Origin of the sequence: Pandoraea sp. ISTKB, from assembly GCF_001721285.1 — a bacterium.
In the GTDB taxonomy this organism is placed as follows: Bacteria; Pseudomonadota; Gammaproteobacteria; order Burkholderiales; family Burkholderiaceae; genus Pandoraea; species Pandoraea capi.
This window is the reverse complement of the sequence record NZ_MAOS01000033.1, coordinates 57,378-104,996: the sequence shown is the minus strand read 5'-3', so window position 1 is coordinate 104,996 and position 47,619 is coordinate 57,378. Positions and strand designations below refer to the sequence as shown.

Below are 47,619 nucleotides of genomic sequence, written 5' to 3'. Positions count from 1 at the left end.
CGTTCCTGATGCCGGTGGAAGACGTGTTCTCGATCTCGGGTCGCGGCACGGTGGTGACGGGTCGTATCGAGTCGGGCGTGGTCAAGGTCGGCGAAGAAATCGAAATCGTCGGTATCAAAATGGATGGCGACAAGCCGCACATCGACAAGACGACCTGCACGGGCGTTGAAATGTTCCGCAAGCTGCTCGACCAAGGTCAGGCAGGCGACAACGTCGGTATTCTGCTGCGCGGCACGAAGCGTGAAGACGTTCAGCGTGGTCAGGTTCTGGCCAAGCCGGGCTCGATCAAGCCGCACATGGAATTCACGGCCGAAGTGTACGTGCTGTCGAAGGACGAAGGTGGTCGTCACACCCCGTTCTTCAACAACTATCGTCCGCAGTTCTATTTCCGTACGACGGACGTGACGGGCTCGATCAGCCTGCCGGCCGACAAGGAAATGGTGATGCCGGGTGACAACGTGTCGATCGCTGTCAAGCTGATCGCCCCGATCGCCATGACCGAAGGTCTGCGCTTCGCAATCCGCGAAGGCGGCCGTACGGTCGGTTCGGGCGTCGTTGCCAAGATCGTTGCCTAATTGACGATCTGATGAAGCGGTTGCCGGTTCGCCGGTAACCGCTTCTCGCAGGTTTTTTGCTCTTTGTGATTTACCCGGCGCCCGAACGAGGGTTGCCATGCTCTTTGGAGAATTTCCATGCAAAACCAAAAGATTCGTATCCGCCTGAAGGCTTTCGACTATCGCCTGATCGACCAATCGGCAGCCGAAATCGTTGAAACCGCCAAGCGCACTGGCGCAATCGTCAAGGGCCCGGTGCCCCTGCCGACGCGTATCGAGCGTTTCGACATCCTGCGTTCGCCGCACGTCAACAAGACGTCGCGCGACCAGCTCGAAATCCGCACGCACCAACGCCTGATGGACATCGTCGATCCGACGGACAAGACCGTTGACGCGCTGATGAAGCTCGACCTGCCGGCTGGCGTCGACGTCGAAATCAAGCTGCAGTAAGGCTTGCGAGCGGTTTCGCTCTTGAAAGCCCCGCCAATGCTGGACCCGGCGGGGCTTTTGTTATGTGATTTAGCAACACTTGTCAAGCGATAAAAGTCCGCCTATAATGGCGGGCTCAAGTGTAGTTTTGAAAAGATGGCCCACGTCCGTGGACCATCCTTTTGTCATTTAGCCCCGGCCAATCGCAGTCGGGAATGGAGAAAATCATGAGCCTTGGCCTTGTCGGTCGCAAGGTTGGCATGACGCGTATTTTCACGGACGACGGCGATTCGATTCCCGTCACCGTGCTCGACGTGTCTAACAACCGCGTGACGCAAATCAAGACGGATGAAACGGACGGCTATACCGCCGTTCAAGTCACTTTCGGCAATCGCCGCGCCACGCGCGTGGTCAAAGCCGCCGCCGGTCACTTCGCGAAAGCAGGTGTCGAAGCCGGTGAAATCCTCAAGGAATTCCGCGTTGACGCTGCCAAAGCTGCTGAACTGCAGCCGGGCGCAGTCGTTGGCGTCGATCTGTTCCAAGTGGGCCAGAAGGTCGACGTGCAAGGCACCTCGATCGGTAAGGGCTACGCCGGTACCATCAAGCGTTACAACTTCGCTTCGGGCCGCGCATCGCACGGTAACTCGCGTTCGCACAACGTGCCGGGTTCGATCGGTATGGCGCAGGATCCGGGCCGTGTGTTCCCGGGTAAGCGCATGACGGGTCACCTGGGTGACGTCACCACGACGGTGCAGAATCTCGAAATCGCGCGCATTGACGCTGAACGTGGCCTGATCTTCGTGAAGGGTGCCGTTCCGGGCGCCAACGAAGGCAAGGTTTTCGTGACCTCGGCCGTCAAAGCCAAACTCGCGAAGGGAGCGTAACAATGGAACTGAAGCTCCTGAATGAGCAAGGTCAGGAAGGCGCTGCGGTCAACGCGTCGGACGTCGTGTTCGGCCGTGACTACAACGAAGCGCTGATCCATCAGGTTGTGGTGGCTTATCAAGCCAACGCCCGCAGCGGCAACCGTGCGCAGAAGGACCGTGAACAGGTCAAGCACACGACGAAGAAGCCGTGGCGTCAGAAGGGTACGGGCCGCGCTCGTGCCGGTATGTCGTCGAGCCCGCTGTGGCGCGGCGGTGGCCGTATCTTCCCGAATTCGCCGGAAGAGAACTTCACCCACAAGGTCAACAAGAAGATGTACCGCGCTGGTGTGTGCTCGATTCTGTCGCAGCTCGCCCGTGAAGGTCGTCTGTCGGTCGTCGAAGACATCAAGCTTGATGCCCCGAAGACCAAACTGCTCGCTGAAAAGATCAAGGCCATGGGTCTTGAGTCGGTGCTGCTGATCACGGATAGCGTGGACGAGAACCTGTTCCTGGCCTCGCGCAATCTGGCTCACGTTGCCGTCACCGAGCCGCGTTTCGCCGACCCGCTGTCGCTCATCTACTTCAAGAAGGTGCTGCTGACGAAGGGCGCGATCGCCAAGATTGAGGAGATGCTGTCATGAGCGACGTGCGTAAAAACGACCATCGTCTGTACCAGGTCTTGCTCGCGCCGGTGATCTCCGAGAAGGCGACGCTGGTGGCTGACAAGAATGAACAAGTGGTGTTCCAAGTTGCACGCGACGCGAACAAGCAAGAAGTGAAGGCTGCAGTTGAGCTTCTCTTCAAGGTTGAAGTCGAGTCGGTGCAAATCCTGAACCGTAAGGGCAAGCAAAAGCGCTTTGGCCGCTTCATGGGTCGTCGCGACCACGAGAAGAAGGCTTACGTGAGCTTGAAGCCGGGTCAGGAAATCAATTTTGAAGCGGAGGCCAAGTAATCATGGCACTCGTCAAAACGAAACCGACGTCGCCGGGCCGCCGTTCGCTGGTCAAGGTCGTCAACAAGGATCTGCATAAGGGCAAGCCGTTCGCCCCGTTGCTCGATACCAAGAGCAAGACCGCTGGCCGTAACAACAACGGTCACATCACCACCCGTCACATGGGTGGCGGTCACAAGCAGCACTACCGTATCGTCGACTTCCGTCGTAACAAGGACGGCATCACGGCGAAGGTTGAGCGTCTTGAGTATGACCCGAACCGCAGCGCGAACATCGCACTGCTGTGCTACGCCGACGGCGAGCGTCGTTACATCCTTGCACCGAAGGGCATGACCGTCGGCCAGCAAGTGGTGAGCGGCTCGGAAGCTCCGATCAAGGCTGGCAACACGCTGCCGATCCGTAACATTCCGGTCGGTACGACGATCCACGGCATTGAACTGCTGCCGGGCAAGGGTGCGCAAATCGCCCGCGCCGCCGGTACGTCGGCAATGCTGCTGGCACGCGAAGGCACGTACGCTCAAGTGCGTCTGCGTTCGGGTGAAGTGCGTCGCGTGCACATCGAGTGCCGTGCAACCATCGGTGAAGTCGGTAACGAAGAGCACAGCCTGCGCCAACTGGGCAAGGCCGGTGCAAAGCGTTGGCGCGGTATTCGCCCGACCGTTCGCGGTGTGGCGATGAACCCGGTGGATCACCCGCACGGTGGTGGTGAAGGTCGTACGGCTGCTGGTCGTCATCCGGTCAGCCCGTGGGGTCAGCATACCAAGGGTAAGCGTACCCGCTCGACCAAGCGCACCGACAGCATGATCGTTCAGCGTCGCAAGAAGCGTTAATTGGAGCTAGCAAATGACTCGTTCTGTTAAAAAAGGTCCGTTTTGCGACGCTCATCTGCTGAAGAAAGTGGAAGCAGCAGCCGCATCGCGTGACAAGAAGCCGATCAAAACCTGGTCGCGTCGTTCGACCGTCCTGCCCGATTTCATCGGCCTGACGATCGCCGTACACAATGGCCGTCAACACGTGCCGGTGTACGTGACGGAAAACATGGTCGGCCACAAGCTGGGTGAGTTCGCACTCACCCGTACCTTCAAGGGCCATGCGGCCGACAAGAAGGCGAAGAAATAAGGGGCCGATCATGGAAGTGAAAGCAATTCATCGCGGTGCCCGTATCTCGGCGCAGAAGACGCGTCTGGTCGCTGACCAGATCCGCGGCCTGCCGCTGGAGCGTGCGCTCAATGTTCTGACCTTCTCGCCGAAGAAGGCCGCGGTCATCATCAAGAAGGTGCTCGAGTCGGCTATCGCCAACGCCGAGCACAATGAAGGTGCTGACATTGACGAGCTGCGCGTTAAGGGCATCTTCGTTGACAAGGCGACCTCGCTCAAGCGTTTCACCGCGCGCGCCAAGGGCCGTGGTAACCGCATCGAGAAGCAAACCTGTCACATCACTGTGACGCTGGGCAACTAAGGGGTCACGATGGGACAGAAAATTCATCCGACTGGCTTCCGTCTGGCTGTCAGTCGTAACTGGGCTTCGCGTTGGTACGCGAACAACCAGGATTTCGCGAAAATGCTGCAGGAAGATATCGGCGTTCGCGATTACCTGAAGAAGAAGCTGAAGAACGCTTCGGTTGGCCGCGTGGTCATCGAACGTCCGGCCAAGAATGCTCGCATCACGATTTTCAGCTCGCGTCCGGGCGTTGTGATCGGCAAGAAGGGCGAGGACATCGAAATCCTCAAGGCTGAGCTGCAAAAGCGCATGGGCGTGCCCGTGCACGTGAACATCGAAGAAATCCGCAAGCCGGAAACCGATGCGCAGCTGATCGCCGACTCGATCGCTCAGCAGCTCGAGCGCCGTATCATGTTCCGTCGCGCAATGAAGCGCGCGATGCAGAACGCGATGCGTCTGGGTGCCCAAGGCATCAAGATCATGAGCGCTGGCCGTCTGAACGGCATCGAAATCGCTCGTACCGAGTGGTACCGTGAAGGTCGTGTGCCCCTGCACACCCTGCGCGCTGACATCGACTACGCAACCTCGGAAGCGAAGACGACGTACGGCATCATCGGTATCAAGGTGTGGGTGTACAAGGGTGACACGCTGGGCCGCAACGACGCTCCGGTGGCTGAAGAGCCGGCCGAAGAAAAGCGTCCGCGCCGCAACGCGCGTCCGGGCGACCGTCGCCCCCGTCGTGACGACGCTGGCGACAAGGCCGGTGCGAAGCGCGGTGGTGCACGCCGTCCGGCTGGCAAGCCTGAAGGCGACGCCAAGACTGGAGAATAATCATGCTGCAACCGAAACGCAGAAAGTATCGCAAAGAGCAGAAGGGCCGTAACACTGGCGTCGCCACCCGTGGCAACGAAGTGTCGTTCGGCGAATTCGGCCTGAAGGCGGTCGGTCGTGGTCGTCTGACGGCTCGTCAAATCGAAGCTGCTCGTCGTGCCATGACCCGCCACATCAAGCGTGGTGGTCGTATCTGGATTCGTATCTTCCCGGATAAGCCGATCTCGCAAAAGCCGGCAGAAGTGCGTATGGGTAACGGTAAGGGTAACCCGGAGTACTACGTCGCCGAGATTCAGCCGGGCAAGATGCTGTACGAAATGGACGGTGTGGATGAAGCGCTGGCGCGCGAGGCTTTCCGCCTGGCCGCAGCCAAGCTGCCGATTCAGACGACGTTCTTCGTACGTCGCCTTGGCGCCTGAGGGGAGAATTTGAAATGAAAGCATCCGAACTTCGTGCCAAGGATGTCGACGGCCTGAACAAGGAACTGTCGGATCTGTTGAAGGCCCAATTCGGTCTTCGCATGCAAGCGGGCACCCAACAGCTGAGCAATACCAGCCAGCTGAAGAAGGTGCGCAAGGACATCGCGCGTGTGCGTACCGTGTTGACTGAGAAGGCGAGCCAGAAATGAACGATACCGCTAAGACTTCGCTGAAGCGTACCCTCGTTGGTCGCGTCGTCAGCGATAAGATGGACAAGACGGTTACCGTGCTGATCGAGCGTCAAATGAAGCACCCGCTCTACGGCAAGTACATCGTGCGCTCGAAGAAGTACCACGCGCACGACGAAACCAACCAGTACAAGGAAGGCGACCTGGTCGAGATTCAAGAATCCCGTCCGCTGTCGAAGACCAAGGCCTGGACGGTTGCCCGTCTCGTGGAAGCTGCCCGTATCATCTAAGGCAGTCTGAAGCGAAGGCTTGACTTGCAAGTCCGGAATTATCATTGTATAATTCCGGACTTTCCGCTTCTTTCGCCAAAACCGGTCTTTGGTTTCGCAAGGGAGTGGATGGCTTCCGAAGCCGATTCGTATCCTCTACGGGTCTGGTCGAGGTAGCAAGGTTGTCCACTTTTGAACGACTCAACCCAAACGGCACCCTTTGGTGCTGACGGGGACCAAGACTGACCGACGCCTAGGTGTCGGATTAAGTTGGGAAGATAACACCATGATTCAAACTGAAACCCGGCTCGAAGTAGCCGACAACACCGGTGCGCGCGAAGTGATGTGCATCAAGGTGCTGGGCGGCTCCAAGCGTCGCTACGCCGGCATTGGCGACATCATCAAGGTCAGCGTGAAGGATGCTGCCCCGCGTGGTCGCGTCAAGAAGGGCGAAATCTACAACGCAGTGGTCGTGCGCACCGCCAAGGGCGTGCGTCGCCAGGACGGCTCGCTGGTCAAATTCGACGGCAACGCCGCCGTGCTGCTTAACACCAAGCTCGAGCCGATCGGCACCCGTATCTTCGGGCCGGTTACGCGTGAACTGCGTACCGAACGCTTCATGAAGATCGTGTCGCTGGCCCCGGAAGTGCTGTAAGGAGCCGACACATGAACAAGATTCGCAAGGGTGACCAAGTCATCGTTCTGACGGGCAAGGACAAGGCCAAGCGTGGCACGGTTCTCGCCGTTGATGGTGACAAGCTGGTCGTCGAGGGCGTGAACGTTGCCAAGAAGCACGTGAAGCCGAACCCGATGAAGGGCACGCAAGGTGGCGTGGTCGACAAGACGATGCCGATCCACGTTTCGAACGTGGCGCTGGTGGATGCCAATGGCAAGCCGTCGCGCGTGGGCATCAAGGTCGAAGACGGCAAGAAGGTCCGCTTCCTCAAGACGACCGGTGCGGTCGTCGGTGCCTAAGTCGCAGGGAGTATAGATAATGGCCCGTTTGCAAGAATTCTATAAGGACAAGATTGTCGCCGAACTCACCAAGCAGTTCGGTTACAAGTCCGTCATGGAAGTGCCGCGCATCACCAAGATCACCCTGAACATGGGCCTTGGTCAAGCCGTGGCTGACAAGAAGATCATTGAGCACGCCGTTGGCGACCTGACGAAGATCGCCGGCCAGAAGCCGGTGGTGACGAAGGCTCGCAAGGCTATCGCCGGTTTCAAGATCCGCGAAGGTTACCCGATCGGTACGATGGTGACGCTGCGCGGCGAGCGTATGTTCGAATTCCTGGATCGTTTCATCACCGTGGCTCTGCCGCGCGTGCGTGACTTCCGTGGTATTTCGGGTCGTGCGTTCGACGGTCGTGGCAACTACAACATCGGTGTGAAGGAACAGATCATCTTCCCCGAAATCGAGTACGACAAAATCGACGCACTGCGTGGTCTGAACATCAGCATCACCACGACTGCGAAGACTGACGAAGAAGCCAAGGCTCTTCTGTCGGCGTTCAAATTCCCGTTCCGTAACTGAGGTAATCGTGGCTAAACTGGCACTTATCGAACGCGAAAAGAAGCGCGCCCGTCTGGCGGCGAAGTACGCTACCAAGCGTGCTGACCTCAAAGCGATCATCGAAGACACCAGCAAGTCGGAAGACGAGCGTTATGAAGCACGTCTGGCGCTGCAACAGCTGCCGCGTAACGCCAACCCGACGCGTCAACGCAATCGTTGCGAGCTGACCGGTCGTCCGCGCGGTACCTTCCGCAAATTCGGCCTGGCCCGTAACAAGATCCGTGAAATCGCCTTCCGTGGCGAAATCCCGGGCGTGACCAAAGCAAGCTGGTAATAGGAGAAGCACCATGAGCATGAGCGATCCTATCGCCGATATGCTGACTCGCATCCGCAACGCTCAGATGGTTGAGAAAGCATCGGTGAAGATGCCCTCGTCCAAGCTGAAGGTCTCGATCGCCAAGGTCCTGAAGGACGAAGGCTACATCGAAGACTTCGCGGTTGAAGCAGAAGAAACCAAGCCGGTGCTGAACATCGCACTGAAGTACTACGCTGGCCGTCCGGTGATCGAGCGCCTCGAGCGCGTTTCGCGCCCGGGTCTGCGTGTGTACAAGAGCCGCAACGACATCCCGCAGGTCATGAACGGCCTGGGCGTTGCAATCGTCTCGACCCCGAAGGGCGTGATGACCGATCGCAAGGCACGCGCCACCGGCGTGGGCGGCGAAGTCATCTGCTACGTGGCCTAACCGAGGAGAGTTGAAATGTCTCGAGTAGGTAAGAGTCCCATTGCACTGCCGAAGGGCGTTGAAGCAACGCTGGCTGGCAATGTGCTGACGATCAAGGGTGCCCTGGGTTCGCTGACCCGCGGCGTGAACGCCCTCGTGAACGTCAAGATCGAAGACGGCACCATCACCTTCGCCCCGGCCGACGAAAGCCGCGAAGCGAACGCGCTGTATGGTACGGAACGTGCACTGGTCAACAATATGGTGACCGGTGTGAGCAAGGGTTTCGAAAAGAAGCTGCAACTCGTTGGCGTGGGTTACCGTGCCAAGGCTGAAGGTAACAACCTGAAGCTCGAGCTGGGTTTCTCGCACGATGTTGTGCATGCCATGCCGGAAGGCGTGAAGGCAGAGACCCCGACGCAGACGGAGATCATCATCAAAGGCGTTGATAAGCAACGCATCGGACAAGTGGCTGCGGAAGTTCGCGGTTACCGTCCGCCCGAGCCCTACAAGGGTAAGGGCGTCCGCTATGCGGACGAGGTGGTGATCCTCAAGGAAACCAAGAAGAAGTAAGGGTGCGAAACATGGACAAGAAACAATCTCGTGTGCGCCGCGCTCGCCAGACTCGTATCAAGCTGGCAGCTCAGAAGGTGCATCGCCTTTCCGTGCATCGCACCAACGTGCACATTTACGCGCAAGTTTTCTCGGAAGACGGCACGCAAGTGCTGGCCAGCGCTTCGACGCTGGAAGCCGAAGTGCGCAAGGAACTGGGCGACAAGGAAGGCAAGGGTGGCAACGCCGCCGCTGCTGCGTTGATCGGTCGTCGTATCGCCGAAAAGGCGAAGGCTGCCGGCATCGAAAGCGTGTCTTTCGACCGCTCGGGCTTCCGCTATCACGGTCGCGTCAAGGCTTTGGCCGACGCAGCCCGTGAAGCCGGCCTCAAGTTCTAAGTAAGGATCCGTCATGGCAAAGATGCAAGCGAAAGTTCAGGCTGACGAACGCGACGACGGCCTTCGCGAGAAGATGATCGCGGTCAACCGTGTCACGAAGGTTGTGAAGGGTGGCCGTATTCTCGGTTTTGCCGCGTTGACCGTGGTTGGTGACGGCGATGGCCGCATCGGCATGGGCAAGGGCAAGGCGAAGGAAGTCCCGGTTGCCGTTCAAAAGGCAATGGAACAAGCCCGCCGTAACATGTTCAAGGTCGCCTTGAAGAACGGCACCCTGCAACATAACGTTCTCGGCCAGCATGGCGCCTCGCGCGTCCTGATGTCGCCGGCGAAGGACGGTACCGGCGTGATCGCTGGTGGCCCGATGCGCGCGGTGTTCGAGGTGATGGGCGTGACCAACGTGGTGACGAAGAGCCTTGGCTCGACGAACCCGTACAACCTGGTCCGCGCCACGCTCGACGGCCTGAAGAAACAATCGACTCCTGCTGACATCGCCGCCAAGCGTGGCAAGTCGGTGGAAGAGATCCTCGGCTAAGGGTGATCAATATGTCGCAGCAAACTGTGAAAGTTAAGCTGGTCAAGAGCCTGATCGGTACGCGCGAAGAACATCGCGCCACCGTCAAGGGCCTGGGCCTGCGTCGCCTCAATTCGGTCAGCGAGTTGCAGGATACGCCCGCTGTGCGGGGCATGATCAACAAGGTCTCGTACCTTGTGAAGATCGTCGACTGAGCGAGGGCAAAATGGAATTGAATTCGATTAAGCCGGCAGAAGGCGCCAAGCACGCCAAGCGCCGCGTCGGCCGTGGCATCGGTTCGGGTCTGGGTAAAACCGCCGGCCGTGGTCACAAGGGTCAGAAGTCGCGTTCGGGTGGCTTCCACAAGGTGGGCTTCGAAGGCGGTCAAATGCCGCTGCAACGTCGTCTGCCGAAGCGTGGCTTCAAGTCGCTGACGCGTCGTTTCGTGGGCGAAGTTCGTCTGTCCGATCTGAACAGCCTGCCGGTCGACGAGATCGATCTGCTGGTGCTGAAGCAGGCCGGTCTGGTGAGCGAGCTGTCGCTGTCGGCCAAGATCATCGCCTCGGGCGAGATCACCCGCAAGGTCGTTGTGAAGGGTCTGGGCGTCACCAAGGGTGCGCTCACGGCAATTCAGGCGGCTGGCGGTTCGGTCGCTGAGTAAGTTAGGACACCCCGGAGCCAGCATTGGCCAAGTCTCCTAATCTCGCTAAGCCTGGTACGCAGGGCCCGAAGTATGCGGATCTGCGCCGGCGGCTGGTTTTTCTGCTGCTGGCGTTGATCGTCTACCGTATTGGTGCGCATATCCCGGTGCCGGGCATCGACCCCGATCAGCTGGCGCAGTTGTTCCAGCGCCAGTCGGGCGGGATCCTGGGCATGTTCAACATGTTCTCTGGCGGTGCGTTGTCGCGTTTCACGATCTTCGCGCTGGGGATCATGCCGTACATTTCGGCGTCGATCATCATGCAGTTGCTGGCGATGGTTTCGCCGCAATTGGAAGCATTGCGTAAGGAAGGCCAGGCCGGACAACGCAAGATCACGCAGTACACCCGGTATTTCACGGTGGTACTTGCGCTCTTCCAGGCAGCTGCAATCGCGGTGACGTTGGAGAGCGAGCCGGGGCTCGTCGTCGATCCGGGCATGTTGTTCCGCCTTACGACGGTGATCACGCTCGTGACCGGCACGATGTTCCTGATGTGGCTTGGTGAGCAGATCACCGAACGCGGCCTCGGTAACGGTATCTCGATCATCATCTTCGGTGGTATCGCGGCCGGTTTGCCGAACGCTGTGGGTGGCTTGTTCGAGCTCGTCGGTACCGGTTCGATCGGTCCGTTCTCGGCGATCGTGATCTGTGCCCTCGTGGTACTCGTGACGTTCTTCGTCGTTTTCGTGGAACGTGGTCAGCGCAAGATCCTTGTGAACTACGCGAAGCGTCAGGTCGGCAACAAGGTCTACGGTGGTCAGGCTTCACACCTGCCGCTGAAGCTGAACATGGCAGGCGTGATTCCGCCGATCTTTGCATCGTCGATCATCCTGTTCCCGGCAACGATCGCGAACTGGTTCGGCGCGGGTGATAACGCGCGCTGGCTCAAGGACATCGCGGCGAAGTTGTCGCCGGGTCAGCCGATCTACGTGATGCTCTACGCACTGGCGATCGTGTTCTTCTGCTTCTTCTACACCGCACTGGTGTTCAACAGCAAGGAGACCGCCGAGAACCTGAAGAAGAGCGGAGCGTTTGTCCCGGGGATTCGTCCGGGCGACCAGACGGCGCGGTATATCGACAAGATCCTGACGCGCCTCACACTGGCCGGCGCAGCATACGTCACTGTGGTGTGTTTGCTGCCTGAGTTCCTGGTGTTGCGTTGGAATGTCCCGTTCTACTTCGGTGGAACCTCACTGCTGATTATCGTGGTGGTGACGATGGACTTCATGGCGCAAGTGCAGTCGTATGTGATGTCGCAACAGTATGAGTCGCTGCTCCGCAAGGCGAATTTCAAGGGCGGCAATAACATGACGCTTCGCTGATCCTGGATCATGTCGAAAGACGACGTTATTCAAATGCAGGGTGAGGTCCTTGAAAACCTCCCCAATGCCACCTTCCGGGTAAAGCTGGAAAATGGCCATGTAGTACTCGGACATATTTCCGGCAAGATGCGGATGCATTACATCCGCATCCTTCCCGGGGATAAGGTGACGGTAGAGTTGACGCCCTACGATCTGTCGCGTGCGCGGATCGTCTTCCGGGCGAAGTGATTAGAGAGAGGGAATTGTCATGAAAGTTTTGGCATCTGTTAAGTGCATCTGCCGCAATTGCAAGTTTGTGAAGCGCAAAGGCGTGCTGCGCGTGATCTGCAGCTCGGATCCGCGCCACAAGCAACGTCAGGGCTAATCGGCCTTTAACGCTATTTAGTTGGGGAATTACGAATGGCTCGTATCGCAGGGGTTAACATCCCGAACCACCAGCACACCGCTATCGGCCTGACGGCTATCTACGGTGTCGGTCGCACGCGCGCTCGTCAGATTTGCGACGCCGCTGGCGTGGCGTACTCGAAGAAGGTCAAGGACCTCGACGACGCTGATCTCGAAAAGCTGCGTGACCAGGTTGGTCAATACACGGTCGAAGGCGATCTGCGTCGTGAAGTGACCATGAGCATCAAGCGCCTGATGGATCTGGGCTGCTATCGTGGCATGCGTCACCGCAAGGGCCTGCCGCTCCGCGGTCAGCGCACCCGTACCAATGCGCGTACCCGTAAGGGCCCGCGTAAGGCCGGCGTCTCGCTGAAGAAGTAACCAGAGGATAGGAACTCATGGCTAAGCAACAGAACAACGCCGCTTCGCAGCGCGTTCGCAAGAAGGTCAAGAAGAGCGTTGCAGAAGGCGTCGTGCACGTCCACGCTTCGTTCAACAACACCATCATCACGATCACCGATCGTCAGGGCAATGCGCTGGCATGGGCGACGTCGGGTGGCCAGGGCTTCAAGGGTTCGCGTAAGTCGACCCCGTTTGCTGCCCAGGTTGCTGCTGAGTCGGCTGGCCGCGTGGCACTGGAATACGGCGTGAAGAACCTCGAAGTTCGCATCAAAGGCCCGGGCCCGGGTCGCGAATCGGCGGTTCGTGCGCTGAATGCGCTGGGTATCAAGATCACGGCCATCTCGGACGTGACGCCGGTCCCGCACAACGGCTGCCGCCCGCCGAAGCGTCGTCGTATCTAAGACGCTTCAGAAAATCCTGCTATAATCGCGGGTTCGCGCACGGTCTCGGCCGTGCGCGTAGTAATTTCTAAGACCACCGTCCGGTACATTGGTACCGGACTTGCGTAGTGGACAAAGTTCATTACGTCAAATTTTGAGATAAAGGAACAACCGTGGCACGTTATATCGGCCCGAAGGCCAAACTCTCCCGTCGTGAAGGTACTGACCTCTTCCTGAAGAGCGCACGTCGCTCGCTCGCCGACAAGTGCAAGCTGGATAGCAAGCCGGGTCAGCATGGCCGCACGTCGGGTGCTCGTACGTCGGACTACGGCAACCAGCTGCGCGAAAAGCAGAAGGTCAAGCGTATTTACGGCGTGCTTGAGCGTCAGTTCCGTCGTTATTTCGCGGAAGCCGACCGCGTCAAGGGCAACACGGGTGAAAACCTGCTGCAATTGCTCGAGTCGCGCCTGGACAACGTCGTGTACCGCATGGGCTTCGGCTCGACGCGCGCTGAAGCGCGCCAACTCGTTGGCCACAAGGCAATCGTGGTGAACGGTGTCGTGTCGAACATCCCGTCGATCAAGGTCAAGGCCGGCGACGTGATCGCCGTGCGCGAAAAGTCGAAGAAGCAAGTGCGTATTCAAGAAGCACTGACGCTGGCTGAGCAAGTCGGTTTCCCGATCTGGGTTTCGGTTGACGCCAAGAAGATGGAAGGCACTTTCAAGGCACTGCCGGAACGTAGCGATATCGCGGGCGACATCAACGAAAGCCTGATCGTCGAATTGTATTCGCGTTAATCCGTATGATGCTTGACGCGCCTCACGGCGCGTTTTGCGTTCCGTGCAGGTTGTCACCCATCAGCCTTATCGGTGTAACGAGCCGAGGGTATTGAAAAGGAAACCTATGCAAACCAGTTTGTTGAAGCCCAAGATTATTGCGGTTGAGCCGGTCGGTGAGCATCACGCCAAAGTCGTGATGGAGCCGTTCGAACGTGGCTATGGCCACACCTTGGGCAACGCGCTTCGCCGCGTGCTGTTGTCGTCGATGGTGGGCTATGCGCCGACCGAAGTGACGATCGCCGGCGTTGTGCATGAATATTCCACCATCGATGGTGTCCAGGAAGATGTCGTCAACTTCCTGTTGAACCTCAAGGGTGTCGTGTTCAAGCTGCATAACCGTGACGAAGTCACCGTTACGCTGCGCAAGGATGGTGAAGGTGTGGTGCGCGCTTCGGATATCGAAGTGCCGCATGATGTGGAACTGATCAACCCCGATCACGTGATCGCGCATCTGGCCAAGGGCGGTAAGCTCGACGTTCAGATCAAGATCGAAAAGGGTCGTGGTTATGTCCCGGGTAACGTGCGCCGTTATGGCGACGAGTCGGCCAAGGTTATCGGCCGTATCGTCCTGGACGCGTCGTTCTCGCCGGTCAAGCGCGTGAGCTATGCGGTTGAATCGGCCCGCGTGGAACAGCGTACCGACCTGGACAAGCTCGTGATGAACATCGAAACCAACGGTGTTGTGTCGCCGGAAGAAGCGATCCGTCAATCGGCTCGCATCCTCGTCGACCAGCTGTCGGTGTTCGCTGCGCTGGAAGGCACGGAAGCCACCAGCGAAGCGCCGTCGCGTGCGCCGCAGATTGATCCGATCCTGCTGCGTCCGGTGGACGATCTCGAGTTGACGGTGCGTTCGGCCAACTGCCTGAAGGCCGAAAACATCTACTACATCGGCGACCTGATCCAGCGTACCGAGAACGAATTGCTCAAGACCCCGAACCTGGGTCGCAAGTCGCTCAACGAGATCAAGGAAGTGCTTGCCTCGCGTGGTCTCACGCTCGGCATGAAGCTCGAAAACTGGCCGCCGGCCGGTCTCGAGAAGTAAAGTGTAATGACATGGCCGCCCTCGGGCGGCCGTGTTGCTACGTAAGTGCGGCGCGTCGGAGTGTTCCGATACGGCCGAATGCGAAGGTACCGGCCCGCGGTGTTTGTCACCGATAGAAGAGCTTGGTCGAAAACTCTGTTTAAAGGAAAGTTGAAATGCGTCACCGTCATGGTTTGCGTAAACTGAATCGTACCAGCAGCCACCGTCTGGCTATGCTGCGTAACATGTCGAACTCGCTGCTCCAGCACGAAGCCATCAAGACCACGCTGCCGAAGGCCAAGGAACTGCGTAAGGTCGTCGAGCCCCTCATCACGCTGGGCAAGAAGGACTCCGTCGCTAACCGTCGTCTGGCGTTCAACCGCCTGCGCGATCGTGACATGGTCACGAAGCTGTTCAACGAACTCGGCCCGCGTTTTGCCAACCGTCCGGGCGGCTACCTGCGTATCCTGAAGATGGGTTTCCGCGTGGGCGACAATGCGCCGATGGCTTTCGTCGAACTGCTGGATCGTCCGGAAGTTGACACGGAAGCGCCGGAAGTCGCTGAGTAAGCGATTCGCGCAACGGTCTGTCAAGACTGTCAGCCGTAAAGAAAAAGCCAGGTCATCGACCTGGCTTTTTTCATTTTGAGGCGTTGTCTGAGCGAGCGCTCGGACGTGTCTGGAAATCACCCGCCATGCGCACATGTTTCGCAGTGTCGGTGTACAGTGAACAACCTTACGCTTGAACGGTCTACCGCACATCATGGATGCCCTTCTTATCGTCATGACGACCTTCCCTGACGAGGCTAGCGCCGACGCGGCAACGGACGGCATGCTGGTCGGCCGTCTGGCGGCATGCGTCCAGCAACTGGCGCCGGTGCGCTCGAGCTATCGCTGGCAAGGCAAACGTGAAACGAGCGTCGAAGTGCCGCTCATGATCAAAACGACTGCCGCGCGCTACAGCGCTCTTGAGCAGTACATCAAAGAACACCATCCTTATGACGTCCCGGAGATCGTCGCATGGCCGGCGAGTGTGGCGTTGCCCGCGTATGCGCGTTGGGTCGAGGATGAGACGCGGGGGGAATTGCATGTTTGACCTGAAGACGATGGCAGCACCGGGGCTCGATGGAGCGCATGCCTTCACCAGTGAGGCAATGAAGCATCGCGCTCAGCGACTGTGGTCGTTCGCGCTGATGGTGCTGTTGATCGTGCTGACAGTGAGCGTGGGGCGTGCCCATGCCGCCGACGATTTCCTGGACCCGGACGTCGCCTTCAAGGTGTCGAAGACGGAACAGCCCGGGGCTGTGTTGTTGCACTTCGAAGTCGCCAAGGGCTATTACCTCTATCGGGAGCGATTTGCGTTTGCTGCCGATAATCCTGCGGTAACGCTCGGTACGCCGGAATTTCCTAAAGGCGAAGTCAAGCATGACGAGACTTTCGGGAAGGACATGGAGGTGTACCACGAGCCGATCGAGGTGCGTATCCCGGTCAGCAAGGCTAACGGCCCGTTCACGCTGAATGTGACGATGCAGGGTTGTGCGGACAAGGGGTTGTGTTATCCGCCGATGGATAAACCGCTGAAGATCTCTGCGGCTGCGGTGGGCGGTGCCGGCGCGAGTGGGGCGAGTGTGGTGCCGGGCGCCGGCGCAGCAACTCAGGCGCTGTTGGGCGGTAACTTGTCGGCGACGAATGGCGCGTCCGCCGCTGCGCCGGTTGTGTCCGCCAGCGCTTCGGGCGGATGGTTGTCGGCTCGCGAAGATTACAGCGAAGCCGAGCGCATTCTCTCGGGGGGGAGCTTTGCGCTCGCCCTGGCTATCTTTTTCGCACTCGGGGTTGGATTGGCTTTCACGCCTTGTGTGTTGCCGATGGTGCCGATTCTGTTGTCGATCGTGGCTGGACAGGAAGCGAGTCGGGGCAAGGCGGTGCGTCTGGCTATCGCCTACGTCCTCGGTATGGCCATTGTGAACACGGTCATCGGGGTCGCCGCCGGCCTGCTCGGGCAAGGTTTGATTGCGTTCCTGCAAGCGCCGTGGGTCCTCGCGCTGTTTGCCTTGCTGATGGTCATTCTGTCGCTGTCGATGTTCGGCATGTACGAGATTCAGTTGCCTGCGGCATTGCGCGACAGAATCGACAACGCCGCGCGCCAGCAAAAATCCGGGCAATGGATTGGTGCGGCGATGATGGGCGTGTTGTCGGGGTTGATCGTCAGCCCATGCGTCACGGCACCGCTGGCAGCGGCACTTGCATTCATCGCCAAGACCGGAGATGCGGTGTTCGGCGGCGCGACGCTTTTCTCCCTGTCGCTGGGTATGGGGCTGCCGCTCGTGATTCTGGCCGGTGGAGGCGGTGCATTGCTGCCGCGTGCCGGGGCCTGGATGGATGGTGTGAAGCGCTTCTTCGGCTTCCTTCTGCTCGGTGTGGCGTTGTGGATCGTTCGTCCGCTGCTGGCGACGCCCGTGCTGTTGCTGGGGGCAGGCGTGCTCCTGCTGGTTGCCGCCGCGTTCATGCGTGTTTTCGACAACTTGCCGGATGGTGCGAGTGGTGCCCGTCGTCTGCTTAAGGGCCTGGGCGTTGCCGTTGCCTTATTGGGGGCCGTCGCTCTGGTGGGTGCTGCGGCTGGCGCGCGAGATCCATTGACGCCGTTGGCGGGGTTGTCGACGGTGGCTTCCGGGAGCGCCAACGCGGGAGCGCCGACAACGGAAGGCGTCAAGTTCCAGCGTGTACGCAGTACCGCCGAGCTGGATCAGGTGGTGGCGACGGCGGGGCGTCCGGTGATGTTCGACTTCTATGCGGACTGGTGCATTAGTTGCAAAGAAATGGAGCGCTTTGTGTTCACCGACCCGCGTGTCAAAGCGCGTCTGGATCAAATGGTGCTCGTGCAAGCCGACGTGACGGCCAACAACGCCGACGATCAGGCATTACTCAAGCGTTTCGGATTGTTTGGACCGCCGGGAATTATCTTCTTTGACGCGAACGGCAAGGAAGTCGCCGGGACGCGCGTCATTGGGGCTCAGTCTGCGGAACAGTTTCTCCGCAGCCTTGATAAGGCATACGGACCGGCCGTTTGATGCGGCCATTCAGGTAGATGTAGTTTCAGGCGGCGCCACAAATTACCGATCTTTCGTGTCAGCGGGGACGTCAGTCCGACGTCCCCGCTTACCATATCGGCAGACGCTCGCTTAGGCTTGCGAGCGAATCAGGCGTGCCGCGTCCAGCGCGAAGTACGTCAGGATGCCGTCGGCGCCCGCGCGCTTGAAGGCGAGCAGCGACTCCATCATGACCTTGTCGTGATCGAGCCAGCCGTTCTGCGCAGCGGCCTTTAGCATCGCGTATTCGCCGCTCACCTGATAGGCGTACGTGGGGAAGCGGAACTCATCCTTCACACGACGCACGATGTCGAGATACGGCATGCCCGGCTTGACCATTACCATGTCGGCACCCTCTTCGATGTCGAGCGCGACTTCACGCAGCGCTTCGTCCGAATTGGCCGGGTCCATCTGGTAAGTCATCTTGTTGCTCTTGCCGAGATTCGCCGCCGAGCCGACGGCGTCGCGGAACGGGCCGTAGAAGGCAGACGCATATTTGGCGGCATACGCCATGATGCGCGTGTGGATGTAGCCACCGGCTTCGAGGGCTTCGCGGATCGCACCGATGCGACCGTCCATCATGTCGGAAGGTGCGACGATGTCCACGCCGGCTTCGGCTTGAGTGAGCGCTTGCTGAACGAGAAGGCGGGTCGTCACGTCGTTGATGACGTAGCCATTCTCATCGAGCACGCCGTCCTGACCGTGACTCGTGTACGGATCGAGAGCGACGTCCGTCAGCACACCGAGATCCGGGAAATTGCGCTTGAGCTCGCGAACGGCGCGAGGAATCAGACCGTCAGGGTTGGTGGCTTCGATGCCATCGGGTGTCTTGAGCGAGGCCTCGATGTTCGGGAACAACGCGATGACGGGGACGCCGAGCGTGACGCATGTGTCGGCAACGCGCAGCAGTTCGTCGACGGAGACCCGTTCGACGCCGGGCATCGAATCGACGGTTTCGCGGCGCTTCTCGCCTTCGAGCACGAACACCGGATAGATGAGGTCGTCGCAAGTCAGATGGTTTTCGCGCATCAGACGGCGCGAGAAGTCGTCGCGTCGCATGCGGCGCGGGCGAAGCAGGGGGTAGGAACTCATGCGATCGGTCCTTTGGACGAAGAATGGCGCGTCGGAAATTCCCACGAGTCGGTTGTTTTGACGTGTCCCGAAAACGGTGATGTCGTTGCGACTGGCTCAACGATTCCGTAAGAGGGAAGGCGCGCAAAAAAGGGCGCTTGCCGGGAAACTTTCGAACGCATGGTATATCATACCAACCGGATGTTCGCACTGTGTGTGACGTCCCCCGCTTCTCCTCCCTGAGCGGGCGCCTGTCGTTCTACGATAAGGCTTATTTAAACCCGCCGTGCCTACACGGCGGTTTTTTTATGTGCGCTCGAATCGTTGCAACGTCTGGGCAATGGTCAGGCAACGTCCCGGAACGGCGCACGTTCTGCCGGTTTCTCGTCGGCATCGTCCATTCGGACGATGGTTGCCCTCTGTCGCTTAGCGCCATCCAACCAGTTCCGAACTATCCGACGTAAGTCCTAGCCCGCCGCGACGATTTGTCGCGCTCGGTCCGTGCGGTGAACGTCTACCTTAGGAAGCTGGCGTGCGGCGCGAAAATGGCGTTTAAAACGCGAAACCGGAGGCAGTTGCCCGTGTGTTTCCATGACGGCAAGCTACCCGCCGGATATGTCGCGGCACCTGTCGGATGTGCCGGATCTACGGGCGACATCCGAAAAGGAAAGGCTTACTTTTTCGCGGTGTCTCGTGCCGGAATGGCGAGCCAGTCCTCTAGCACGCGCTGCGCGGCATCGACACCGGTCCGCTTGAGCGACGAGAACAACTGCGCCGTGAATTGCGCCGGCACAGACGGATCGTCGGACGGCAGGCCGTCGGTGCGCGGCAACGCGGACAGACGCTTTTGCGTCTCGCGCAGCACGTTCGTGGATTCCTGGCGCGTGAGCTTGTCGGCCTTCGTCAGCAGGGCATGGATGGGACGCCCCGTCGGCATGAACCAGTCGATGAGCTCGCAGTCCAGGTCCGTGAACGGACGGCGCGAGTCCATCACGAGCACCAGGCCGCGCAACTGCGGGCGCTGCACCAGATAGTCGCCGAGAAGCTGCTGCCAGTGCACCTTGACGCCGCCGCCGACCTCGGCATAGCCGTAACCGGGCAAATCGACGAGATAGCCGTAAAGGTGCTCAAGGTGAGCGATCTCGAAATAGTTGATGTGTTGCGTGCGGCCCGGCGTCTTGCTGGAGAACGCCAGACGCTTCTGATTGCACAGGATGTTGAGCGCGCTGGACTTGCCCGCGTTCGAGCGGCCCGCGAAGGCGACCTCGGGCACGGCCGTGGGCGGCAGGTCGCGCAGATGATTGACGGTCGTAAAGAAGCGGGCTTGATGAAGTAGGGACATGACGGAAACCGGGGAGCGCAGCAACCATTAGCATCGGGCTGCAACGCGGGCGCAGGCACGCAAAAACGGCAGGTTCGGCGCCCGCCGGCGACAGGCCGGGAAGCCCCGTTCTGCGGCCTTCTACATGGAATCCCCTAAAGCCGGGGAAAGTCTTTATTGTACAATATGAAAGTTAACCTTGGCCTTGCCAGGGCTTGCCCGAACGTCTCGCGCGCCGTGAGGTTGGAGGAGAAACGCGGCGTCGGACGGTGAGTTCGAACGACCGATTTCCCGACAAAACAGATATAAGGTGTGCGAATGAACCGAGGAGTGTGGAAGTCTCTCGCTGCAACACCGTTGGCGCTGGCATGCTTTCTTCTGAGCGGTGCAGGACAAGCCGCCGAGCCTCAGGCGCCCGCTAAACCCGATCTGGCCCGGGGACAGGCCATTGCCAGTCAGGTCTGCGCCGCGTGCCACGCGGCCGACGGCAACAGCACCGGTGGGGCTTATCCGAAGCTGGCCGGTCAACATTCCGAATATCTCTACAAGCAGCTCGTCGACTTCAAGGCGCAGCCCGGCAAGACTCCCGCGCGTAACAACCCCATCATGGCCGGTATGGTCGCGGCGCTCTCCGATCAGGACATGCGCAACGTGTCGGCGTACTTCGCGTCACAGACGGCGAAACCGGGGGCCGCGCGCAACAAGGACACCGTGCCGCTCGGCGAGAAGATTTACCGTGGGGGCATCGCGGAGAAGGGCGTGCCGGCCTGCGCCGCGTGTCATGGCCCGACGGGCGCAGGCATGCCGTCGCAGTACCCGCGTCTGTCCGGTCAGTGGGCGGAGTACACCGCGGCTCAGCTCGTGGCGTTCCGCGACGATACGCGCGGCAACAACGCGCCGATGCACACGATCGGTGGCCGTCTGTCGGACAAGGAAATCAAAGCCGTCGCGGATTACATCGCCGGTCTGCGCTAAGCGTGATGATCGGGAGCCCTGCCCTGACACCATGTGAACGTCAGGGTATATTCGCTGACTTATAACGAAACCAGTCACGGCGCCGCAGAGCGACGGGAGCGAACTGGTTTAGCATACACAGGGTGGCGGGCGCGTGAGATACGCGTCCCCGCCCTTTTTTGTTGTCGGAAACAGGATGAGCATCAGTACCTCCGGAATGCAGATCAAGGGAGCGCAACGATGGGTGCGCGACGGCGTCGAGCTTGTCAGCTCGATGCGCTTCGCCATCAGTCTGCTCACCGTGCTCGCGATTGCCAGCATCGTTGGCACCGTGCTCAAGCAGGGCGACCCTTACCCCAACTACGTCAATCAGTTCGGTCCGTTCTGGGCCGACGTCTTTCGCTCGCTCGGGCTGTACACCGTGTACAGCTCGTGGTGGTTCCTGCTGATCCTCTTTTTCCTGATGGCGTCGACGACGCTGTGCATCGTGCGCAACGCGCCGAAGATGATCGCGGACATTCGCAGCTGGCGCGATCACGTGCGCGAAGGCAGTCTGCGTGCGTTCGGTCACAAGGCCGAATACGTCGGGCCGTTGTCGCGTGTCGATCTGCTCAAGCGGGTGACGGGCTATCTCGGACATCGCGGTTACCGCTTCGTCGTGCGTGAGCGCGAAGGTGCGACGCTCGTGGCCGCGAAAGCGGGAGCGATCAACAAGATCGGCTACATCTTCGCGCACAGTGCGATCGTCATCATCTGTCTGGGTGGCCTCGTGGACAGCGATCTGCTGATTCGCGCCCAGATGGCGCTGTTCGGCAAATCGCCGCTGCAAGGCAATGCGGTGATCGCGCAGATTCCGGAGACGCATCGTCTTTCGCCGAACAACCCCGCTTTCCGCGGCTACGCATTCGTGCCGGAAGGCGGCAAATCGACGACGGCGATTCTGAATTTTCAGGATGGCTCGGTGGTGCAGGATCTGCCGTTCGCCATCGAACTGAAGAAATTCCACGTCGATTACTACTCGACGGGCATGCCCAAGCTTTTCGCGAGCGACATCGTGGTCACCGATCCCGAGACCGGCAAGACGATGGACGCGACCGTGAAGGTCAACGAGCCGTTCATTTACAAGGGCGTGGCGATTTATCAGTCGAGCTTCGAGGACGGCGGCAGCAAACTGAAGCTCACCGGTTACCCCATGCGCGGGGCGACGGATCGTACCTTCGCGTTTTCCGGCGACATCGGCGGCTCGACCCAACTGCGCGGCGGCGCGGCGGGCAAGGACGAGTACACGGTCGAGTTCAGCGACTTCCGCGCCATCAACGTTGAGAACATCAGCAATGGCAGCGGCGAGCGCGATGTGCGCGGCGTGGCCCGCAAGTCGCTGCGCGATGACCTGAGTGCGCAACTCGGTTCCGGCGCGCGCTCCGATCTGAGCAAGGACCTGCGCAACGTCGGCCCGTCCGTGCAGTACAAGGTACGCGACCGCAGCGGTCAGGCGAAGGAGTACCGCAATTACATGCTGCCGATTCTGGTGGAAGACGGCGAGCGCGTATTCATGACGGGGGTGCGTGACACCCCGGATGGCCCGTTCCAGTATCTGCGCATCCCGGCGGACGCCGACGGTTCCGTCAAGCAGTGGATGCTGTTGCGCGCCGCCCTTCAGGATGACGGTGCCCGTGGCGAGGCTGCGCGCCGGTTCGCGGCGCAGTCGCTGCCGGCGCAAACGTCTGCCGAACTGCGTGGTCAATTGCAGGAGAGTGCCAAGCGTGAGCTGGATCTGTTCGCGGGGGCGATTCCGGCGAGCAAGGATGGCCATGCGACGGGCGGTTTGCAGGCGATCGCTGAATTCGTGAACGAGAAGGTACCGCCGGAGCAGCAGTCGAACGCCGCGGTCATGTTCCGACGTATTCTGGACGGCGCGATCTGGCAGCTCTGGCAGGTCGCGCGCGAGAAGGCCGGTCAGCCCGAAATGGCACCGGCGCCGGAGAGCGAGCGATTCGTGCACACGGCTACCAACGCGCTGTCCGACAATTTCCTGTACGACGCACCGGTCTTCCTGCAGCTCGATTCGTTCGAGCAAATCCAGGCCAGCGTCTTCCAGCTCACGCGATCCCCGGGTAAAAAGATCGTGTATCTTGGCAGCTTACTGCTGGTGCTCGGTATTTTCTCGATGTTCTACGTGCGCGAGCGGCGTTTGTGGCTGTGGGTCAAGGACACGCCGGAGGGGGGCAGTTCGGTGTTGATGGCGGTGTCGACGACGCGTCGCACACTGGACTTCGAAAAGGAATTCGCCCGCACGAAGGCGGAGATGGACGAGATCGTCACAAAACGATGAGGGTGAGACAGATGGAGTTATCCCAGGGCTATTCAGAGATCTCGTGGCTGCGCCGCCGCAGTATCGGCGACTGGTTGTTCGCGCTTGCGCTGGCAATCGGTGCGGGTTTCGCGCTCAACCGCTACGGTCACTACATGGATTACTACGAGCACACGATTCTGGTGCTCGCGGTGCCGACTTTTGCCGTGCTTGGCTGGCATTGGCGCTCCGTGCGCTGGCTGATGGCCGGGATCGCAATTCTCGCGCTTTCGGGCATCGGGATGTATCACCATGATCTCGCGCGTGCCGATCAGGCCTTCTTTCTCAAGTACTTCCTGTCGAGTCAGTCCGCGATTCTGTGGATGAGCGCGCTGTTTTTCCTGTCGACACTCTTCTACTGGGGCGGCCTGCTGGCCCGTTCGCCGTTCGGGGCGAGTGTGGGCTCGTCGTTGTGCTGGGCGGCCGTGCTGCTCGGCTTCACCGGCATGATGGTGCGTTGGTACGAGTCGTATCTCGTCGGCGCGGACGTCGGTCACATCCCCATCTCGAACCTGTACGAAGTGTTCGTGCTGTTCTGCCTGATCACGGCGCTGTTTTACCTGTATTACGAGCAGCGCTACGAAACGCGCTCGCTCGGACCGTTCGTGTTGCTGGTGATCAGCGCGGCCGTGGGTTTCAACCTCTGGTACAGCGTGGCGCGCAGTGCTTACGAGATCCAGCCGCTGGTGCCGGCGCTTCAGAGCTGGTGGATGAAGATCCACGTACCGGCGAACTTCATCGGCTATGGCACGTTTGCACTGGCGGCGATGGTGGCCGTGGCGTATCTGCTCAAGTCGAGCGAAAACAAGCGTCTGGTCGCGAAGGGCAAGCCGCTCGATAGCGGGTTCTTCTCGTCGCGCCTGCCGTCGCTCGAATTGCTCGACGATGTGATGTACAAGGCGATCGCCGTCGGTTTTGCGTTCTTCACGATTGCGACGATTCTCGGCGCACTCTGGGCGGCAGATGCCTGGGGGGGCTACTGGAGCTGGGATCCGAAGGAGACGTGGGCACTGATTGTCTGGCTGAACTACGCAGCGTGGTTGCACATGCGCCTCATGAAGGGGCTGCGTGGCGTGGTCGCCGCGTGGTGGTCGCTGACGGGGCTGCTGATCACGACGTTTGCGTTCCTTGGCGTGAACATGTTCCTGTCGGGGTTGCATAGTTACGGACAGCTCTGACGCCTATGGTTGGCGTCTGAATTAGATGATTCAGACGATCCGGGCGATCCAGGCCATTCGGGCTCGAAAAGCCGCCGCACCGAGGTGCCGGCGGCTTTTTTCATCGTGACGTATGATTTCCCGCAGTGTCACCTCGGGAACGACGTCAATCGCGCGTCAGTCATACCGGGCACGAGGCATCTCGGCAATATCGGCATATCAGGCGAGTCTGGAGGGCGCATCATGAGTACGAACAAGTCGCTTCTGCGCGGGGCGAACATCCCGGCGAGCCACATCACGCCGCGTGACGTGGCGACCGGGCGGCGGCGCTTCCTGCAGGCTTCAGGCGTCGGGTTGACGGGCCTTGGGGGCGCCGCGCTGGGCATCCTGCCTTCGGGTGCCTTTGCGGCTGACAGCCCGGGCACCGGACTGACCAAGCTCGCGGCGACACGGAATACGCGATACGTGGTCACCGACAAGCCGACCGACATCAAGGATGTCACCACCTACAACAACTTCTACGAATTCGGCACCGACAAGTCCGACCCGGCGCGACGCGCGGGAACACTCAAGCCGCGTCCGTGGCAGGTGGCCATCGAGGGAGCGGTGAAACAGCCGAAGGTCTACGACCTCGATGCGTTGCTCAAACTTGCGCCGCTCGAAGAGCGCGTCTATCGGCACCGCTGCGTGGAAGGCTGGTCGATGGTCATTCCGTGGATTGGCTACTCGCTGTCCGAGCTCATCAAACAGGTGCAGCCCACGGGCAACGCGAAATACGTGGAGTTCGTCACGCTGGCCGATCCGAAGCAGATGCCCGGGCTGTCGTATCCGGTGTTGAGCTGGCCATATGTGGAAGGCTTGCGGATGGACGAAGCCATGCACCCGCTCTCGCTGCTGACGTTCGGTTTGTATGGCGAGGTACTGCCGAATCAGAACGGGGCACCGGTACGTATGGTGGTGCCTTGGAAATACGGCTTCAAGAGTGCCAAGTCCATTGTGAAGATCCGTTTCGTCGAGAAAATGCCGCTGACGAGCTGGAATCGTGCCGCATCGGACGAGTATGGTTTCTACTCGAACGTGAATCCGGAAGTCGATCATCCACGCTGGAGTCAGGCCACCGAGCGTCGTATCGGCGATGGTGGCATTTTTACCCCCAAGCGCAAGACACTGATGTTCAACGGATACGGTGAGCAGGTCGCCAGCCTGTACCAGGGCATGGATCTGCGCAAATTCTTCTGAGCTTCCAAGCGGATACGCCGTGCCGACATCCCCTTCTCATTCGTCCGATGCCGGCGTTACCCGGCGTCCGGCGCAACGCTGGCTCGTGTGGGTCAAAGCGGTGGTTTTCCTGCTTGCACTGGTGCCGTTGCTGCGACTGGTCGTCTATGGCGTGACGGACCAGTTAGGCGCAAATCCCGTCGAATTCATCACCCGATCGACAGGGACCTGGACGCTGGTGATGCTCTGCATCACGCTGGCCATCACCCCCGTGCGCCGAATGACTGGCATGACCTGGTTATTGCGATGCAGACGCATGCTCGGACTGTTCGCGTTTTTCTACGGCGCGCTGCATTTCGCGACGTATTTCTGGCTGGATCAGTGGTTTGACTGGACGAGTATCTTGCGCGACGTCACCGGCAAACGCCCGTTTATCACTGTGGGGTTTGCGGCGTTCGTGCTGATGGTGCCGCTGGCACTGACGTCCCCGCACGCGATGGTGCGATGGCTGGGCGGGCGGCGCTGGCAACAACTGCATCGCGCGATTTACGCGATTGCCGTGCTAGCGATCCTGCATTACTGGTGGATGAAGGCGGGCAAGAACGACCTTGCCCAACCGGCGATCTATGCGATCGTTGTGGCGGGCCTGCTTGGCGCCCGTGTGATCTGGGCGCTGCGCAGGCCGCGAACTCAGACGTTGCCGGGCAGCAGCCGCTCGCCGGCAAACAGCGATTCGACCGTCTCGCGTTCGCGCACGAGATAGGCATCGTTGCCATCGACCATGACTTCGGCCGCACGCGGACGCGTGTTGTAGTTGGAGCTCATCGTAAAGCCGTAAGCGCCGGCCGAGCGAATCGCGAGCAGATCATCCGGCTCGATGGCCAGCGCCCGGTCGCGACCGAGCCAGTCACCGCTTTCGCAAACGGGGCCGACGACATCGTAGGTACTTGCCTCGCCCGTGCGGCGTGCGACCGGGTCGATGCGGTGATACGCCTCGTACATTGCCGGACGCGCCAGATCGTTCATCGCCGCGTCGACGATGGCAAAGTTCTTGGTCTCGCCGTGCTTGAGGAATTCCACGCGCGTGAGCAGCACACCGGCGTTACCCACGAGCGAGCGGCCCGGTTCGAACAGGACCTGCCGATGGCCGTGACCACGCTTGGCGATGTGGTCGAGCAGCGTCGTGGCGAATGCCGTGATATCCGGCGGGGTTTCGTCCGTATAGGTGATGCCCAGACCACCCCCCACGTCGATGTGATGCAGCGAGATACCCGCGGTTTCGAGCTTTTCGACGAGATCGAGGACCTTATCGGTGGCGTCGAGATACGGTGAGAGCTCGGTGATTTGCGACCCAATGTGGCAATCGATGCCGACAACTTCGAGGTGCGGCATGGCGGCCGCCGCGCGATAGGCGTCGAACGCTTCTTCATAGGCCACGCCGAACTTGTTGCCGCGCAGGCCGGTGGAAATATAGGGGTGCGTCTTGGCGTCGACGTTCGGATTCACGCGCAACGAGACACGTGCGCGCTTGCCCATTTGCCCCGCCACTTCATTGAGCCGGTCGAGTTCCGGGCGCGATTCCACGTTGAAGCAGAACACGTCCTTTTCCAACGCGTAGCGCATTTCGTCCGCGTGCTTGCCGACACCGGAAAACACGGCGCGCCTGGGATCGCCACCCGCGGCGATGACACGCGCGAGTTCGCCGGCCGACACGATGTCGAAGCCTGCGCCGAGTTTGGCGAAGACGCCGAGCACTGCAAGGTTCGAGTTGGCCTTGGCTGCGTAATGCACCGCCGCGTTACGGCCTTCGCATGCCTTGGCGTAGGCCTGATAGGCATGCGTCAGGGCCGCCTTCGAATAGACGTAGAGCGGGGTGCCGAAGCGTTCGGCAAGCGCCGGGAGGGCTACGCCCTCGGCGTGGAGTACGTCGTCGCGGTAGGAGAAGATGGCGTCGGACATCGCAGGAACTCGGTAATCAACTGGGCAACTAGGGGGCGCCGGTCGCGTCGGGGGGATTCCGCCCCGGCGCGTCGAGGCCGATCTCGCAGATGTCGGCCATCGTCGGCTAATTTTCGCTTATTTCGCTCACTCCGGCTTGGCCGGTGGTTGCACGGTTGCCGGCGGCACTTCGACCGACGGTCCGCGCTGCGGCTCGGCCACACGCGGCGGCGGCGGGACCGGCGCACCTGGCGGTGGCGTCGGTTTCACGGGACGCGCTGGGAGGTACAGCGGGCCAGCCTGGCCACAACCGGCCAGTGCGCTCAAAAGGGCAATCGACGCTACAATCGCGCAGGTTCGAATAGGTGCAGTCATGGGGGTATCGCCGCGTGGTGCGGCATGCAAACGATGACGCAAACCGTGGAGTTTAGCATGACGGAAAGTGAATTCCTGGCGCTCGCAGAAGCAGTGCTGGCGCAGATCGAGGCGGCTGTCGAAGCCGTGGTTGACAACAGCGACAGCGACGTGGATATCGATTGTGAGCGTACGGGCAACGTACTGACGCTCGAATTCGACGATGACAGCAAGATCATCATCAACGTGCAAACGCCGATGAGCGAGATCTGGATCGCTGCGCGTTCGGGTGGTTTCCATTTCCGCCTGAAAGGCGACAAATGGCGCGATACGCGCGACGACTCCGAGTTGTTCGAAGCCCTGTCGCGCTTCGCATCGCAGCAAGCCGGCGAGACGGTGACGTTTCAGGCTGGCTGAGGAGATATCGGCCTAACGGCCGCCCCCCAAGCCAGTCCGCAAGCCCTGAGCGATATCAGGGCTTGCTGTTGAACATATCCAGGATGCGTTGTCGCTCCTGACGATCGACCGGCGCTGGTGCCGGTGACGGTGCGTGCGACGGCGCAGGCGCCGCGCCCGGCTGAGCCGGCATCTGGCCGGGCAGCGCGCCGGACGGTCCCGGTGATGCCGAGCCGTCCGGTGCCGTGTCAGCGCTCAGCCCCACCGTGCTGACGGCGCGCCCCGGCGGATAGTCGTCGTAGAAATAGTCCCCATTGGCCTGAATGACGCCCGGCGGAATCGCACGGGTCGCCTCCGGCACCCCGCGCAATGCCTTCGACATGTAGTCGATCCAGATCGGCAGTGCCAGACCACCACCGGTTTCGCGATCCCCCAGATTGCGCGGTTGATCGAAGCCGATCCACGCAACGCCCACCAACTGAGATTGATAGCCGGCGAACCACGCATCGTGGGAATCGTTCGTCGTCCCGGTCTTGCCGGCGAGATCGCTGCGCTTGAGTGCGTTGGTCTTGGCCGCAGTGCCGCGAGTCGCCACGTCGTGCAGCATCGAATTCATGATGAACGCGTTCCGTGCCGGGATCGCCCGAATCGACTCGTCACCGGCCGGCGTCGGCTTCTCCTCCATGATCACGTTGCCCTTCGAGTCGGTAATGCGCGCCACGATAAAGGGGTTCACCCGGAAGCCACCATTCGCGAACACGGCATAACCGCTAGCCATCTGCAGCGGCGTGACCATGCCTGCGCCAAGCGCCATCGGCAGGTAGGCCGGATGCTTGTCCGCCTCGAAACCGAATCGGCCGATGAACTTCTGCGCGTACCCTGGCGTGATGCTTTGCAGGATGCGGATCGACACGAGGTTGCGTGAGCGCATGAGTGCGACGCGCATCGGCTCTGGTCCGTCGAAACCGCCACCATAGTTCTTCGGCTCCCACGGCTGCCCGCCCGTCTGCGCCGCCGTGAAATACAGCGGGCCGTCGTTAATGATCGTGGCGGGGGCAAATCCCTTCTCGAGCGCTGCCGAGTAAATGAACGGCTTGAAGCTCGATCCCGGCTGACGCCATGCTTGCGTCACGTGGTTGAACTTGTTGCGGTTGAAGTCGAAGCCCCCGACCAGCGAGCGGATGGCGCCGTTTTGCGGATCGAGCGACACGAACGCCGCTTCGATGTCGGGCATCTGCACGATGCGCCAGTTGTCCTTCGCGTCCTTCGTGACGCGGATGACCGAGCCCGGGCGAATCTTCTGCTTCGGTTGCGCCTTGGCGCTCAGACCGGCCGCCGCAAAGCGCAGTCCGTCGCCCGTGACGGTGACGTCGTCGCCGTTGAGCAGAACCGCCTTGACCTGCTGCGGGGCTGCCGACAGTACGACCGCCGCGACCATGTCACCGCTGTCCGGATGCTCGACCAGTGTGTCGTCGATCAACTGTTCGCGCTCGTCCTTGTCACTCGGTAAATCGATGTTGGCTTCCGGGCCGCGATAGCCGTGGCGCAGTTCATACGCCATGACGCCCGCACGGAGCGCTTCGTAAGCCGCTTCCTGATCGGCCGAATTGATCGTCGTGTAGACGTTGAAGCCGCGCGTGTAAATCTCGTCCTTGAACTGTGCGTAGAGCAACTGACGCACCATTTCGGCGACATAGCCGGCATGCACGCTGAATTCGCTACCCAGTCCGCGCACTACCAATTCCTGCGCGATGGCCTGCTCGTATTCGGCTTTCGAGGCATACCCAAGGTCATACATCCGCTTGAGGATGTATTCCTGACGCACGCGAGCGCGCTTGTAATTGACGATCGGGTTATAGGCCGACGGCGCCTTCGGGAGTCCGGCAAGCATCGCGGCTTCGGCGAGCGTGATGTCCTTCAGATCCTTGCCGAAATACACGCGGGCCGCGCTGGCGAAGCCGTAAGCACGCTCGCCGAGATAGATCTGATTCATGTACAGCTCGAGAATCTGATCCTTCGACAGGCGCGATTCAATCTTGTAGGCGAGTAGCGCTTCGTAAATCTTGCGCGTGTATGTCTTCTCGCTCGACAGGAAGAAGTTGCGCGCCACCTGCATGGTGATCGTACTGGCCCCTTGCGACGAGCCGCCACGCGTGAAGTTGGCGACGCCCGCACGGAAGATGCCGATGAAGTCGACGCCACCGTGCTGATAGAAGCGATCGTCCTCGATGGCAAGCACGGCTTTCTTCATGACATCGGGGATGTCGGCAAAGCGCACGAGATTGCGGCGCTCTTCGCCGAATTCACCGATCTGGATCTCGTCGGCCGTATAGATACGCAGCGGAATCTTCGGCCGGTAATCGACGATCGTGTCCAGCGACGGCAATTGCGGCGTCATCACCACCAGGATGTACCCCGCGAGCAACGCGCCACATACGACCATCGCGGCGATAAGGCCTACGAACCAAAGGGCGAGGCGCAGCCAGATGGAGCGGCGCGGTTTGGGCGGGCGCTTGTCGCGGGGTGTCTCGGTTTGGGGTGTGCTTGCCATGGGGGAACCGGAAAAAACGATGGGCCGATTATAACGAACGACCCGTGACCTCCCTCGGCAGCTCCCCGAAATCGGAGTTCGCGCCTATAGGGACTAAGAATTCGCCGAGTGAAAAACGGCGCAAATTCCGAAAGCGCATTTTTCTCGCCGTGCTAACGCCGAGATTCGGAATCGTCCGATTGGACGGTCGCACCGTGCCCGCTAGCATCGATCGCATCGATAGGGCGAGAGACGGGAGGAGATCATGGTCGCAGCGATTTTGCGCGGTGTGCGTTACGTGGGCAATCAACTGGCGGCGGCGTTGCCCCGCAACGACGGCGGCGCTTGCGGTATTCACTTTGACGCGGGGGGGATGCAATTCGTTCGCATGGCACGCACGACAGGGGGAGAGCCGTGGCGTCTGAGTGCTTGTGGGAGTGCCGTCATCGACGATGGCATGTTGAACGGCGCACAGATTGCCAAGCCGGAAGCATTGGCACGCAGGCTGGGCGAGTTGCTGGAGCGGCTGGAAATCGAACCGCAGGACTTGCAGGGTGACACGATTGTAGTGGCGCTTCCCTCGCAGGGACTCAGGACCCAGGTCATCGACTATCCCGCTGATCTGCCGCCGCGCGCGTTACGTGCATGGTGCGAGCGGCGCGCTGCCCTGCTGCTGCCCGGCGACGGCACTGTCGATTCGAGAAGCCGTGTCGGTGTGACGTGGGCCGAACCCGGCAGTCATCGCCTTAGGTTGTACGCGTGTGAAGCGGCGTTGGCGGATGACAGGGTTGCCGTGCTGGAAATGGCGGGTCTGCGCACGCATGCGATGGATGCGGCGCACGGGGCGGGGCGTCGGGCATTCCGATGGGCCCGAACGAAGATGCATGGCGTATCGACGCCGGAATCCGCGTCGGCGGCACATTCAAATGTCCCGCCCGTCGCGTTGCTACAGATCGACGCGCAGGAGGTCGATCTGGCGGTTTTCAACGGGCAGACATGTGTCGCAGACGTTCGCGAGCGGTTTGACGGCGTCAATGCCCATTCAGAAGCCCTGGCAAGCGTAGTGCGGGCGTTATTGGGGGCGTTGCCTGTCGTTCCGCAAATCTTTCACGTGACGGCGAGAGGGGCAAGTCCGAGCGAACTTGAGCAGATCTGCGTAGCCATTGCCGCCACATGTGGTGTCGAAGTCGCCCCATTCGATCCGCTGAGCCATCTGACGCCCGCAGGTTCTTCCATGTCACGTTTCCACGCGCCAGCGCAACGGACGGTACTCACCGTTCCGTTTGGGCTCGCATTGCGCGCCATGTCGATACGAGGCGTGTCATGCGAATGAGTGCCGAATTGCCGCCGCTCGATTTCCTTCCCACGTTGGCACAGCGACGGCAGCGCGACTTCCGCCGTCAATGGCGTATCTGGCTGGCTATTGCTGCGTGTGGCGCATGTGCATCGCTGGGGCCTATTGCCTGGGATGAGCATCAACGTCGGGAGTCGAAGTTGCAACGCACGGCATTGCGGGCGGCGAGCGAGAAGTTGAAGGCCGAGGTGAGGGCGTTCGATATCACGGTGCGCAAGCTCGGTGAGATGCAGGCGCATCGCCGGGCAACGTCCGCTTTGGTCGGGCGGCGGCAACCTGCCGCGCAGCGATTGCTGGACGTCATGAGGGCGTGTGCTGATGGTGTCAGATTGACGTTGGTGAAGACGGTCGACGAGCACCTGCGACTGGAGGGGTATGCGACGACACAGTCGCGTGTGCGCGAGACGCAGAAACGGTTGCGCGCGTTGCCGTGGGTGCGAAAGGTCGCAGAGGTGGAGTCGAGCGTGGTGCCGGAAAGCGTCAGGCGGCAATGGGCCGCCGGGCAGGCGTCTGCCGCTATGCCCAATGTGCGTCGTTTCACGTTACGCATCGAACTCCGGCAGGTGCCTGCGCCAGTGGTGTTGACGGGCGTGGCCGACGTCGATGTCGGGGTTGATCGGCCGGTAATGGAGGAGGTGCCCGATGTACGGTGACAAACACCCGCCGGACGATGTTCGCGACACGTTTTATGACATGAGCGAGCGATGGGGCGCGCTATGGCATCGATGGACGGCTATCTCGCCGGCGGAATGGGCATTGTCCGTGCGGTGGGCGCTGGCGGTACTGGCCGGGATGGCAGGGCTCGTGCTGGCGTGGTCGATATGGTGGTTGGTTGGACTGCCGACGTGGGCGACGTTGAAGAACGATCTTGATGTCGAGCGGCAAACATTGGAACGAGCCAACGACGCGGCGCGTCGGCTGCCGGATCTTGCCGCACGGCTGCGAAATGCAGAGGCGGAGACGATTGCCTGGCGACGGTTGCTACCGATTGCCAGGCCGATAGCTGAGGGAGGCACAACGGAGGGAGACACCGAAACGTCGAAGCATGCATCGCACGATCCGTCTGCGCTGGTGCGGGCGACGGGTGGCGAGACGCGCGACGGTGCAGCCGCGATCGGGCGAAGCGACGCTAGCGACCCGGGCGATGAAATCGACGACACAGATGAGGCTGTCGCCGCCTGGCGTACCGATCTTGAGCGGCTCGTTGCAGGTTCGGGGCTGGTGCTGGAATTCGCCCGGCCGGGGCCCTCTGAAACGTCCGGCGATCTTATGGTCGAGCGGGCAGAGATGCGCGTTCGGGGGACTGTCGCCAACTTGCTTGGCTGGCTTGGCGAGATTGACACCGTGCCGCGTCACCTTGCGGTCGGACAGCTTGCCATTCAAGGGCCTCGAATGCCTACTGGCCCGGTGGGCGGCACATCTCATTCCGAAGACACGGAAGCGACGCTGACCGTCATGGTGTCCGCCTATCTTTGGCAGCGTCCCGCCGAGCTGAGGAAGGTCAACGTTCAGGCGAATCTTGCGTGGCCCGCGTTGCCTGAGCCGCCTCGGCAGTGGCAAATGACCTCGGATACGATCGATGTCTTTCGCACGCCGCTAACCCGCCGCGCGGCGCAGGACGCGGTCACGATGGTCGCGTCAACAGCGGCGGCGTCGGTCGACGATGCGGGGCCTGTCGGTTCGATGCGTCTGGGCTCCCGGCAGCTCGTCCTCCAGCGTGCCGGCCCGACCGGACTCTCGGCGACGTGGCGCGATCAGGCGCTGACGCGCGATGGTGCATCTCCTGAACATGACACGACCTCTGTCGACGTGACACTCCGTGGCGTGGAGACCGGCGAGGCGTTGAGGGCGTTCGCACGTCTGACCGGGCGCAGTGTCGTCATCGGCGAGCGCGTGACCGGGCGTCTCGACATGGAGGTGCAGGGGGTGTCTGCCGCAACCGCGTTCGACGTCATGATCCGAAGTGCGGGACTCGGTGTGCAATCGCTCAATGGCGTGGATTGGATCGCGCCTCGCGCCGATTTGCTGGCCGACGAGCAGACGCAACTGGAAGCGGCGGCGAAACGCGAAGCGCTGCTGCCGTTGGTGGCACGGCGCTTTACGCTGAACTACCCGCGAGCGCTGGCGCTAAGAGACATCATTCTTGGGGAAAAGGACAGCAAGGGGCAGCGATTGTTGTCCTCGCGTGGCAGTCTGATCGCGGATCCGCGTACGAACCAGTTGTTCGTGACTGACCTGCCTGAAAAGCTCGACGCGCTCGCGTCGTTTATTGCCCGCATCGACGTTCCTGTCCGGCAGGTGCTGATCGAGGCGCGCATCGTCGAGGCGGATGACCGGTTCAGCGAATCGCTTGGGGTGCGGCTTGCCGGGCGTCAGGGTGGCGCGGGGTCAGGGGGCACCGAAGGCCGGCTGCCGGCCGCGACCGGTGGAGGCGATTTCCGACTCGCACCCGATTCGACGGGCGCGGCTGGAGGAATCGGGGGAATAGCGGGGCTGGAGGATTTGGCGGGGCAGGTGGAGCCGGTGGGATGGGCAAGAATCGCGATGAAGCGAGCGCACCGGGTAGCGCAATGGACGTCGGGCTGTCTGCGGCGGCGCTGGCAGGTGTAACCCCGCCAAGCCTCGCGATCACGCTGTTCGGGCGGTCTGCAAGCCGCTTTTTGCAACTGGAACTGTCTGCGCTGGAGACCAGCGGCCGTGGGCGGGTCGTGTCGCGGCCGCGTGTCGTCACCGCTGACAAGGTGCAAGCGCTCATCGAGCAGGGCACGGAGTTGCCATATCAGACACGTAGCGGACGTCGCGGTGTGGCCTCGGTCCAGTTTCGTAAAGCCACGTTGCGGCTGGAGGTCACCCCCCTGATCACACCGGACGGTCAGGTGATTCTCGACGTCGACGTACGAAAGGACAGCGTCGGGCAGGCCGTGGTCGAGGGGTTTGCTGTCGATACCCGGCACGTTCGCACGCAGGTTCAGGTCGAAAACGGCGGGACGGTCGCCATCGGCGGGATTTATCAGGAGGTGCGCCGAGACAGCCGCGCCGCCGTGCCATGGTTGGGTGAGGTGCCGCTACTCGGTGCGCTTTTCCGTAACCGCGCCAATGAAGACCGCCGGACGGAATTGCTGGTGTTCCTGACGCCGAGTGTGGTGCCGGAGGGCAGCCGAGAGGCCGACGCGTCGGCCGAGGCGAGCGGTCTTGAGTCGGCTGTTCGCCCGATGGGGAGGCCGTCTGTCGGGCCTTCCCGGTTGCCGGAGCCCGTGACGGAGAGCACGCGAGACCCGGTTCCAGGCCCCATTCTCGATGACCTGCCGGCCGCGCATCCCCGTCTCATCGGGGTGTTCCCCGAGGCGACGCGTTCCGCACGCCCGACGCAGATACCGGTATCATCAGGGATTGGAACCCAAATATCAGCGATTTATGCTGGAAAACGTAATACTTGTCGGACTGATGGGGGCGGGCAAGACCACGGTTGGACGCGCCGTCGCGCGACGTCTCGGGCGGCAGTTCTATGACTCCGACCATGAGATCGAGGCGCGTACCGGCGTGCGCATTCCGGTCATCTTCGAGCACGAAGGCGAGGAAGGCTTTCGTCAGCGCGAGACCCAGACCATCGACGAACTCACTCAACGCAGCGGAATTGTCCTTGCCACTGGCGGGGGCGCGGTGCTGCGCGCGGAAAACCGCGAGTACATCAAATCGCGCGGAACGGTGGTGTATCTGCGCGCCAATCCGCATGACCTCTGGTTGCGCACACGTCGCGACAAGAATCGTCCGTTGCTGCAAACCGCTGATCCGCGTGCACGTCTCGAACAGCTGTATCAGGAGCGCGATGCGCTTTACCGCGAATGCGCGACGTTCATCATCGAAACGGGACGACCAAGCGTCAACGCCTTGGTCAACATGGTGCTGATGCAGTTGGAAGTCGCGGGCATCGTTCCGAGCGCTGCGGATCTCGCGGTTTCCGAGGAGTCGGATGCCTCGGAGATGCCGGACGGGGCGCAAGGCGATACGACGTCGCTGCATCCCGCTGTCGGCGCCAGTGACGCCGTTGGCGAAGTGGATGTCGACGACGCCAACCACGCCGGTGACGATGCGCCTGATACCTCTGATGCTACCGATACCCCCGGTGCTTCCGGTGCAATATCGAATGCGGCGGACGTGGGACACGAGCAGAGCTTAGGTGACATCGGTTTGCCTCAGACGAGCGCTGGCGGTGCGGTGCCTTCCGAGCCGCTGTCATCCGGGCGTGATACCTTTCCTCGCTGATATCGGCCGACATCGACCGTTATCGCTGAACATGACAACAAGCCAACAAGTGGCATGAAAGCGGCATGATTACCCTGAAACTCGAGCTTGGCGAGCGCGCCTACCCCATCCACATCGGCACGGAACTGCTGAAGCAGGACGCGTTGTTTGCGCCGCACATTCGCGGCACGCATGCCGTGATCGTCACGAACACGACCGTCGCGCCGCTGTATGCCGAGCAAGTTGCGCAAACGCTGCAACGACTGGGCAAGCGTGTCGTGACCGCCGTGCTGCCCGATGGCGAAGCCCACAAGAACTGGCAGACGCTCAACCTGATCTTCGACGAGCTCCTGGGCGCTCAGGCTGACCGCAAGGCCACGCTGATCGCGCTGGGCGGCGGCGTGGTGGGCGATATGACCGGATTCGCGGCCGCTTGCTACATGCGCGGCGTGCCCTTCGTGCAGGTACCGACGACGCTGCTCTCGCAGGTCGATTCTTCGGTGGGCGGCAAGACGGGGATCAATCATCCGCTGGGCAAGAACATGATCGGTGCGTTCTGGCAGCCGAGCGCTGTGCTGGCCGATATCGGTACGCTGTCCACCTTGCCCGATCGTGAACTGGCCGCCGGGATGGCGGAAGTCATCAAACACGGCGTGATTGCCGACGAGCAGTATTTCGACTGGATCGAGGCCAATATCGACCTGCTGAACGGTCGTGACACGGCGGCGCTCACGTATGCCGTGCAGCGCTCATGCGAGATCAAGGCCGCCGTTGTGGCCAGCGACGAGCGCGAGCAGGGACTGCGCGCGACATTGAACTTCGGGCACACGTTCGGCCACGCCATCGAAGCCGGGCTCGGCTATGGCGAGTGGCTGCATGGTGAGGCCGTGGGCTGCGGCATGGTGATGGCCGCCGATCTGTCGGCTCGCCTGGGGTTCATCGACGACGCCATGGTGCCCCGCATCAAGGCCCTGGTCGCAGCGGCCAAACTGCCGGTCGTCGGCCCGGATCTCGGCGAAGACCGTTACATCGATCTCATGCGTGTCGACAAGAAGGCCGAAGGCGGCGATATCCGCTTCGTGCTGCTCAACCGGTTGGGGCAGGCGTTCATGACGAGCGTGCCCGATGCCGAACTCCGCGCCACGCTGCGCGCCAACGTCTGAGCATGGAGGGCTGGCGATGATCGATTACGAAGCGTCGCTTGCCCCATACGCGGCGCGCTCCAACGCGTCACGTGGACGGCGGTTCGCGGAAGCGGCCCCCTCCGCGCGGACCGAGTTCCAGCGTGACCGCGATCGCATCATTCACTCGACGGCTTTTCGTCGTCTCGAGTACAAGACACAGGTCTTCGTCAATCACGAAGGCGACCTGTTCCGCACGCGTCTCACGCACAGCCTCGAAGTTGCGCAGATCGGCCGTTCGATTGCGCGGAATTTGCGGGTCAATGAGGACCTCGTCGAAGCGGTGGCGCTGGCGCATGACCTCGGGCACACACCTTTCGGTCACGCCGGACAAGACGCGTTGAACGCGTGCATGCAGGAATACGGCGGGTTCGAGCACAACCTTCAGAGCCTCATCGTGGTCGATGAGCTCGAAGAGCACTACGGTGGTTTCAACGGCCTGAATCTTTGCTTCGAGACGCGAGAGGGCATTCTCAAGCATTGTTCGCGCGCGAATGCGCGGGGACTTGGTGAACTGGGCGAGCGCTTTCTCAAGGGGCGTCAGCCCGGCATCGAAGCGCAGATCGCCAATCTGGCGGACGAGATTGCCTACAACAATCACGATATCGACGACGGTGTGCGCTCGGGTTTGCTGGCGCTGGAACAACTCGACGAAGTGCCGCTGTGGAATCGCTATTGCACCGAGGCAAGGCGCGAGTGGCCCGACATCTCGGGACGGCGGCTGGTGCATGAAACCACGCGCCGTATCATCAACGCGCTGATCGTCGACCTGATTGCGACGACGCGTCAGCGTGTAGCAGATGCGTCGCCATTCTCCATGGATGACGTACGCGCCTCCGGTCCGCTGGTGGCGTTCAGCCCCGAGATGCGGGAGCAGGCGGGCAGCCTCAAACGGTTCCTGTTCGATAACCTGTACCGGCACTATCTCGTGATGCGCATGGCCGCGAAGGCGCAGCGCATCGTGCAGGAATTGTTCGATGCGTTCCTCTCGGACCCGAGGTTGTTGCCACCGAACTACCGTCCGGAGAATCCGGCAGACCAGCCGCGCTGGATTGCCCACTACGTCGCAGGGATGACGGATCGCTACGCGATCAAGGAATACCGAAGACTCTTTGCCGTCGAACCGACGCTCTGAGCGACTGAGATCCCGATTGAGATCCTAACGGCGTGGGCGCGATGACGACCAAGCCCACCATAAGAAACAGCCGGCAATAGTCAATTGCCGGCTGCTTTTTTCTACCGCGACAACGACGCGATGAATCGTGGCGCCTCGTCGCGAATCCCGCAACGACGGGTTAGCTGCGCCCGGCGATAAACCCGAGGACCAGCGCGACGGCCGCCACGGTGCCGACCGTCTGCCAAGGCCGTTCGTGAACGTACCCATCGGCTTCTTCCCAGACTTCGTTGGCGCGGTGGCGCAAGTTGGCACGTGCATCGCCAAAATCGCTGCGCGCCTGACGCAGTTTGTCGCCGATTTCAGCACGCAGTGCTTCGACGTCGGACGCCGATTTGGCGTTGGACAATGCGTGATCCAGATCGTCGAGCAGATCCTTTACGCGAGAAGACACATCGCTGCTCGCGAGGCGCGCTGCGCGTGCCGTGCGTCGTCCGGCGAAGCGTGCATCTTCCAGGCCGCTGTTAAGGGCCGTTTCCGCTTTCGAGGCAATTCCCATTTTCAGACTCCCAAGAGGTGGTATTGAAATGCGGCGTCCGGTAGACCCGGGGGGAGACCGACGCCGGTGGAACCCTGAGGCGAGCGGCCATTATGGCGCGACCCGCTTGCGTGCGTACACCTTGGAAAGACAGCCGGCCAAAAAAGAAAGTTGCAGCCGTTTGGCTGAAGATGGTGTCGGAATGCGCTGACTTGGGGGCGATCAATGGCAGGGGAATAGCAGAAATGCAAAAACGCCGCACGAGGCGGCGTTTTTGGTGCAACTTGATGCGTCTTTCGTTGTGCTGCAGCAGCTTAGAAGCGATAGCCCAGCGACAGGAACGTCACCACCGGGTTCAGCTTCACCTTGGCTTCGCTCGTCGTCGTGACCGGGCCACGGGTCGTCGTCAGCTTGGCCGTGGTGCTCACCGGGATGTACGACACCGAGAATGCCAGCGTCCAGTGCTTGTCGACGTTCCAGTTAAGACCCGCGTTGAACACCGGTGCCCAGGCGTTCGTCAGCGAGGCCGTCGTGTTTCCGCCCGGGCCACCCGTCAGTGCGTTGCTGGCCAGCGACTGGAAGCCCGGCGTCAGTTCGATGTTCGAGTAGAAGAAGTAGCTCGCACCGATACCGACGAACGGACGCCACGTGTCGTTAGCCTGACCGAAGTAATACTTCAGCAACAGGGCGGGGCTCCATTGCTTGGCCGACGCCAGCGATCCGCCGCCCGGCAGCGCCAGGTTGCCCTGACCGTACAGGCGGAACTTCGGCGGAATCCCGAAAACACCTTCCACCGCGATGTTGTCGGTGAAGAAGTGCGTCAGCGTGAGGCCGAGCGTATCTGCGTCGTCGACCTGAGCACCCGTATTACCCAGACGGCTGTTCACGAGCCCCGCCAGACCCGGAACATTCGAACCGGTCACGTGCAGCGGATCGCTCGAAACCTGGGGCGAGAGATGGAACCAACCCAGGTTGATAACGTTATCCCCGGCTTGCTGTGCGAAGGCGGCCCCCGATGCCGTCAGCATAGCCGCGGCAGCAATCGTCAAATGCTTCAACTTCATCGATTCGTCTCCTGCTCAAGATTCTTTATTGTCGAGAATTTCGTTAAATGAAATTCAGGGTCATTATGCCGACCGTGCAAAGTGGCGGATAGCAAGAGTCTGGAGGTCACGCTCTAATGGTGTTGTATCCGCGCATCGACCTATGGAATGCCCCTAGAAAAAAGCGCTGGACGAAAGAAAAGCGCGCCCTTATATGTCAGGCACGCTTTAGAAATTCACTGCGGAGTCCGATATTCTGGCCGCAACTAGCGGAACGCAATTAGCGTCCCGCCTGCTGGGTTTAGAACTTGTAGCCGAGCGATACGAACGTCACAATCGGATTGAGCTTGATTTCGGCGTCCGAGGACGAGAGCACTGTTCCGTCCTGCGCCTTGATCTTGATGTTCGCAGTGGTTTTGAGTGGCAAGTAGGAGACCGACGCGCTCGCAACCCAGTGCTTGTCGAATGCATAAGAAAGGCCGGCGTTGAATACCGGTTGCCACGAGGCCGACGATTTGGCTTCGACCGTCGTGGGACCGTTATGGCCGGAAGTAAAAGCGAGCACACTGCCGAAATTCTGATTCAGCGCCGCTTCAAAATTCGGATTGAGACTCACGTTCGTGAAGAACGTATAACTCACACCGATACCCAGAAAAGGGCGCCACGTCGAATTGGCCTGTCCGAAGTAATACTGAAGCACGAGCGCCGGGCTCCACTGGCGCACGCTCTGCACGATCGGGTTGTTTTGTGCCGCGCCGAGGTCGATACTCGTGAGCGCGCCGGCCAATCCCGGGGGCGCAATCACGCCCTGACCGGTCAGCTTGAACTTGGCGGGAACGCCCGCCACCGTTTGCAAAGCGATGTTGTCGGTGAAGAAGTGCGTGATGACCAGGCCGAGGGTATCGGCGTTGCTGACCTTCGCGCCGCTGCCGGGTGAAGTAAAGTTCGAAGGCACGAGGGTAGGCGTAAGCCCCTCCTGCGTGACGCTGGTGGTCATGGGTTTGCTGGAGTCCTGCGGGGCAATGTGGAACCAGCCGAGGTTGACGACGTTGTCGCCGGCCTGTTGTGCACTGGCGCTGGTGGACGCCAGGGAAATGCCGAGTCCGAGCGCGCAAAGGCACGCCGCGGACCGATAGGTCCGAGTTGTCATTTGTCTTTCCTCCCAAGATTATTTATTTATTTTTCGATGCATTATGCGCTTGGGATTTCAGGGCGCAATCGTCGGATCTAGAACTTTTGTACGAATCGACGGGGTTTGGCTAGATATCAGTATTTAAAGAGATTTTTCATGGTAAATCTCTCTCGTGAATCGTGATGTCGAGCTTTAAAGCATTACATTTGAATCAGCATGGCCCGATTACCGAGACTCTTTATTCCGCGCCAGCCGCAGCATGTGATTCTGCGTGGCAATAACCGGCAGGCCATCTTCGTCGACGACGAGGATCGGCGCGTTTTTCACGAGCGTCTGCGTGACGCCGCGCGCGCCAATGGCCTGGCGATCCATGCCTGGTGCATGATGCCGAACCACCTGCACCTGGTCGCGACACCCACGGATGAGCGCAGCTTGCCGGCAACATTGCAGGCGGTCGGTCGCTATTACGTGCTCTATTTCAATCGACGTCATCAGCGCACCGGCACCCTATGGGAAGGCCGGTATCGCGCCACGGTGATCGAGGCGGAGCACTATTTGCTGCTCGCCAGCCGTTACGTCGAACTCAATCCGGTGCGCGCCGGTCTGGTTGATGCTCCGGGTAACTACCTGTGGTCGAGTTACAACCATCACGTCGGCTTGACCGTCGACAGTCTGGTGACCGATCACGCGCTTTACTGGGCGCTGGGCAATACACCGTTCGAGCGTCAACGGGCTTACGCAGAGGGGTTCTCGATTCCACTGCCGGCGCACGAGGTGGACGCATTGCGTACAGCGACGCAAAAGGGGTGGCTCCTCGGCGGACCCGAGTATCAGGCCCGGATGTCGCTGGCCGCCAATCGCCGGGTGAGTCCGCTGACGCGCGGTCGTCCCCGCAAATCGACACCTTCAGCCCTCTGATGTTGTTTTTCGGCAGGTCGGTTCCGACCTGCCGCTTCCCCTTTCTCGCACCGCCAAGCATTTGAAATCACGGATTTTTTCATCGATCCCCTTGTGCGCGAAATCAATCTGCCCCCAATAAAAACAAGCCTGCTTTTGGTGCGGTTTTTAATTGGAATCTGACCCCTTTAAATTCTTTTGTCATTGTGAATTTCATGGCGTATATTCCAACTTCGGCCGATTGGTGCGATGCGGAAAACCGTGCGCGCTGAGTCGGCCCCCTGTGGCGACGCACGAGAACGACCTTCGACGCACGCGAATCCGCAGCTCTGGCCCGCCCGGCCAACCCCACTTAACCCGGTCGACCGCGACGAGCATGCGCGCGGCGGCCTCGCCAAGAGACGGTGTAACTCGTGGAAAAGAAACAACAACCGATTGCGACGGCAGCAGCGCTGCCGGGTGAGGCGTACTTGGCGCCGGACGCACAGGGCATGTACGACCCGGCCAATGAACACGATGCCTGCGGTGTCGGTTTCGTCGCGCACATCAAGGGCGTGAAGAGTCACGCCATCGTCGAACAGGGTCTGAAGATTCTCGAGAACCTCGATCACCGGGGCGCCGTGGGTGCCGACCCGCTGATGGGGGACGGCGCAGGTATCCTGCTTCAGATTCCCGACCAGTTCTTCCGCGAAGAGATGGCCAAGCAGGGCGTGACCTTGCCGCCCGCCGGCGAATACGGCGTGGGCATGATCTTCCTGCCGAAGGAACACGCGTCGCGCCTGGCCTGCGAACAGGAGCTGGAGCGCACCGTGAAGGCCGAAGGTCAGGTCGTGCTGGGCTGGCGCGATGTCGCGATCGATCGCGACATGCCGATGTCGCCCAACGTGAAGGCCACCGAGCCGGTGATCCGCCAGATCTTCATCGGTCGCGGTCAGGACATCATGGTGACGGACGCCCTCGAGCGTAAGCTGTACGTCATCCGCAAGACCGCCAGCCACCGCATTCAGGCGCTCAAGCTCAAGCACGGCAAGGAATACTTCGTGCCGTCGATGTCGGCGCGCACGATCGTCTACAAGGGCCTGCTGCTGTGCGATCAGGTCGGCCGCTACTACCGCGATCTGTCCGATCCGCGCACTGTCTCGGCACTCGCCCTCGTTCACCAGCGTTTCTCGACGAACACGTTCCCCGCATGGGAACTGGCGCACCCGTACCGCATGGTGGCGCACAACGGTGAAATCAACACCGTGAAGGGCAACGTGAACTGGATCAACGCCCGCACGGGCGCGATCTCGTCGGCCGTACTCGGCAACGATCTGCAAAAGCTGTGGCCGCTGATCTACCCGGGCCAGTCGGACACCGCATCGTTCGACAACTGCCTCGAAATGCTCACGATGGCCGGCTACCCGCTCGCCCACGCCGTGATGATGATGATCCCGGAAGCCTGGGAACAGCACACGCTGATGGACGAGAACCGCCGCGCGTTCTACGAGTACCACGCTGCCATGATGGAGCCGTGGGACGGCCCCGCCGCCATCGCATTCACCGACGGTCGTCAGATCGGCGCCACGCTCGACCGTAACGGTCTGCGTCCGGCGCGTTTCGTGATCACCGACGACGACGTCGTCATCCTGGCATCGGAATCGGGCGTGCTGCCGATTCCCGAGTCGAAGATCGTCAAGAAGTGGCGCCTGCAACCGGGCAAGATGTTCCTGATCGACATGGATCAGGGCCGCATCATCGACGACAAGGAACTCAAGGACAACCTCGCCAACGCGAAGCCGTACAAGAGCTGGATCGACGCCGTGCGCATCAAGCTCGACGAGATCGAGCCGAAGGTCGAGGAAGCCGGCGTGCATCACGACACGGCAACGCCGCTGCTCGACTTGCAGCAGGCGTTCGGCTACACGCAGGAAGAAGTGAAGGTGCTGATGACGCCGATGGCGATCAACGGCGAAGAAGCCGTGGGCTCGATGGGCAACGACAGCCCGCTCGCGGTCATGAGCAACAAGAACAAGACGCTCTATCACTACTTCCGCCAGCTATTCGCGCAGGTGACGAACCCGCCGATCGACCCGATCCGCGAAAACATGGTGATGTCGCTGGTGTCGTTCATCGGTCCGAAGCCGAACCTGCTCGACACGAACAACATTAACCCGCCGATGCGTCTCGAAGTGTCGCAGCCGGTGCTGGACTTCAAGGAAATCTCGAAGATCCGTCACATCGACAAGTACACCGGCGGCAAATTCCGCTCGTACGAGTTGAACATCTGCTATCCGGTCGCCTGGGGCAAGGAAGGCATCGAAGCCCGCCTCGCTTCGCTGTGCGCTGAAGCGGTCGACGCCGTGAAGTCGGGTTACAACATCCTCATCGTCTCGGACCGTCTGACGAACCGCGAACAAGTCGCCATGCCGGCGCTGCTCGCCACGTCCGCCGTGCACCAGCATCTGGTCGCACAAGGTCTGCGCACGAGCACGGGTCTCGTGGTGGAAACCGGTTCGGCACGTGAAGTTCACCACTTCGCACTGCTCGCGGGCTATGGCGCGGAAGCCGTCCACCCGTACCTGGCGATGGAAACGCTCGCGCAGATCGCACGCAAGCAAGGCGGCGACCTCACGCCCGAGAAGGCGATCAAGCACTTCGTGAAGGCCGTGGGCAAGGGCCTGCACAAGGTCATGTCGAAGATGGGCATCTCCACGTACATGTCGTACACGGGCGCCCAGATTTTCGAAGCTATCGGCCTGTCGCAGGAACTGATCCAGAAGTACTTCCAGGGCACGGCGTCGAACGTCGGTGGTATCGGCATCTTCGAAGTGGCCGAGGAAGCGGTGCGTCTGCATCGCGACGCCTTCGGCGACAACCCGGTGCTCTCGAACATGCTCGACGCCGGCGGCGAATACGCGTTCCGCATTCGTGGCGAAGACCACATGTGGTCGCCGGATGCCATCGCCAAGCTCCAGCACTCGACCCGTTCGAACTCGTACCAGACGTACAAGGAATACGCGAACCTCATCAACGACCAGAGCAAGCGTCACATGACGCTGCGCGGTCTGTTCGAGTTCCGCGTCGATCCGCAACGCGCGATTCCGCTTGATCAGGTCGAGTCGGCCAAGGACATTGTGAAGCGTTTCGCCACGGGTGCCATGTCGCTCGGCTCGATCTCGACCGAAGCGCACGCCACGCTGGCCGTCGCCATGAACCGTATCGGCGGCAAGTCGAACACGGGTGAAGGCGGCGAGGATCCGCGTCGTTATCGCAACGAACTCAAGGGCATTCCGATCAAGAAGGGCGAATCGCTTGCTTCGATCGTGGGTCGCGACGTCATCGAGACCGACATCGAACTGCAAGACGGCGACTCGCTGCGCTCGAAGATCAAGCAGGTCGCGTCGGGCCGCTTCGGTGTGACGGCAGACTATCTGGTCTCCGCAGACCAGATTCAGATCAAGATGGCGCAGGGCGCGAAGCCGGGCGAAGGCGGTCAGTTGCCGGGTCACAAGGTGACCGAGTACATCGGCAAGCTGCGTTACTCGGTGCCGGGCGTGGGTCTGATCTCGCCGCCCCCGCACCACGACATCTACTCGATCGAAGATCTGGCACAGCTCATTCACGATCTGAAGAACGTGAACGCTTCGTCGTCGATCTCGGTGAAGCTCGTGTCGGAAGTCGGTGTGGGCACGGTGGCTGCCGGTGTCGCGAAGGCCAAGGCCGATCACGTGGTGATCGCCGGTCACGACGGTGGTACGGGCGCCTCGCCGCTCTCGTCGGTGAAGTACGCCGGTACGCCGTGGGAACTGGGCCTGGCCGAGACGCAGCAAACGCTGGTGCTCAACCGTCTGCGCGGCCGTATCCGCGTGCAGGCCGACGGTCAGATGAAGACCGGCCGCGACGTGGTGATCGGTGCCTTGCTCGGCGCCGACGAATTCGGCTTCGCGACGGCGCCGCTCGTCGTCGAGGGCTGCATCATGATGCGCAAGTGCCACCTGAACACCTGCCCGGTCGGCGTTGCGACGCAGGATCCGGTGCTGCGCAAGAAATTCCAGGGCAAGCCGGAGCACGTCGTCAATTACTTCTTCTTCGTGGCCGAGGAAGTGCGCGAGATCATGGCGCAACTGGGCATCGCGAAGTTCGACGACCTGATCGGCCGCGCCGATCTGCTCAACACCAAGGCCGGTGTCGAGCACTGGAAGGCGAAGGGTCTGGATTTCGCCCGTATCTTCTATCTGCCGGAAGTGGAAGCCGACGTGCCGCGTCTGCACGTCGAGACGCAGGACCACGGTCTGGCCGGTGCGCTCGATCACGCACTGATCGAGAAGGCGCTGCCGGCGCTGGAGAAGGGCGAGCACGTCTCGTTCATCCAGCCGGTGCGTAACCGCAACCGTACGGTCGGCGCCATGCTCTCGGGCGAAGTGGCCAAGCGTTACGGTCACGAAGGTCTGCCGCAAGACACGATCCACGTGCAGCTCAAGGGCACGGCGGGTCAGAGCTTCGGCGCGTTCCTCGCACGCGGCATCACGCTGGATCTGGTCGGCGACGGTAACGACTACGTGGGCAAGGGCCTGTCGGGTGGCCGCATCATCGTGCGTCCGACCAACGACTTCCGCGGCAATGCCGAAGACAACATCATCGTGGGCAACACCGTGATGATCGGCGCCATCGAAGGCGAAGCGTTCTTCAACGGCGTGGCCGGCGAGCGTTTCTGCGTGCGTAACTCGGGCGCCACGGCAGTCGTGGAAGGCACGGGCGACCACGGTTGCGAATACATGACGGGCGGTACGGTGGTCGTGCTGGGCGAGACCGGCCGTAACTTCGCGGCCGGTATGTCGGGCGGTGTGGCCTACGTGTACGACGTCGACGGCTCGTTCGCCGCGAAGTGCAACACGGCGATGGTCGCCCTCGATCCGGTGCTGCCGCACGGCGAGCAGGAGCGCACCGTGAGCGAAGGCCTGTGGCATCGCGGCCAGACGGACGAGGCGCTGCTGCGCGAGCTCATCGAGCGTCACTTCCAGTATACGGGCTCCACGCGCGCCAAGGCGCTGCTCGAAGACTGGGACGGCGCA

At 61.0% G+C, this 47,619-nt stretch carries 54 protein-coding genes and 1 pseudogene (1 of these 55 cut by a window edge); 47 read left to right on the top strand and 8 right to left on the bottom strand.

The genetic code is table 11. From position 1 onward, the window contains the following. The 32 genes from A9762_RS12660 to dsbD form a co-directional block, all read left to right on the top strand. Window positions 1–575: EF-Tu/IF-2/RF-3 family GTPase (locus A9762_RS12660; protein ID WP_240493535.1), on the top strand; the 575-nt coding region annotated here is incomplete at its 5' end. A 117-nt stretch (window positions 576–692) separates the two neighbouring features. After that, window positions 693–1,004, top strand: a complete 312-nt coding sequence (gene rpsJ / locus A9762_RS12655; protein ID WP_010804138.1) for a 30S ribosomal protein S10 — start codon at window positions 693–695, stop codon at window positions 1,002–1,004. Between the two features lie 206 nt (window positions 1,005–1,210). Further along, the gene (rplC, locus tag A9762_RS12650) at window positions 1,211–1,867 is read left to right on the top strand and encodes a 50S ribosomal protein L3 (protein ID WP_069342364.1); all 657 of its coding nucleotides are present in this window, start codon (window positions 1,211–1,213) and stop codon (window positions 1,865–1,867) included. 2 nt (window positions 1,868–1,869) lie between these two features. Beyond that, a complete protein-coding gene (rplD, locus tag A9762_RS12645) occupies window positions 1,870–2,490 on the top strand; it encodes a 50S ribosomal protein L4 (protein WP_010804136.1) in 621 nt (206 codons plus the stop codon). Beyond that, a complete protein-coding gene (gene rplW / locus A9762_RS12640; RefSeq protein ID WP_010804135.1) occupies window positions 2,487–2,801 on the top strand; it encodes a 50S ribosomal protein L23 in 315 nt (104 codons plus the stop codon). Before rplD ends, rplW begins: the two co-directional genes overlap by 4 nt. Window positions 2,802–2,803: 2 nt before the next feature. Next, a complete protein-coding gene (rplB, locus tag A9762_RS12635; RefSeq protein ID WP_044457326.1) occupies window positions 2,804–3,631 on the top strand; it encodes a 50S ribosomal protein L2 in 828 nt (275 codons plus the stop codon). A gap of 13 nt (window positions 3,632–3,644) precedes the next feature. After that, window positions 3,645–3,920: a 30S ribosomal protein S19 gene (gene rpsS / locus A9762_RS12630; RefSeq protein ID WP_010804133.1), complete on the top strand. Its 276-nt coding sequence runs from the start codon at window positions 3,645–3,647 to the stop codon at window positions 3,918–3,920. Between the two features lie 10 nt (window positions 3,921–3,930). Continuing rightward, the gene (gene rplV, locus A9762_RS12625) at window positions 3,931–4,260 is read left to right on the top strand and encodes a 50S ribosomal protein L22 (protein WP_039393726.1); all 330 of its coding nucleotides are present in this window, start codon (window positions 3,931–3,933) and stop codon (window positions 4,258–4,260) included. A 9-nt stretch (window positions 4,261–4,269) separates the two neighbouring features. Next, window positions 4,270–5,073, top strand: coding sequence for a 30S ribosomal protein S3 (gene rpsC, locus A9762_RS12620; protein ID WP_039393724.1), 804 nt, complete (start codon window positions 4,270–4,272; stop codon window positions 5,071–5,073). A 2-nt stretch (window positions 5,074–5,075) separates the two neighbouring features. Then, complete coding sequence (rplP, locus tag A9762_RS12615) at window positions 5,076–5,492, top strand: 50S ribosomal protein L16 (RefSeq protein WP_010804130.1); 417 nt, start codon at window positions 5,076–5,078, stop codon at window positions 5,490–5,492. 14 nt (window positions 5,493–5,506) lie between these two features. After that, a complete protein-coding gene (gene rpmC, locus A9762_RS12610) occupies window positions 5,507–5,701 on the top strand; it encodes a 50S ribosomal protein L29 (protein ID WP_010804129.1) in 195 nt (64 codons plus the stop codon). Next, complete coding sequence (gene rpsQ / locus A9762_RS12605) at window positions 5,698–5,970, top strand: 30S ribosomal protein S17 (RefSeq protein ID WP_039393722.1); 273 nt, start codon at window positions 5,698–5,700, stop codon at window positions 5,968–5,970. The genes rpmC and rpsQ overlap by 4 nt, the downstream gene beginning before the upstream one ends. A 265-nt stretch (window positions 5,971–6,235) precedes the next feature. Next, the gene (gene rplN, locus A9762_RS12600) at window positions 6,236–6,604 is read left to right on the top strand and encodes a 50S ribosomal protein L14 (RefSeq protein ID WP_010804127.1); all 369 of its coding nucleotides are present in this window, start codon (window positions 6,236–6,238) and stop codon (window positions 6,602–6,604) included. Between the two features lie 11 nt (window positions 6,605–6,615). Further along, on the top strand, window positions 6,616–6,924 hold the full coding sequence (gene rplX / locus A9762_RS12595) for a 50S ribosomal protein L24 (protein ID WP_023593828.1): 309 nt from the start codon (window positions 6,616–6,618) through the stop codon (window positions 6,922–6,924). A gap of 19 nt (window positions 6,925–6,943) precedes the next feature. After that, on the top strand, window positions 6,944–7,483 hold the full coding sequence (gene rplE / locus A9762_RS12590; RefSeq protein ID WP_023593829.1) for a 50S ribosomal protein L5: 540 nt from the start codon (window positions 6,944–6,946) through the stop codon (window positions 7,481–7,483). Window positions 7,484–7,490: 7 nt separating this feature from the next. Further along, the gene (rpsN, locus tag A9762_RS12585) at window positions 7,491–7,796 is read left to right on the top strand and encodes a 30S ribosomal protein S14 (RefSeq protein WP_069342363.1); all 306 of its coding nucleotides are present in this window, start codon (window positions 7,491–7,493) and stop codon (window positions 7,794–7,796) included. Window positions 7,797–7,809: 13 nt separating this feature from the next. Beyond that, window positions 7,810–8,205, top strand: coding sequence for a 30S ribosomal protein S8 (gene rpsH, locus A9762_RS12580; protein ID WP_010804123.1), 396 nt, complete (start codon window positions 7,810–7,812; stop codon window positions 8,203–8,205). A 15-nt stretch (window positions 8,206–8,220) separates the two neighbouring features. Beyond that, window positions 8,221–8,754 (top strand): 50S ribosomal protein L6, encoded by a 534-nt coding sequence (rplF, locus tag A9762_RS12575; RefSeq protein ID WP_069342362.1) that lies wholly within the window; start codon window positions 8,221–8,223, stop codon window positions 8,752–8,754. An 11-nt stretch (window positions 8,755–8,765) separates the two neighbouring features. Next, the gene (gene rplR, locus A9762_RS12570) at window positions 8,766–9,131 is read left to right on the top strand and encodes a 50S ribosomal protein L18 (RefSeq protein ID WP_039393713.1); all 366 of its coding nucleotides are present in this window, start codon (window positions 8,766–8,768) and stop codon (window positions 9,129–9,131) included. A gap of 13 nt (window positions 9,132–9,144) precedes the next feature. Next, complete coding sequence (gene rpsE, locus A9762_RS12565) at window positions 9,145–9,663, top strand: 30S ribosomal protein S5 (RefSeq protein ID WP_039393711.1); 519 nt, start codon at window positions 9,145–9,147, stop codon at window positions 9,661–9,663. An 11-nt stretch (window positions 9,664–9,674) separates the two neighbouring features. Beyond that, window positions 9,675–9,857 (top strand): 50S ribosomal protein L30, encoded by a 183-nt coding sequence (gene rpmD / locus A9762_RS12560; protein ID WP_010804119.1) that lies wholly within the window; start codon window positions 9,675–9,677, stop codon window positions 9,855–9,857. An 11-nt stretch (window positions 9,858–9,868) separates the two neighbouring features. Beyond that, window positions 9,869–10,303, top strand: coding sequence for a 50S ribosomal protein L15 (gene rplO / locus A9762_RS12555; RefSeq protein ID WP_039406343.1), 435 nt, complete (start codon window positions 9,869–9,871; stop codon window positions 10,301–10,303). A 23-nt stretch (window positions 10,304–10,326) separates the two neighbouring features. Next, window positions 10,327–11,664: a preprotein translocase subunit SecY gene (gene secY / locus A9762_RS12550; RefSeq protein ID WP_069342361.1), complete on the top strand. Its 1,338-nt coding sequence runs from the start codon at window positions 10,327–10,329 to the stop codon at window positions 11,662–11,664. Between the two features lie 9 nt (window positions 11,665–11,673). Beyond that, on the top strand, window positions 11,674–11,892 hold the full coding sequence (infA, locus tag A9762_RS12545) for a translation initiation factor IF-1 (RefSeq protein WP_010804116.1): 219 nt from the start codon (window positions 11,674–11,676) through the stop codon (window positions 11,890–11,892). Window positions 11,893–11,911: 19 nt separating this feature from the next. Next, window positions 11,912–12,028, top strand: coding sequence for a 50S ribosomal protein L36 (gene rpmJ, locus A9762_RS12540; RefSeq protein WP_010804115.1), 117 nt, complete (start codon window positions 11,912–11,914; stop codon window positions 12,026–12,028). A gap of 35 nt (window positions 12,029–12,063) precedes the next feature. After that, complete coding sequence (gene rpsM / locus A9762_RS12535) at window positions 12,064–12,429, top strand: 30S ribosomal protein S13 (RefSeq protein ID WP_069342360.1); 366 nt, start codon at window positions 12,064–12,066, stop codon at window positions 12,427–12,429. Between the two features lie 17 nt (window positions 12,430–12,446). After that, on the top strand, window positions 12,447–12,851 hold the full coding sequence (rpsK, locus tag A9762_RS12530; protein ID WP_010804113.1) for a 30S ribosomal protein S11: 405 nt from the start codon (window positions 12,447–12,449) through the stop codon (window positions 12,849–12,851). Window positions 12,852–13,003: 152 nt separating this feature from the next. Beyond that, the gene (gene rpsD, locus A9762_RS12525) at window positions 13,004–13,627 is read left to right on the top strand and encodes a 30S ribosomal protein S4 (protein ID WP_069342359.1); all 624 of its coding nucleotides are present in this window, start codon (window positions 13,004–13,006) and stop codon (window positions 13,625–13,627) included. A gap of 106 nt (window positions 13,628–13,733) precedes the next feature. Continuing rightward, complete coding sequence (gene rpoA / locus A9762_RS12520) at window positions 13,734–14,711, top strand: DNA-directed RNA polymerase subunit alpha (RefSeq protein WP_047906203.1); 978 nt, start codon at window positions 13,734–13,736, stop codon at window positions 14,709–14,711. A 155-nt stretch (window positions 14,712–14,866) separates the two neighbouring features. Beyond that, window positions 14,867–15,259, top strand: a complete 393-nt coding sequence (gene rplQ / locus A9762_RS12515; protein WP_069342358.1) for a 50S ribosomal protein L17 — start codon at window positions 14,867–14,869, stop codon at window positions 15,257–15,259. A 193-nt stretch (window positions 15,260–15,452) separates the two neighbouring features. Beyond that, window positions 15,453–15,785 carry a divalent-cation tolerance protein CutA gene (gene cutA, locus A9762_RS12510; RefSeq protein WP_069342357.1) on the top strand — a complete coding sequence of 111 codons (333 nt, stop codon included), beginning with the start codon at window positions 15,453–15,455 and terminating at the stop codon, window positions 15,783–15,785. Further along, on the top strand, window positions 15,778–17,757 hold the full coding sequence (dsbD, locus tag A9762_RS12505; protein ID WP_240493534.1) for a protein-disulfide reductase DsbD: 1,980 nt from the start codon (window positions 15,778–15,780) through the stop codon (window positions 17,755–17,757). Before cutA ends, dsbD begins: the two co-directional genes overlap by 8 nt. A gap of 111 nt (window positions 17,758–17,868) precedes the next feature. Here the strand turns inward: dsbD and hemB are convergent, their stop codons facing one another. Both hemB and yihA read right to left on the bottom strand, forming a co-directional pair. Continuing rightward, entirely contained in the window at window positions 17,869–18,867 is a 999-nt protein-coding gene (gene hemB, locus A9762_RS12500; RefSeq protein WP_069342356.1) for a porphobilinogen synthase, read from the bottom strand. Window positions 18,868–19,519: 652 nt separating this feature from the next. Continuing rightward, complete coding sequence (gene yihA, locus A9762_RS12495; RefSeq protein WP_069342355.1) at window positions 19,520–20,188, bottom strand: ribosome biogenesis GTP-binding protein YihA/YsxC; 669 nt, start codon at window positions 20,186–20,188, stop codon at window positions 19,520–19,522. Window positions 20,189–20,485: 297 nt separating this feature from the next. Here yihA and A9762_RS12490 point away from each other — a divergent pair, with 297 nt between their 5' ends. From A9762_RS12490 to msrQ, 5 genes are all read left to right on the top strand, one after another. Beyond that, window positions 20,486–21,142, top strand: coding sequence for a cytochrome c (locus tag A9762_RS12490; RefSeq protein WP_069342354.1), 657 nt, complete (start codon window positions 20,486–20,488; stop codon window positions 21,140–21,142). A 175-nt stretch (window positions 21,143–21,317) separates the two neighbouring features. Continuing rightward, complete coding sequence (locus A9762_RS12485; protein ID WP_069342353.1) at window positions 21,318–23,453, top strand: cytochrome c biogenesis protein ResB; 2,136 nt, start codon at window positions 21,318–21,320, stop codon at window positions 23,451–23,453. A gap of 11 nt (window positions 23,454–23,464) precedes the next feature. Next, the gene (gene ccsB, locus A9762_RS12480) at window positions 23,465–24,649 is read left to right on the top strand and encodes a c-type cytochrome biogenesis protein CcsB (RefSeq protein ID WP_069342352.1); all 1,185 of its coding nucleotides are present in this window, start codon (window positions 23,465–23,467) and stop codon (window positions 24,647–24,649) included. 222 nt (window positions 24,650–24,871) lie between these two features. Next, a complete protein-coding gene (msrP, locus tag A9762_RS12475; protein ID WP_069342351.1) occupies window positions 24,872–25,867 on the top strand; it encodes a protein-methionine-sulfoxide reductase catalytic subunit MsrP in 996 nt (331 codons plus the stop codon). A gap of 19 nt (window positions 25,868–25,886) precedes the next feature. Next, a complete protein-coding gene (msrQ, locus tag A9762_RS12470; protein ID WP_083253868.1) occupies window positions 25,887–26,609 on the top strand; it encodes a protein-methionine-sulfoxide reductase heme-binding subunit MsrQ in 723 nt (240 codons plus the stop codon). Here the strand turns inward: msrQ and lysA are convergent. Then, complete coding sequence (lysA, locus tag A9762_RS12465; RefSeq protein ID WP_069342350.1) at window positions 26,537–27,805, bottom strand: diaminopimelate decarboxylase; 1,269 nt, start codon at window positions 27,803–27,805, stop codon at window positions 26,537–26,539. The two genes, msrQ and lysA, sit on opposite strands and share 73 nt — an antisense overlap. A gap of 126 nt (window positions 27,806–27,931) precedes the next feature. Continuing rightward, window positions 27,932–28,159, bottom strand: a complete 228-nt coding sequence (locus tag A9762_RS28110; protein WP_083253867.1) for a lipoprotein — start codon at window positions 28,157–28,159, stop codon at window positions 27,932–27,934. 57 nt (window positions 28,160–28,216) lie between these two features. Between A9762_RS28110 and cyaY the strand changes: the two genes are divergently transcribed. Continuing rightward, the gene (cyaY, locus tag A9762_RS12460) at window positions 28,217–28,555 is read left to right on the top strand and encodes an iron donor protein CyaY (protein WP_069342349.1); all 339 of its coding nucleotides are present in this window, start codon (window positions 28,217–28,219) and stop codon (window positions 28,553–28,555) included. 55 nt (window positions 28,556–28,610) lie between these two features. Here the strand turns inward: cyaY and A9762_RS12455 are convergent, their stop codons facing one another. Then, window positions 28,611–31,085, bottom strand: coding sequence for a penicillin-binding protein 1A (locus tag A9762_RS12455; protein WP_069342348.1), 2,475 nt, complete (start codon window positions 31,083–31,085; stop codon window positions 28,611–28,613). A gap of 244 nt (window positions 31,086–31,329) precedes the next feature. Between A9762_RS12455 and pilM the strand changes: the two genes are divergently transcribed. The 7 genes and pseudogenes from pilM to A9762_RS12420 all read left to right on the top strand — a co-directional run bounded on the left by pilM (window position 31,330) and on the right by A9762_RS12420 (window position 38,976). Then, complete coding sequence (gene pilM, locus A9762_RS12450) at window positions 31,330–32,397, top strand: pilus assembly protein PilM (RefSeq protein ID WP_069342347.1); 1,068 nt, start codon at window positions 31,330–31,332, stop codon at window positions 32,395–32,397. Further along, the gene (locus A9762_RS12445) at window positions 32,388–33,071 is read left to right on the top strand and encodes a PilN domain-containing protein (RefSeq protein WP_069342346.1); all 684 of its coding nucleotides are present in this window, start codon (window positions 32,388–32,390) and stop codon (window positions 33,069–33,071) included. The genes pilM and A9762_RS12445 overlap by 10 nt, the downstream gene beginning before the upstream one ends. Then, window positions 33,061–35,028: a secretin N-terminal domain-containing protein gene (locus tag A9762_RS12440; protein ID WP_069342345.1), complete on the top strand. Its 1,968-nt coding sequence runs from the start codon at window positions 33,061–33,063 to the stop codon at window positions 35,026–35,028. Before A9762_RS12445 ends, A9762_RS12440 begins: the two co-directional genes overlap by 11 nt. Continuing rightward, window positions 34,947–35,927 (top strand): hypothetical protein, encoded by a 981-nt coding sequence (locus A9762_RS29440; protein ID WP_139133196.1) that lies wholly within the window; start codon window positions 34,947–34,949, stop codon window positions 35,925–35,927. The genes A9762_RS12440 and A9762_RS29440 overlap by 82 nt, the downstream gene beginning before the upstream one ends. Then, window positions 35,833–36,351, top strand: a pseudogene (locus A9762_RS28525) (shikimate kinase); the annotation flags it as partial. The gene A9762_RS29440 and the pseudogene A9762_RS28525, both read left to right, overlap by 95 nt. 395 nt (window positions 36,352–36,746) lie before the next feature. Then, a complete protein-coding gene (aroB, locus tag A9762_RS12425) occupies window positions 36,747–37,823 on the top strand; it encodes a 3-dehydroquinate synthase (protein WP_069342343.1) in 1,077 nt (358 codons plus the stop codon). Between the two features lie 16 nt (window positions 37,824–37,839). Further along, window positions 37,840–38,976 (top strand): deoxyguanosinetriphosphate triphosphohydrolase, encoded by a 1,137-nt coding sequence (locus A9762_RS12420; RefSeq protein WP_139133195.1) that lies wholly within the window; start codon window positions 37,840–37,842, stop codon window positions 38,974–38,976. A 160-nt stretch (window positions 38,977–39,136) separates the two neighbouring features. Here the strand turns inward: A9762_RS12420 and A9762_RS12415 are convergent, their stop codons facing one another. The 3 genes from A9762_RS12415 to A9762_RS12405 form a co-directional block, all read right to left on the bottom strand. Next, window positions 39,137–39,514, bottom strand: coding sequence for a YqjD family protein (locus A9762_RS12415; protein ID WP_083253865.1), 378 nt, complete (start codon window positions 39,512–39,514; stop codon window positions 39,137–39,139). Window positions 39,515–39,807: 293 nt separating this feature from the next. Next, window positions 39,808–40,557 carry an OmpW family protein gene (locus tag A9762_RS12410; RefSeq protein ID WP_069342341.1) on the bottom strand — a complete coding sequence of 250 codons (750 nt, stop codon included), beginning with the start codon at window positions 40,555–40,557 and terminating at the stop codon, window positions 39,808–39,810. A gap of 280 nt (window positions 40,558–40,837) precedes the next feature. Next, a complete protein-coding gene (locus tag A9762_RS12405; RefSeq protein WP_069342340.1) occupies window positions 40,838–41,686 on the bottom strand; it encodes an OmpW family protein in 849 nt (282 codons plus the stop codon). 198 nt (window positions 41,687–41,884) lie between these two features. Here A9762_RS12405 and A9762_RS12400 point away from each other — a divergent pair, with 198 nt between their 5' ends. Further along, the gene (locus A9762_RS12400; protein WP_069342339.1) at window positions 41,885–42,586 is read left to right on the top strand and encodes a transposase; all 702 of its coding nucleotides are present in this window, start codon (window positions 41,885–41,887) and stop codon (window positions 42,584–42,586) included. Between the two features lie 392 nt (window positions 42,587–42,978). Beyond that, window positions 42,979–47,619, top strand: partial view of a glutamate synthase-related protein gene (locus tag A9762_RS12395; RefSeq protein ID WP_371442860.1) — the 5' portion only. The gene runs 93 nt beyond the window's last position; 4,641 of the gene's 4,734 nt are visible here — the first part of the coding sequence; its start codon is at window positions 42,979–42,981; the stop codon falls past the right edge of the window.

Bases quoted from the DNA above. Each gene is read 5' to 3' on its own strand.
- rpsJ (WP_010804138.1), top strand. From the start codon at position 693: ATGCAAAACCAAAAGATTCGTATCCGCCTGAAGGCTTTCGACTATCGC.
- rplC (WP_069342364.1), top strand. From the start codon at position 1,211: ATGAGCCTTGGCCTTGTCGGTCGCAAGGTTGGCATGACGCGTATTTTC.
- rplD (WP_010804136.1), top strand. From the start codon at position 1,870: ATGGAACTGAAGCTCCTGAATGAGCAAGGTCAGGAAGGCGCTGCGGTC.
- rplW (WP_010804135.1), top strand. From the start codon at position 2,487: ATGAGCGACGTGCGTAAAAACGACCATCGTCTGTACCAGGTCTTGCTC.
- rplB (WP_044457326.1), top strand. From the start codon at position 2,804: ATGGCACTCGTCAAAACGAAACCGACGTCGCCGGGCCGCCGTTCGCTG.
- rpsS (WP_010804133.1), top strand. From the start codon at position 3,645: ATGACTCGTTCTGTTAAAAAAGGTCCGTTTTGCGACGCTCATCTGCTG.
- rplV (WP_039393726.1), top strand. From the start codon at position 3,931: ATGGAAGTGAAAGCAATTCATCGCGGTGCCCGTATCTCGGCGCAGAAG.
- rpsC (WP_039393724.1), top strand. From the start codon at position 4,270: ATGGGACAGAAAATTCATCCGACTGGCTTCCGTCTGGCTGTCAGTCGT.
- rplP (WP_010804130.1), top strand. From the start codon at position 5,076: ATGCTGCAACCGAAACGCAGAAAGTATCGCAAAGAGCAGAAGGGCCGT.
- rpmC (WP_010804129.1), top strand. From the start codon at position 5,507: ATGAAAGCATCCGAACTTCGTGCCAAGGATGTCGACGGCCTGAACAAG.
- rpsQ (WP_039393722.1), top strand. From the start codon at position 5,698: ATGAACGATACCGCTAAGACTTCGCTGAAGCGTACCCTCGTTGGTCGC.
- rplN (WP_010804127.1), top strand. From the start codon at position 6,236: ATGATTCAAACTGAAACCCGGCTCGAAGTAGCCGACAACACCGGTGCG.
- rplX (WP_023593828.1), top strand. From the start codon at position 6,616: ATGAACAAGATTCGCAAGGGTGACCAAGTCATCGTTCTGACGGGCAAG.
- rplE (WP_023593829.1), top strand. From the start codon at position 6,944: ATGGCCCGTTTGCAAGAATTCTATAAGGACAAGATTGTCGCCGAACTC.
- rpsH (WP_010804123.1), top strand. From the start codon at position 7,810: ATGAGCATGAGCGATCCTATCGCCGATATGCTGACTCGCATCCGCAAC.
- rplF (WP_069342362.1), top strand. From the start codon at position 8,221: ATGTCTCGAGTAGGTAAGAGTCCCATTGCACTGCCGAAGGGCGTTGAA.
- rplR (WP_039393713.1), top strand. From the start codon at position 8,766: ATGGACAAGAAACAATCTCGTGTGCGCCGCGCTCGCCAGACTCGTATC.
- rpsE (WP_039393711.1), top strand. From the start codon at position 9,145: ATGGCAAAGATGCAAGCGAAAGTTCAGGCTGACGAACGCGACGACGGC.
- rpmD (WP_010804119.1), top strand. From the start codon at position 9,675: ATGTCGCAGCAAACTGTGAAAGTTAAGCTGGTCAAGAGCCTGATCGGT.
- rplO (WP_039406343.1), top strand. From the start codon at position 9,869: ATGGAATTGAATTCGATTAAGCCGGCAGAAGGCGCCAAGCACGCCAAG.
- infA (WP_010804116.1), top strand. From the start codon at position 11,674: ATGTCGAAAGACGACGTTATTCAAATGCAGGGTGAGGTCCTTGAAAAC.
- rpmJ (WP_010804115.1), top strand. From the start codon at position 11,912: ATGAAAGTTTTGGCATCTGTTAAGTGCATCTGCCGCAATTGCAAGTTT.
- rpsM (WP_069342360.1), top strand. From the start codon at position 12,064: ATGGCTCGTATCGCAGGGGTTAACATCCCGAACCACCAGCACACCGCT.
- rpsK (WP_010804113.1), top strand. From the start codon at position 12,447: ATGGCTAAGCAACAGAACAACGCCGCTTCGCAGCGCGTTCGCAAGAAG.
- rpoA (WP_047906203.1), top strand. From the start codon at position 13,734: ATGCAAACCAGTTTGTTGAAGCCCAAGATTATTGCGGTTGAGCCGGTC.
- rplQ (WP_069342358.1), top strand. From the start codon at position 14,867: ATGCGTCACCGTCATGGTTTGCGTAAACTGAATCGTACCAGCAGCCAC.
- cutA (WP_069342357.1), top strand. From the start codon at position 15,453: ATGGATGCCCTTCTTATCGTCATGACGACCTTCCCTGACGAGGCTAGC.
- dsbD (WP_240493534.1), top strand. From the start codon at position 15,778: ATGTTTGACCTGAAGACGATGGCAGCACCGGGGCTCGATGGAGCGCAT.
- hemB (WP_069342356.1), bottom strand. From the start codon at position 18,867: ATGAGTTCCTACCCCCTGCTTCGCCCGCGCCGCATGCGACGCGACGAC.
- yihA (WP_069342355.1), bottom strand. From the start codon at position 20,188: ATGTCCCTACTTCATCAAGCCCGCTTCTTTACGACCGTCAATCATCTG.
- A9762_RS12490 (WP_069342354.1), top strand. From the start codon at position 20,486: ATGAACCGAGGAGTGTGGAAGTCTCTCGCTGCAACACCGTTGGCGCTG.
- A9762_RS12485 (WP_069342353.1), top strand. From the start codon at position 21,318: ATGAGCATCAGTACCTCCGGAATGCAGATCAAGGGAGCGCAACGATGG.
- ccsB (WP_069342352.1), top strand. From the start codon at position 23,465: ATGGAGTTATCCCAGGGCTATTCAGAGATCTCGTGGCTGCGCCGCCGC.
- msrP (WP_069342351.1), top strand. From the start codon at position 24,872: ATGAGTACGAACAAGTCGCTTCTGCGCGGGGCGAACATCCCGGCGAGC.
- lysA (WP_069342350.1), bottom strand. From the start codon at position 27,805: ATGTCCGACGCCATCTTCTCCTACCGCGACGACGTACTCCACGCCGAG.
- A9762_RS28110 (WP_083253867.1), bottom strand. From the start codon at position 28,159: ATGACTGCACCTATTCGAACCTGCGCGATTGTAGCGTCGATTGCCCTT.
- cyaY (WP_069342349.1), top strand. From the start codon at position 28,217: ATGACGGAAAGTGAATTCCTGGCGCTCGCAGAAGCAGTGCTGGCGCAG.
- A9762_RS12455 (WP_069342348.1), bottom strand. From the start codon at position 31,085: ATGGCAAGCACACCCCAAACCGAGACACCCCGCGACAAGCGCCCGCCC.
- pilM (WP_069342347.1), top strand. From the start codon at position 31,330: ATGGTCGCAGCGATTTTGCGCGGTGTGCGTTACGTGGGCAATCAACTG.
- A9762_RS12445 (WP_069342346.1), top strand. From the start codon at position 32,388: ATGCGAATGAGTGCCGAATTGCCGCCGCTCGATTTCCTTCCCACGTTG.
- A9762_RS12440 (WP_069342345.1), top strand. From the start codon at position 33,061: ATGTACGGTGACAAACACCCGCCGGACGATGTTCGCGACACGTTTTAT.
- A9762_RS29440 (WP_139133196.1), top strand. From the start codon at position 34,947: ATGGGCAAGAATCGCGATGAAGCGAGCGCACCGGGTAGCGCAATGGAC.
- aroB (WP_069342343.1), top strand. From the start codon at position 36,747: ATGATTACCCTGAAACTCGAGCTTGGCGAGCGCGCCTACCCCATCCAC.
- A9762_RS12420 (WP_139133195.1), top strand. From the start codon at position 37,840: ATGATCGATTACGAAGCGTCGCTTGCCCCATACGCGGCGCGCTCCAAC.
- A9762_RS12415 (WP_083253865.1), bottom strand. From the start codon at position 39,514: ATGGGAATTGCCTCGAAAGCGGAAACGGCCCTTAACAGCGGCCTGGAA.
- A9762_RS12410 (WP_069342341.1), bottom strand. From the start codon at position 40,557: ATGAAGTTGAAGCATTTGACGATTGCTGCCGCGGCTATGCTGACGGCA.
- A9762_RS12405 (WP_069342340.1), bottom strand. From the start codon at position 41,686: ATGACAACTCGGACCTATCGGTCCGCGGCGTGCCTTTGCGCGCTCGGA.
- A9762_RS12400 (WP_069342339.1), top strand. From the start codon at position 41,885: ATGGCCCGATTACCGAGACTCTTTATTCCGCGCCAGCCGCAGCATGTG.